The sequence below is a fragment of the Salmonella sp. SAL04202 genome (assembly GCF_046550775.1).
GTDB classification, from domain to species: domain Bacteria; phylum Pseudomonadota; class Gammaproteobacteria; order Enterobacterales; family Enterobacteriaceae; genus Salmonella; species Salmonella enterica.
Map to the genome: position 1 here is coordinate 1 of NZ_JBGDXK010000008.1, position 57553 is coordinate 57553.

Below are 57553 nucleotides of genomic sequence, written 5' to 3' on the forward strand. Positions count from 1 at the left end.
GTGCCGTTGTTCCGTGTCAGTGGTGGCGCATTATAGGGAGTTATTTCTGCCTGACAAGAGGAAATTTAAAATAATTTTCTGAGTGCGCACTTTTTATTCTTTGCGTTTATTTTGCCGACGATTTGTTGGTTAAATGGGCTATTTCACGGGCAAAGTGCGCAACCTGCTCCCAGTCGGTGTACACCACTTCTTTACTGGTATCCGTTTCGCCGCCCGACATCTTCATAATAAGCTTGATCATCAGACGGTCATACCAGCGATAGCGGGGATAGCGAAGCGCGCCTGCAATGACGGCACAGTAGTCAGGTCGCCACGGAGAGCTCATTAAAAACTTACGCGCATAGCTGTTAGTCTGCGGCGTCCGTTTTTCAGCTTTACGCGCCACCAGGTTAACGGAATAAAAGGCGCTCGGCATCCCGTTCAACCGCGTGGCGTATTTCTTAACGAACTCCTGAAAGGCGCTGTGGTAATGGCCATAACGAATAGACGCGCCAATCACTACGCGATCATAGCTATCCCAGTCAGGCTCTTCTGCGCGATGCAGATTAACGACATCGGCCCAGATCCCCATCTCTTTGAGTTCAGAAGCCAGATAAGAGGCAATTTCGCGCGTTTGTCCGTCCCGGGTAGAGAAAAGAATCAATGTTTTCACGTGTTACTCCATTATTCACGCCAGAAAGTCGGGGTAAAAAGTACCAGCAAAGTGAATACTTCCAGACGACCAAATAGCATGTTGGCGATGAGTATCCATTTCGCAACCGGATTCATACTGGCGAAGTTATCAGCAACCACCCCCAGCCCCGGTCCCAGGTTATTAAGCGTAGCCACTACCGAGGCGAAAGCCGAGAAATCATCTACGCCTGTAGCGATAATGGCCAGCATACTGACGATAAATACCAGCGCGTAGGCAGAAAAGAATCCCCAGACGGCTTCCAGAATACGTTCTGGCAGCGCCCGGTTCCCCAGCTTAATACTGTAAACGGCATTCGGATGCACCAGACGTTTGAGTTCGCGGTTCCCCTGTTTAAACAACAACAGAATACGGATGACCTTTAACCCCCCGCCCGTTGACCCGGCGCAACCGCCAATAAACGCGGAACATAGCAGCAAGACGGGCAAAAACAGCGGCCAGCGCGCAATGCTGTCCGTGGTAAACCCTGCCGTTGTCGCCATCGATACAACCTGGAAGAACGCCTGATTTAGCGTTGTCAGCGCCGAGTCGTAGATATTATGGAACCACAGTACCAGCGTGCAGATCACCACCAGCGTCAACTGTACGCCGATGAACATGCGGAATTCCGGATCGCGCCAGTATACTTTCAGGCTACGTCCGCTTAATAAAGAGAAATGCAGGCCATAGTTACAACCGGAGATCAGCAGGAAAATAGCGATGATGGTATTAATAGTGGGACTATCAAAATAACCTACGCTGGCGTCATGCGTTGAGAAGCCGCCGATAGCGATAGTGGAGAAGCTGTGTCCGATAGCGTCAAACGCGGGCATCCCTGCAAACCATAGCGCCAGCGCGCAGGCTACCGTTAGCAAGACATAGATAAGCCACAGCGTTTTCGCCGTCTCGGCAATACGCGGGCGCATTTTGTTATCTTTGAGCGGCCCCGGCATTTCCGCCCGATAGAGCTGCATCCCCCCGACGCCGAGGATAGGGAGAATCGCCACCGCCAGCACAATGATCCCCATACCCCCAAACCATTGCAGCATCTGACGATAAAAGAGAATGGCGTGCGGTAATGAGTCCAGCCCCACCAGCGTAGTGGCGCCCGTGGTGGTTAACCCGGAGAACGATTCAAAAAAAGCATCGGTAATGGTGAGGTTTGGGCTTTCCGAGAAAATAAACGGTAGCGCACCCACGCTGCCCAGCACGGTCCAGAACAGCACCACGATAAGAAATCCTTCGCGGGATTTCAGCTCGCCCTTTTCCCTACGGTTTGGCCACCACAGTATGGAACCGATCGCCAGCGCGACAAAAAAGGTCTGCGTGAACGCTCTTCCTGCGCCATCACGATATATTAGCGCTACCAGTCCCGGGAGAATCATTGTCCCCGAAAATAAGATAACCAGTAGTCCAACGATTCGGGTAATGGCGCGAAAATGCATCTCTGCCGCTTCCTTTATTCTTAAAAATGAGGTGGGGATTATTCTTCAATCGCTAACAATTGCAATGAACCACGGCTAAAATCCGCCAGTTTTGTGGAAAATGCATTCACATGAGCAAAAGGAAGCGCCACCCTGAGCCGAACAGACGCCTGATAATCGCTGGAAACGATCTTCCCGGCAAACTGTCCTAATAATGCTTCGATTCCGGCCAACTGACCGTACTCACACTGCAAAGTATATTCGGTTAATGGCGTCTTGCGTTGTGTGGCAAGCTGACGTAATGCCTGATTCACACCGCCGCCATAGGCTTTTACCAGCCCGCCCGTACCCAGCAGAATACCACCATAGTAGCGCACGACGACGGCAGTAATTTCTCCGACGCCGCTGCCCATCAATTGCGCAAGCATCGGCTTGCCTGCCGTTCCCGCCGGTTCGCCGTCGTCTGAAAAGCCCAGTTGCTGTGAGTCGTCCGGCGCACCCGCCACCCACGCCACACAATGGTGGCGCGCATCAGGGTGCTCAGCTCTGACTGACTCAACAAACGCTTTCGCCGCGTCTACGCCATCGGTATGCGCCAATAGCGTAATAAAGCGGCTTTTTTTGATCTCTTCAACAACGGTGACCGGCGCTGCAGGGATTAACCAACTGTCCATTACGCCAGTTTTAAATCCCGCGTCATGTTTTCCACGCCGTTTTCGTGGATGACCACGTTATCTTCAATGCGAATACCGCCGAAAGGCTTGAGCGCTTCAATTTTCTGCCAGTTGAAGTGCTTGCTGAACGGCCCTTCGCGCCACGGCGCTAACAGCGATTCGATGAAGTAAATCCCCGGTTCGATGGTCAACACCATTCGCGGCTGTAACACACGCGTGCAGCGCAGATACGGGTATTTGGACGGCGCGGCGAGATGCGTACCGGAATCATCCTGCATAAACCCGGCCACATCGTGTACCTGCAGACCCAACGGATGACCAATACCGTGCGGCATAAACGGCCCGGTGAGATCATTTTCCACCATCGCCTCTTCACTCATGTCGGTAATGATTTGATACTTACGCAGCAGCTTCGCGATGCGCTGATGGAACTGAATATGATAATCCACATAGCTGACGCCCGCCTTCATGGTAGCGATCAGCGCCAACTGTTCATCGTTAACATCTTTCACCAGATGGGCGTAGTCGTTATCGCTTTTCGCCGACCAGGTCCGCGTCAGATCCGCCGCGTAGCCGTTGTATTCCGCGCCCGCATCCAGCAGGAAACTGCGCATTTCAGATGGTGCCTGATGATCCAGTTTCGTGTAATGCAGCACGGCGGCATGTTCGTTCAGCGCCACAATGTTGCTGTATGGAACATCAGTATCGCGATGTCCCGTGGCGGTCAGGTATGCCAGGTTGATGTCGAACTCACTCATGCCGGAACGGAAGGCCTCTTCCGCCGCACGATGACCGCTCACCGCCATTTTCTGCGCTTCGCGCATACAGGCCAGTTCATAATCCGTTTTATAGGCGCGGTAGTAATGCAGATAGTCGATAACACCTTTCGGGTTGATGTTGCTGGCGGCGATATCCAATTGTAGCGCGCGCTCAGGAACCGGGCCGATATAGCCGATATTGCCACGCGCGGCAGGCAGCTGGCTGCCGATGCCATCCGCTTTCGGTAAGGCGACAACCTCGACTTCTTCTGTCCAGAAGGACGTTGGCAGCGGTTCAACGTTATGCCAGTAATCGACTGGCAGATAAAACCACAATTTGGGTTTGTTGACGCCATCGACCAGCAGCCAGCAATTTGGAACCTGAGTTACCGGCACCCACGCTTTAAACTGCGGATTGACCTTAAACGGATAAGGGTGATCGTCGAGAAAGACGTTGAAAAGCTCGCCGGAATGAATAAGTAACGCATCCAGCTTAAAGCGCGCCAGAACATCGCGCGTCCGTTCTTGTAAGGTAACAATATGATTTTTATAGAGCGCGGCCAGTGATTCCATTTTTTACCCTTCTGCTTTTTTGACCTCAAGTTTCCGCATCTTAGCACATCGCCCCACGAGAGCGTGATCTCTGCCGAGCGTGATCACATCGGCATTTCTTTAATCATTTATTTGCATTTTATTAACACAAAATACACACTTCGCTTCATCTGGTACGACCAGATCACCTTGTGGATTCAGGAGACTGACATGCTTTATAAAGGCGACACCCTGTACCTCGACTGGCTGGAAGATGGCATCGCCGAACTGGTGTTCGATGCTCCAGGCTCGGTCAATAAACTCGACACCGCAACCGTCGCCAGCCTCGGCCAGGCGCTTGAGGTGCTGGAAAAGCAACACGATTTAAAAGGGCTGCTGCTGCGCTCGAATAAAGCGGCCTTTATTGTCGGCGCGGACATCACCGAATTTCTTTCACTGTTCCTCGTCCCCGAAGAGCAGTTAAGCCAATGGCTGCATTTCGCTAATAGCGTCTTTAACCGTCTGGAAGATTTACCCGTACCGACCCTTGCCGCCGTAAACGGCTATGCGCTGGGCGGCGGGTGCGAATGCGTGCTGGCCACCGATTACCGTCTGGCGACGCCAGACCTCCGTATCGGTCTGCCGGAAACTAAACTGGGCATCATGCCGGGTTTCGGCGGCTCCGTTCGTCTGCCGCGTATGCTGGGCGCAGACAGCGCGCTAGAGATTATCGCGGCAGGTAAAGATGTCGGTGCTGAGCACGCGCTGAAAATCGGCCTTGTGGACGGCGTGGTCAAACAAGAGAAGCTAATTGAAGGCGCGATAGCGGTGTTACGCCAGGCCATTACCGGCGATCTCGACTGGAGAGCTAAACGCCAGCCGAAACTGGAACCGTTGAAACTCAGCAAAATTGAAGCAGCGATGAGCTTTACCATCGCTAAAGGCATGGTCGCACAAACGGCGGGTAAACATTATCCGGCGCCGATGACCGCAGTGAAAACCATTGAAGCCGCCGCGCGTTTTGGTCGTGAAGAAGCGCTGAATCTGGAAAATAAAAGCTTTGTTCCGCTGGCGCATACCAATGAGGCTCGTGCGCTGGTCGGTATCTTCCTCAACGATCAATATGTAAAAGGTAAAGCCAAAAAGCTGACCAAAGATATTGAGACGCCGAAACAGGCAGCCGTACTGGGCGCGGGCATTATGGGCGGCGGTATCGCTTACCAGTCGGCCTGGAAAGGCGTACCGGTCATCATGAAAGATATCAACGATAAATCGTTGAACCTCGGCATGACCGAAGCGGCCAAGCTGCTGAACAAACAGCTGGAGCGCGGCAAGATCGACGGTCTGAAGCTGGCGGGCGTCATTTCGACCATCCACCCGACTCTCGATTATGCCGGTTTCGATCGCGTAGATGTTGTTGTCGAAGCGGTAGTCGAAAATCCGAAAGTCAAAAAAGCGGTACTGGCGGAAACCGAGCAGAAAGTGCGCCCGGAAACCGTGCTGGCCTCAAATACCTCCACCATCCCAATTGGCGAACTGGCAAGCGCCCTGGAACGTCCGGAAAACTTTTGCGGAATGCACTTCTTCAACCCGGTACACCGGATGCCGCTGGTTGAAATCATTCGCGGCGAGAAGAGTTCAGACGAAACCATTGCCAAAGTCGTCGCCTGGGCCAGCAAAATGGGCAAGACGCCGATTGTAGTCAACGACTGCCCCGGCTTCTTTGTTAACCGCGTGCTGTTCCCCTATTTCGCCGGTTTCAGTCAACTGCTGCGCGACGGCGCGGATTTCCGCAAAGTCGATAAAGTGATGGAAAAACAGTTCGGCTGGCCGATGGGCCCGGCCTATCTGCTCGACGTGGTGGGTATTGATACCGCCCACCACGCGCAGGCGGTAATGGCGGCAGGCTTCCCGCAACGGATGCAGAAAGAGTATCGCGACGCGATCGACGCATTGTTTGACGCCAGCCGTTTTGGGCAAAAAAACGGTCTGGGCTTCTGGCGCTATAAAGAAGACAGCAAGGGTAAGCCGAAGAAAGAAGAAGATGCCGCGGTGGATGACCTGCTGGCAAGCGTCAGTCAGCCGAAACGCGACTTCAGCGACGACGAGATAATCGCCCGTATGATGATCCCGATGATTAACGAAGTGGTTCGCTGTCTGGAAGAAGGCATTATCGCAAGCCCGGCGGAAGCCGATATGGCGCTGGTCTACGGCCTGGGCTTCCCTCCGTTCCACGGCGGCGCATTCCGCTGGCTGGATACACAGGGCAGCGCGAAATATCTTGATATGGCGCAGCAGTATCAACACCTCGGCCCGCTGTATGAAGTGCCGGAAGGGCTGCGTGATAAAGCGCGCCATAACGAACCGTATTATCCCCCGGTTGAACCAGCCCGTCCGGTTGGTTCTCTGAAAACGGCTTAAGGAGTCACAATGGAACAGGTTGTCATTGTCGATGCTATTCGCACCCCGATGGGCCGTTCGAAGGGCGGCGCGTTTCGCAACGTGCGGGCAGAAGATCTCTCCGCCCACTTAATGCGTAGCCTGCTGGCGCGTAATCCGTCGCTTACAGCGGCGACCCTCGATGATATTTACTGGGGCTGCGTACAACAAACGCTGGAGCAAGGCTTCAACATTGCCCGTAACGCCGCGCTGCTGGCAGAAATTCCCCATTCGGTACCGGCGGTCACCGTCAACCGTCTGTGTGGTTCCTCGATGCAGGCGTTACACGATGCAGCGCGAATGATCATGACCGGCGATGCGCAGGTTTGTCTGGTTGGCGGCGTGGAGCATATGGGGCACGTGCCGATGAGCCACGGCGTGGATTTTCACCCGGGTCTGAGCCGCAACGTCGCCAAAGCGGCAGGGATGATGGGGCTAACGGCGGAAATGCTCTCCCGCCTGCACGGCATTAGCCGAGAAATGCAGGACCAGTTCGCCGCGCGTTCTCACGCTCGCGCCTGGGCCGCCACCCAGTCTGGCGCATTCAAAACGGAGATTATCCCGACTGGCGGTCATGATGCAGACGGCGTGTTGAAGCAGTTTAACTACGATGAAGTGATCCGCCCGGAAACCACGGTCGAAGCGCTATCAACGCTGCGTCCGGCATTTGATCCGGTTAGTGGCACGGTCACGGCGGGCACCTCATCCGCGCTTTCCGATGGCGCAGCCGCCATGCTGGTAATGAGCGAAAGTCGTGCCCGTGAGCTGGGCCTGAAACCTCGCGCCCGTATTCGCTCAATGGCAGTGGTGGGTTGTGATCCGTCAATTATGGGTTACGGGCCGGTTCCGGCGTCAAAACTGGCGTTGAAAAAAGCGGGACTGTCAGCCAGCGATATCGATGTGTTTGAGATGAACGAAGCGTTTGCCGCACAGATCCTGCCATGCATTAAGGATCTGGGATTGATGGAGCAGATAGACGAGAAGATCAACCTCAACGGCGGCGCGATCGCGCTTGGTCATCCGCTCGGCTGCTCCGGAGCACGTATCAGCACCACGCTTATCAACCTGATGGAGCGCAAAGACGCGCAGTTTGGTCTGGCGACGATGTGTATTGGTCTGGGTCAGGGCATCGCCACGGTGTTTGAGCGGGTTTAATCAAAGATAATATCCCCTAAATAACTCGCATTGCAGCGCAGCGGCAACTGAGCGAATCCCCGGGCACATAGATAACTATGTGCCCGGGATGAGCAAAGGCAGCCAACAAAGAGGCTGCGCGAATTATGACGGGAAACAGTTTAGTTGCCGTTTTTCCCGCCCGTCAGGGGCGGGTTTTTTCACCGTATGGCCCGTTCTACTCAGTAAGCGCTTTGGTCAGGCTAAATGGCATAGCCTGATATCCACGCGCACCATGTATTTGCATTTCGACCGCAGGCTCTTTTTCTCCCCATTTGAACTCTTCCAGATACGGATTAGGTAAGCTGGTAAATGCGCCTACCGACAAATCAAACGCACCACCTGCTGTTGCGGAATACACGAACACAGAATTCTTGTCAGTCTGGTACTCGGTGATAGAGGTTACCGGGCTAAACCACTCGTTCCCGCGCTCTTTACCGTATTGCCAGATCTGTTGGACTGTCTTGTTTTTCTGGTCGATTTTGTAAATCACGGAGCGGCTGTATTTCATACTCTGCATAGCAGGCTGTTCTAAGCCGCGGCCATCGCCATTGTCGAAAGCGGAAAGGTATAAGATATCGCCTTTACTCTTACTATCAATTTTAAAGGCCGTATGTTGCGTCCATGTCCAGTCGAAGTCACCCTCGCAGCCACTGTCCTGGCAGGCGATTTTTTGGCCTTTGCTATCCACTGGCGTCAGAATTGCGGCATTAAATGGCGCTTTCCAGCCAGCAGGCGTACCCAGTATCCACTTCACTTTCTTATCGCGGCCGATTTTGATAATCGCACTCTGGTGGCGGGAGCTGATGATGATGGAATCATCTTCACTGTCATAGTCGACGCTGTTGACATGCGCCCAGTTGCGGCCAGCCCCACTACCCACGATATCCCCGAATTTGTCGGAGGAATCCAGCGCCGCCAGATCTTCTTCGCTCAACGTATGGCCGGACTGGCTGGCGTCGATATTCAGGCACACAGCGCCCTGATCGAGGGTTTTCATTATCACATCACGATAAGGATCGAGGATATCAAACAGACGCCATTCATCCACTACCACGCCGTTCTGATCAACTTCGGCAATCACATCACGCACGGTACGAACATTTTTCCCATCAGGACGTTTATAGTTAGAGCTGGCTACACGCAGGAAGTAGTGACCGTTGGCCGCGTTATCCATTGAGTGTGAAAAATCGTTATAATTATCCGGCAGGCGGCGGTTAAAGATTTCACGCCCCATGATATCGTATTTCACATAACGCTGACCGTAGCCCCACGATAGTGCGCCATCCTGGTTTTGTTTAAAGCCCATCATAACGCCAGCGCGATAAATTGACTTTAAATCATAAATTGAACTTGGATTCATAAACCAACGAATATCACCGGAGGTGTCGATAATAGCGTTAGCTGTAGTGAAGTTCCATTCTAATGCACCCCCAGTAGGGTTGTTCCAGACAGTACGCGTTCCATTCCCAGACTTATCTTTCGTATTATTCAAAAGATACAAGCGATCTTTAAATTCTGGGGAAACCTTTTTAACATCGATAGTAAAGAGTGCTGATTGTTCTTCTTTTGTACCCGCCGATTCAATATAGGCAGGCGGTGCATACATTTTATAGCTTTCTTTTATATTTTCGGTTTTACTACCCTGGATTCTTGTATATTCAACTTCAACGGTATTGACATAATCCGGGTAAAGACCAAAGACGGGAATACCGCCATACGTTAAAAGGTATTTATTATTAACTTTATACGCGATCTCCTGGCCATTTTCTTTGGGGACAATCCGTACATGCACGTCACGTAACTGGTAACCGCCATTACGAATAACGGCGGTTAGCGGCGCGATATCATAGGGGTTCATAACAACTTCGCCAATTTTTCCCTGGACCTGATAGTCCACTTTAGCGCCGCTGGCGCCGCCGATGGCGAAAGCAGTAGAAGGTACTGATGACAAAATTGCAACAGATAATGCGAGAGAAGTTAAAGCATATTTAAATTTCATAACACTCTCCATCTTATAAATAAATAACTAACTTTCCATTTTATGTTTCTTTTATAAAAATAAATGAAGCATATATAATTAACTATTTTTATTGATAGCCTCAGGACATAATATTACTTAATTTATTACACGCAATACAAAGCCTGTAGATATTCAATATCATAAGGTTTTATAGTTGACGATTAATTAATATTTAAGAGGACTTTTAGGTAGGCTAACGTAAAAAGGGACGCTACTGCGTCCCATAAAATAGTTAAATAAATGCGAACGCATCGCCAAACAGACGATCTTCCCGCGCGTTACGCTCATGACAGAACAGATCGCGGGCGATTTTCGCCATCTCAAAACGTCCGGCAATATAAATATCGTGCCCCGCCAGCGTACCATAATCCTGCAATACCGCCGTAAGTACCGTTCCTGTACGTCCACGCCAGCCTTCTTCCGGCTGCTCGACAACAGGTTCAATACGCAAATTCGGATGGTTAACAGAGAGTGCTTCCAGCTCAGAGAGATCATAGAGGTGCTTTTCTTCGCGACCACCCCAGTAAATGGTAACATCACGGGCCGGGTTGCGCGCTAACGCCGTCAACAGGATGGAGCGCACATAAGAAAAGCCCGTACCGCCCGCGATCAGAATCAACGGACGCTCTTCATCGTCACGTAGCCAGGCGTCGCCATGCGGAATATCGACGACGATTTCCCGGTCTTTCAGAATTCGATCCATGACCGCCATCGCATACAGATTGAGCTCGGAAGCGCCAATGTGTAATTCAATAAACCCTTTCTCGTCCGGCGTTGAGGCCATCGAAAACGGGCGTTTGTCACGCTCGTCCATTACGACCATCAAATACTGACCAGCGCGGAATGAAAACGCCGCGTCCGGCACTAAACGAACCCGATATACGGTATCGGTGATAGCTTCTACCGAGGTCACTTTACAGCTTAAGGTTGTCATGCGCTCCCTCTGTCGGGTGTCGGGTCAATACCGACATTTTTCAAGCCGAGTCGCCGCAGCCTGAAATGTCGATGTCCGCTTTCAGTTATTTAAAGATAGCCAGCTCATCCCAAATCGCATCAATACGCGCGGTAACTTCAGGATCTTTAACAATAGGACGACCCCACTCGCGTTGGGTTTCGCCCGGCCATTTGTTTGTGGCATCCAGCCCCATTTTTGAACCCAGCCCGGAGACCGGCGAGGCAAAATCCAGGTAGTCAATCGGCGTATTTTCAACCAGCACCGTATCCCGCGCAGGGTCCATACGGGTGGTAATCGCCCAGATCACATCATTCCAGTCGCGTGCGTTAACGTCATCATCGCAAACGATAACAAATTTCGTATACATAAACTGGCGCAAAAACGACCAGACGCCCATCATGACGCGTTTCGCATGACCAGCGTACTGCTTTTTCATCGTCACTACCGCCAGGCGGTAAGAACACCCTTCCGGCGGCAGATAAAAGTCGACGATTTCCGGAAACTGTTTTTGCAGAATAGGCACGAAGACTTCATTGAGCGCCACCCCTAATACCGCAGGCTCATCGGGCGGACGCCCGGTATAGGTGGAGTGATAGATGGCATCCTCACGCTGCGTAATATGCGTGACGGTAAAGACCGGAAAGTTATCCACTTCATTATAATAGCCCGTATGATCGCCATACGGCCCTTCCGGCGCCATCTCTCCCGGCTCAATGTAACCTTCAAGGATAATCTCGGCGCTGGCAGGCACTTCCAGATCGTTAGAAAGACATTTAACCACTTCAGTTTTCGTGCCGCGCAGCAGGCCCGCAAAGGCATACTCCGACAGAGTATCGGGAACTGGAGTCACGGCGCCAAGTATCGTCGCCGGATCGGCGCCCAATGCGACGGAGACCGGGAAACGTTCACCCGGACGCGCGGCTAACCACTCCTGAAAATCCAGCGCGCCGCCGCGGTGAGACAGCCAGCGCATAATCAGCTTATTTTTACCTATCAACTGCTGACGATAAATGCCCAGGTTTTGCCGCTCTTTGTGCGGACCACGCGTTACCGTCAGTCCCCAGGTAATCAGCGGCGCGGCGTCGTCCGGCCAACAGGTCATGACAGGAAGACGCGTTAAATCGACATCATCGCCAGACGCGATTTTCTGTTGGCAAGGCGCGCCGCGTAACCGTTTCGTCGGCATATTCAGCACTTGCTTAAACTGCGGCAGCTTGTCAAACAGATCGCGAAAGCCTTTCGGCGGCTCAGGTTCTTTCAAAAACGCTAATAATTTACCCACTTCCCGTAATGCGGAAACATCATCCTGCCCCATACCCATCGCCACGCGTTTTGGCGTGCCAAAAAGGTTGCACAGCACCGGCATGGCGTAACCTTTAGGATTTTCAAACAGCAACGCCGGTCCACCGGCACGCAGCGTGCGGTCAGCGATTTCCGTGATTTCCAGATGAGGATCCACAGGTAGCGTGATGCGTTTTAGTTCCCCCTGCTGCTCAAGTAGCGTCAGGAAGTCGCGTAAATCGTGATATTTCATGGCGTCCATTGTAGCCTCTTGGTAAGCGCATCATTATACGGCGTTCATCATCGGGATGCTGTATTTTTGTTAAATTAGCGTGAACTCTGGCAACCAACGCTAATCCAGATACGGCTTAAAGGATGAAGTGTATAATTAACTTCGCGCATGGCTTTTGCTATGCTTGCGCCCCGAACAAGCGGATAAGAGTCATTATGCAATCCTGGTATTTACTGTACTGCAAACGCGGGCAACTTCAGCGTGCTCAGGAACACCTCGAAAGACAAGCGGTAAGTTGCCTGACACCGATGATCACCCTGGAAAAAATGGTACGCGGAAAACGTACCTCCGTCAGCGAACCGCTCTTTCCTAATTATCTGTTCGTTGAATTTGATCCGGAAGTGATACATACCACCACAATCAACGCCACGCGCGGCGTCAGCCATTTTGTGCGCTTTGGCGCGCATCCTGCGATCGTGCCTTCCAGCGTTATTCATCAGCTTTCTATCTACAAGCCCGAAGGCGTTGTCGATCCTGAAACCCCCTATCCCGGCGATAGCGTCATCATCACGGAAGGCGCATTTGAAGGGCTGAAAGCGATTTTTACCGAACCGGATGGCGAAACGCGTTCGATGTTACTGCTTAATTTACTCAATAAAGAAGTGAAGCAGAGCGTAAAAAACACCGGTTTTCGCAAGATTTAGCTATCGTTCAGAATACGACCTCAAATAAGGTTCTGGCGTTGGCATCTGTCATCGCCGCTAACCATTGCGGATCTTCACCACGCCATAGCGCTATGCGCTCCAGGATGTGAGGCAGATACGCGGGCTCGTTGCGTCGTGACGTTGGTTTCGGCGTAAGATCGCGAGGCAACAGATACGGCGCGTCGGTTTCTATCAGTAGCTTTTCCGCTGGAATAAACGGTAAGAGTTCACGTAGCTCAAGCCCGCGTCGTTCGTCGCAAACCCACCCGGTAATACCGATATAGAGCCCTCTATCCACACAGGCCTGCATTTGCTGGCGTGAACCGGTAAAGCAGTGCAGTATTGCACCAGGAAGACTATCCAGCCAGGGATCAAGCAATGCCAGAAATCGCTCATGCGCGTCCCGGCAGTGCATAAAGATTGGCATCTGCAATTCGGCGGCAATTTGTAGCTGCGCCTGAAAGGCACGCTCCTGCTCCTGCGGCGTGGAAAAATTGCGATTGAAATCCAGCCCGCACTCACCGATAGCGACGACTTCCGGCTGGTTCGCCAGCGCAATAATGGCGTCTTCAGACGCAGATGACCACTGACTGCTGTCATGGGGATGGACGCCAGCCGTCGACCAACAATGGGGGTAGCGCCGCGCCAGTTTTAACGCCTGCTGACTTTCATGGATGTTCGTTCCGGTCAGTAGCATACCTTTTACTCCTGCCGCAAACGCACGGGCGACCACATCATCACGATCTTTTGCAAACTGGCTACTGGTTAAATTAACGCCAATATCAAACATGCTTGCCCCCATATGACAACCGCCCTGGCGGGCGGTTGTGTTTAGTCTTCAGTGTGCTCGGCCTTTTCGGTTTCGGCCTCGTTATCTTCGTCGCGCGTCCGTCGCTTACCGACATAAAAGCGTGAGCAGAAAACGCCAATTTCAAACAGGCAGTACATCGGTATCGCCAGCAACGTTTGCGAGAAAACATCTGGCGGCGTAAGCAGCATTCCCACAATGAATGCCCCGACCAGGATATAAGGCCGTTTTTTACGCAAATCTTCTGGCGTGGTGATGCCCATCCAGCACAGCAACACAATCGCCACCGGCACTTCAAAGGCTACGCCAAAGGCCATAAAAAGCGCCATGACAAAGCTAAGATAGCTGGCGATATCTGTCGAAACCTGTACCCCTTCCGGCGCCGTATGCGTCAGAAAACCAAAGGCCAAAGGGAATACGACAAAATAGGCGAAGGCCATACCAATGTAGAAAAGCAGCGAACTGGATACCAGCAGCGGTACGACCAGACGACGCTCATGCTTATACAGCGCCGGGGCGATAAAGGCCCAAACCTGGTACAAAATGACAGGCGCGGATAAGATCAAAGACACCATGAAGGTGAGTTTGATAGGCGTAAAAAACGGCGACGCCACATCCGTCGCAATCATTGTCGCCCCTTGCGGCATCTGTTTAATCAGCGGTGCGGCGACTAAATGATAAATATCATTGGCGAAATAAATTAACGCCAGAAAAATCAGAAGTACTGCGACGATGCAGTTTAGCAGGCGCTTACGCAACTCGATCAGATGCGTGATAAGCGGTTGAGTATCTTCTACAGCCATGTTTACGGTTTATCACTCGACGAGGGGGAAGATTCGACAACAGGCGCAGCGGATTTCTTCTCGGCGTCTATCGTGGCTACGGAAGCGGTTTCCGTCGACTCAGGCACGTTAGCTTTAACGGGCTCCGGCTTTTGTTCCGGCGCGCTCGCCTGTGTTTCAGCGGCGGCAGGGGTGACGCCCTCATGCTGCGTTTCGTTCCCTTTTACCACCGGGTTATGGATGGTATGCGCTTCATCGCTCGCTTGTTCGGGATCGTTAGCGCTGTAGGTGCGTTTCATCGACTCCGCCGCCTGACGCAGTTCATCCATAGATGCTTTCAGCTCGGGAGTCAGATTTTCCAGGCTCGCCTTTTCGACTTTTTTCAGACTGTCCTGGAACTCCTGAAGTTTCAGTTCCTGAGTCAGTTCATTCTGAACCGTTGTCGCAAGGGACCGCAACGCGCGAATCCAGCCCGCTACCGTTTTTACCGCTACTGGCAATCGTTGCGGCCCCAACACAATGAGGCCGATAACGAACACTAACAGCAGTTCGCTAAAACCGATATCAAACACGGATTATACCTGCTCTTTATCTTGGCTTTTAGCGTCTTCCTTTTTCGCTTCGCCTTGCTTATCCGCGATAGATTTAGCGGTAAAATCAGCGTCCTGACTGGTTTTATCCTGTTTGGCATCATCATCGCTCATGGCCTTTTTAAAGCCTTTGATAGACGCGCCAAGATCGGAACCGATGGAACCGAGTTTTTTGGTGCCGAACAGCAGTACGACGATAACGGCAACAATCAACAACTGCCAAATACTGATACCACCCATACATGTTCCTCTGTGATAGATGATGAATTAATAGGGCCGCATTATACACATTATCCTTCGCGCTGCCTCTTTGTTAGCCGCTTTCGCCCGCCCTATTCACATACTTTTACATACGACCGGGACGACATTGACTTGCGGCCTGAGTACTGCCTCGAGTGATAATATGTACCTGCGTGACACAACCGGCGTTGAGCGATAAAAAAATCTCAACGAGTTTTACGCCAGCCAACCAGCCAGACCACTACGCCGCCGACCATGAGCCAGCCAGGCATCAATCCCCATTCAGGGCGGTTGACGAGTAAGAATGACCCGCTCAGTAACAGCGTTGCGCCAATTCCCAATAAATAACGAGACTGACTTTGGCGCACATGGTTTACCTGTAACTCGCGCGCAATCTTATCAACACTGTGCTGTAAATATTTGCCCTGGCGCAAACTGTCGTACACCAGTTCAGGTATTTCTGGCATTTTTTCGACCCAGAACGGCGCTTTTTCTTTAAGAGCCCGCGTGAGAGCCGGAATACCCACCTGATCTTTGATCCAGGACTCAAGAAACGGTTTCGCCGTTTTCCACAAATCAAGCTGAGGATAAAGTTGCCGCCCAACCCCTTCAACATACAATAATGTTTTCTGCAACAACACCAGTTGCGGCTGGACTTCCATGTTAAATCGACGCGCTGTATTGAAAAGGTTTAACAACACATGACCAAACGAGATTTCCGCGAGCGGCTTTTCAAAGATAGGTTCACAGACGGTGCGGATGGCAAACTCAAAATCTTCAACGTTGGTATCTGGCGGAACCCAGCCTGAATCGACATGCAGCTCCGCCACCTTTCGGTAATCGCGATTAAAAAACGCGATAAAGTTTTCAGCCAGATAACGCTTATCTTCTTTGTTTAGCGACCCGACGATACCGCAGTCAATGCCGATATATTGCGGATTTTCAGGGTGTTCATGGCTGACAAAAATATTTCCCGGATGCATGTCCGCATGGAAAAAGCTGTCGCGGAAAACCTGGGTGAAGAAAACTTTAACCCCGCGTTCCGCCAGCAGTTTCATGTTGGTGCCGTTCTTTTCCAGCGCCGCCACATCCGAAACAGGAATGCCGTATATCCGCTCCATCACCATCATGTTCTGGCTACAGTAATCGGAGTACACCTCCGGGATATATAGCATGGGACTATTTTCAAAATTGCGGCGTAACTGAATCGCGTTGGCCGATTCCCGCAGCAGATTCAGCTCATCGATCAGCGTTTTCTCATACTCACGCACCACTTCCGTCGGGCGCAGACGACGCCCATCCGGCAACAGGCGTGGTACCCAGCGAGCAAGGCGATAAATCAGTTTCAGGTCTGCCTGAATTACCGGCAAAATATCCGGGCGAATGACCTTAATAACCACTTCTTTACCGTTTGATTTCAATCGCGCGGTATGTACCTGGGCGATTGACGCCGACGCTAAAGGCTGGATATCAAAGTCGTCAAACCAGGCTTCGACAGGTAGCCCCCCCATCGCCTCTTCAATCTGGGCTTTCGCCAGCCGACCATCGAATGGCGCGACTTTATCCTGGAGCAAAGCGAGCTGATCGGCGATTTGCGGCGGGAACAGGTCACGGCGCGTGGAGAGCATCTGACCAAATTTGATCCAGACCGGTCCCAGCTCTTGCAACGCCAGTCTTAATCGTTCACCCAGCAATTTATCTTTATGCCGGTTTGGCATCCAGAACAGCGAATAGCGCCATAATCGGAGTGGCAGTGTAAGACGCATTCGGGGGATGAGTTCATCAAGGCCGTAGCTTAAAAACGTGCGGATGATGAAATATAGGCGCCGTACTTCACCTGGCGTCATTTGGCCTCCAGTTTTTCCAGCCGTGTGGTCAGAGCATCTACGGCGCGCTCAACAGCCGCGGTTTCTTCGGCAAACCATGCGACTTCCAGCGGGCCAGGCGCCATACGCCACTCTTCAGTGATCGCTTCAGCGGCATAACGCTGCTGGCGTTGAAACCCGTGGCGCAGGAATTTAGCCCCGCCACGCACGACCTTACCGATACTTTCCGCCGCAATATCACCCGTGTATGGCGCCAACAGCTCCGCAGGATCGAATTCGGCGAGATCGGCGAGCGCCACAAAATTTTGCACGACCTGAATATCGCCCTGCACTTCCAGTTCGCCGCTGCGAATAAGCGCGGCCAGCTGCTGACGATCGCGTAGTTTTGGCAAAACGCTAGCTTGAGTGATTACCGTACAGTCCGCTTCGCCTTCCCATGCCCCCAGCACATCAACCTGGCGTTCGCTGAATACCAGGACTAATGGCGTCGAAAATCCCTTTAGTTTCACACACAGTACTTTTCCCTGTAAGCGCGTTCTGGCTGATTTCAGCGCTGGCGAACGATACAGAAACGTATTGAGGAGACCTTCAATTCCTGCGGTCACTAAGGGTTTAAAAGGCATTCCACCCTCCTAGAATTTATAACCACGGTGCAATGCCACAACGCCCGCCGTCAAATTGTAATAATCCACGCTCTCAAATCCGGCGTCCTGCATCATGGCTTTTAAGGTATCCTGATCGGGATGCATACGGATGGATTCCGCGAGATACCGATAGCTATCCGCATCGTTTGCGACCATCGAGCCAATACGCGGTAAAATATGGAAAGAATAGGCGTCATACGCTTTACTCAGCGGCTCAATGATAGGCTTGGAAAATTCAAGCACCAGTAAACGTCCGCCGGGTTTCAACACACGGAACATTGACCGCAGCGCTTTTTCTTTTTCCGTTACATTGCGCAAACCAAACGAAATGGTAATGCAATCAAACGTATTATCAGGGAAAGGCAGAGCTTCGGCATTCGCCTGCACATACTCTACGTTGCCGATCACGCCGATATTACGCAGCTTCTCACGCCCCATTTTGAGCATGGAATCATTAATATCCGCCAGGATAACTTTGCCAGTTTCCCCGACCATACGTGAAAATTTCGCGGTAAGATCGCCCGTACCACCCGCTAAATCGAGAACGGTTTGTCCACGACGCACGCCACTGCAATCAATGGTGAAGCGCTTCCACAAACGATGAATGCCAAATGACATTAAATCATTCATCACATCGTACTTTGACGCCACAGAATGAAAAACGTGGGCCACCATGTCAGCTTTCTGCTCTTTAGCGACGGTCTGAAAGCCAAAGTGCGTCGTTTCTTGTGAATCTTCCACCATCTCAGTGCCTGCTTATCGATAAAAATGTTCAAGAAGTGTAACAGATTGGGCCAATTTGCCCTACTCTGCGCCAGGACTAAACTACTCCGTATGGGTTAACTTAACTGCTGCTTCACCCGTTCATCATTGGGATAATGTTCATCCTGCCGCCCTTCAGGGATCGATCGTAAACGATATTCTTCATCTTGCGTAACGGCCTGTTCCGCTAAATCCGGATTAATCTCGCGTTTGATTTCCACGCCTAGCCCCCGGAAGGCCTCCGCCTGCGCCAAAACGTTGCCACGCCCCGACGCAAGTTTTTTCATCGCCTGGCGGTAGTTATCCTGCGCTTTATCCAGACTCTGACCGATCGCTGACATATCATCAACGAACAACCGCATTTTATCGTAGAGCTTACTGGCTCTGTCTGCGATGTGCTGCGCATTGCGGCTCTGGTGTTCATAGCGCCACAGGTTGGCGATTGTCCGTAACGCCACCAGCAGCGTCGTGGGGCTTACCAGCATAATGTTATTTTTTAGCGCCTCGGTTATCAGTTCGGGCTGTTTATCTAACGCCAGCAGGAAAGCGGGTTCTACGGGGATAAACATCAGAACATAGTCCAGCGAGCGGAGGCCGGGAAGCTGCTGGTAGTCTTTACGCCCCAGTAAGCGAATATGATTGCGCACCGAGGCGATGTGCTCTTGTAAAGCGGCCTCGCGCGTGTAGTCATCTTCAGCGTTAAAGTAACGCTCGTAGGCGACCAACGTCATTTTAGCGTCGATGACCACATCTTTGCCCTGCGGCAAGCGGACGATGACATCCGGCTGCATCCGCGAGCGCGCATCGTTCTCAATACTGACCTGGGTTTCGTATTCGTAGCCTTCACGCAGTCCGGATGCCTCCAGCACCCGCGCCAGCACAACTTCGCCCCAGTTTCCTTGCGCCTTATTGTCCCCTTTCAAAGCGCGCGTCAGGTTGATCGCTTCCTGCGCCATTTGCGCGTTAAGCTGCTGCAAATTACGAATTTCGTGCGCCAGCGTATGCCGCTCCTGCGCTTCTTTGCCAAAACTCTCCTGAACCTGGCGGCGAAAACCGTCCAGTTGCTCACGCAGCGGCGTCAGCAGGCTATTCAGGCTTTGTCGGTTTTGTTCGTCTACGCGACGATTACTGTGTTCAAAGATACGATTCGCCAGATTTTCAAACTGCTCGCTTAAACGCTGTTCGCTGTTGATCATCTGACGGATTTTGTCTTCCGCGTGTTGTTGAGTCGCTTCCAGACGGGTCGTGACTTCACGCAGATCGGCTTCCAGAGAGGTATTAATACTGTGCAGGCTACGCAGTTCGTTATTAAGTAACTCGCATTCACTGCGCCAGTGCGCTTCTTGCGCTAATTGCTGCCGGGCCGCGCTAAGTTCGATATCCAGCTCACGCCGTTCTTCGATAAGATCGGCGCGGATTTGATCGGCGTGCGCTTTCGTCGCCAGCCAGCCAATCACCGCCCCAGCCGCCAGCGCCACGACGGCGCTTATCATAAGAGTAATATCCACAACACCTCTCCTGGAACCACACTGTCCTGCACAAAATAGAATTGTGCTGTATAAACGTCCAGTTTAAAAGGGATTTCCTGCGAGGCGCCACGCAAAAAGAAAAGGCCGAACGCGTCGGCCTTTGCAAAAGAGAGGAGAATTACAGCAGACGACGGGCCGCTTCCACGACGATTTTCACCGCGTGGCTTTCAGTTTGTTTCATCGTTTCCGCATTCGGAATCTCTTGTTGGGTACGGTTGACGATAACGCCCGCCACCATACCTGCGCGTAACCCCTGGCTTGCGCACATGGTTAACAGCGTAGCGGATTCCATTTCGTAGTTCATTACGCCCATCGCCTGCCACTCTTCCATAGAGCCTTTGAAGCGACGCACAACGCGGCCAGAATAGGTGTCGTAACGTTCCTGACCCGGATAGAAAGTGTCGGAAGAGGCGGTTACGCCAACGTGAGTCGTGGCGCCAATCGATTTCGCGGCTTCAACCAGCGCAGTGGTGCAGGCAAAGTCCGCAACCGCCGGGAATTCCATCGGCGCAAAATGCAGGCTCGCCCCATCCAGACGAACGGATGCGGTCGTTACCAGAACGTCGCCGACGTTAATGTGCGGCTGAATAGCCCCCGTGGTGCCGATACGCAAGAAGGTACGAATACCCAGTTGCGCCAGTTCTTCCACGGCAATAGAGGTAGACGGGCCGCCGATACCGGTAGAGCAAACGATAACTGCTTTGCCATCCAGCTCAGCGCGCCAGGAGGTGAATTCGCGGTGAGATGCCAGCTTAACCGGCTTATCCATCAGCGCGGCGATCTTTTCCACACGCTCAGGATCGCCAGGGACGATGGCGAGCTGGGCCCCTTGTAAGTCGTTTTTGGTGAGGCCGAGATGAAAAACATCAGACTTGGACATATAAAACTCCTCTGTGAATCGGGTTTGTCAGAAGAAGCAAAGAGACACTTTACCTAAGGCATAAAGATATTTTCGTGACAGCCATCACTATGACGTAAAACAATTGCACTCGCTTACCATTAAAAAGTGATGCGCATCACAATAAATAATCAATATCGCCAGGCATTGCACAAAAGATAGCCGCTTTAAGGCAATGTGGTTTGTTACACACTGTCTATAGTTAAGATTGCGCTATTTTTTAAGGGTACGGAGAATACCATGACAACGACACATCCATCCGGCTTTGCACCTGCAGCTTCCCCACTTGCCCCTACGATGATTCATACGCCTGATGGGGCCATTAGCGCGGGGATAACGTCGATTCCCTCTCAGGGCGACGATATGCCAGCCTATTACGCCAGACCAAAAGCGAGCGACGGCGCGCTGCCTGTGGTCATTGTGGTACAGGAAATTTTTGGCGTACATGAACACATTCGCGATATTTGCCGACGACTGGCGCTGGAAGGCTATCTCGCTATCGCGCCGGAGCTCTATTTCCGCGAAGGCGACCCCAATGATTTCGCCGATATACCCACATTATTGAGCGGGCTGGTGGCTAAAGTACCCGATTCGCAAGTCCTTGCCGACCTGGATCACGTCGCCAGTTGGGCTTCGCGCAACGGCGGGGATGCGCATCGGCTGATGATCACCGGTTTTTGTTGGGGAGGCCGGATTACCTGGCTGTACGCCGCGCACAACCCACAGTTAAAAGCAGCGGTAGCGTGGTACGGCAAGCTGGTGGGCGACACGTCACTCAATTCGCCGAAGCATCCCGTTGATATCGCCACCGATCTTAACGCGCCGGTACTGGGTTTATACGGCGGGCAGGATACCAGTATTCCACAGGAGAGCGTGGAAACCATGCGTCAGGCGCTACGCGCCGCTAATGCGAAGGCGGAAATCGTGGTCTATCCCGATGCAGGGCACGCGTTTAATGCCGATTATCGTCCGGGCTACCACGAAGCCTCGGCGAAAGACGGCTGGCAAAGAATGCTGGAATGGTTCGCTCAGTACGGCGGGAAAAAAGGCTAACCACAGCGCATTACGATGTTTGTTGGGCCTACGAGACCGGAGTCGGTGTAGGCTCAACAAAGCGTCATCGCCACGTTAGCTATGCTTTACCACAGCATTTTTTATATTTTTTGCCGCTGCCGCAGGGACAGAGATGGTTACGACTGACGGCTCCTGTGTCTTTACGCGCGTCCTGCGCCAGCCAGCGCATGATCGATGCCATTGGATAGCCTTGCGCCAGCAGCTCCCGCCAGACATTCATATACGGCGTAACGTGCTGGAAAAAATGCTTATAGCCCGCACACAAGTAATTATGCGCAGGATGACCGGACGGCGAGACGGCAAAGCGATGCTTCGGACAGCCGCCATGACACGCAAAGCGGTAGTCACAGCGACGACAATCGGCGGTCAGGGTCTCCCGCTTGGCCTCGCCAAACGCAATAGCCCGCTCGCTATTATTTAAGGCTTTGATGCTGTGCTGGTGGATATTTCCCAGCAGATGCTCCGGGTAGACAAAGTGGTCGCAGTTGTAGAGATCGCCGTTCGACTCCAACGCGAAGGCATGTCCACAAGTCTCGGAATGTACACACAGTACCGGCTGCTGCGCCGTCCAGGCGGCTAACGCCACGTCAAACATCTGCACATAGACGCGGTCTACGTCGCGACGAACCCAGATATCAAAGATCTGGTTGAGAAATTCGCCATATTGCCACGACGGTACCGTCCATGGCGCCAGCGTCGCCGCGCTTTCGCCGGGCATCACCAGATTAAGTACCGATGAGTTATCGGTGCTCATTCGCTCTACCAGCGGGATAAACTGAATAAAACGCGATCCCGCCGCCAGAAGAAATTCGTAGACGTCTGCTGCATGACCGACGTTATGTTTTCCCACGACGGTTAAGGTATTAAAGTCGACATGGTGCGCTTTAAGCCGCGCCATTGCTGCGACGACCTGTTCATGAGTTCCTTTTCCAGCGCGATTAAGCCGATAGTGGTTGTGTAACGACGCCGGGCCGTCGATAGAGAGACCGATGAGAAAATGCTGTTCAGCGAAAAAGCGCGCCCACTCGTCATTCACCAGGATGCCGTTCGTCTGCAACGCATGAGTGATTTTTCGCCCATCGCCGTACTTTTCACATAATGCGACAACCCGACGGAAAAACGGTAGCCCCATCATGGTCGGTTCGCCGCCCTGCCAGGCAAAGTCAATGCGGTCGCCACTCTGCGCGGCAATATGCTGGCGTATAAATTGTTCCAGCGTCTCGTCCGACATTCGCCAGTTTTTATTGCGTTCCGGGTACAGCGCCTCTTTTTCAAGATAGAAGCAATATGTGCAATCAATATTGCAGATCGCGCCGCCGGGTTTGGCCATTACGTGACAACCTGCTACCGCCATGTCAGACATCTCCGTTAAAAAATAAGGTTCACCTGCGCCATGAGACAATGCGACGTTTATCGTCGCCAGGGAACATAACAGAATGGAAAACCTCGTTTTGTGCTATGAGAGCGCTGGGCGATCATGACAGGAAAAACGATCTGCGAGGCAATAAAAGCCGCCGCGCTGCTTCCGGGGACGCTATCCGCCTGGTTGTCATTCATACGGAGAACCTTTTTATTATCAAGATCGCCAAATAGCCAGATCCTGAAAAAGACAGCGCGGAAAATAAGATAAAGGGAAATGAGAAGAAAGAGGCGCTGTTAATCAGGTCAGACACGGGCGCTACCCGTCAAAGGGTAGCGCCGCATTGCTGCCGGATAAACGCAGCGGTCAGGATGGGCTATTTCGCCTGACGCAGATTATGCGCCGCTTTGACCATGTTCGCTAACGCCGCGCGGGTTTCCGGCCAACCGCGAGTTTTCAGACCGCAGTCCGGATTCACCCACAGGCGTTGTGCCGGAATACGCTGTGCCGCCTTCTTCAGCAGGGCTTCAATCCACTCGACGCTCGGCACGTTCGGCGAGTGAATATCGTACACGCCCGGCCCGATTTCGTTCGGGTAGTCGAACGCTTCGAACGACTCCAGCAACTCCATATCCGAGCGGGAGGTCTCAATGGTGATCACATCCGCATCCAGCGCGGCGATCGAATCCATAATGTCGTTGAACTCGCAGTAACACATGTGGGTGTGGATCTGGGTTTCATCCTTCGCCACCGCCGCGTTGATGCGGAAGGCTTCCACACCCCATTCCAGATAGGCGTCCCAGTCGCTGCGACGCAGCGGTAGACCTTCGCGCAGCGCCGGTTCGTCGATCTGAATAATCCCAATCCCCGCCGCCTCCAGATCCGCGACTTCATCACGCAGCGCCAGCGCAATCTGTTTCGCAATCGTTTCGCGGGTCACGTCTTCGCGGGGGAATGACCAGCAAAGAATAGTCACCGGGCCGGTCAACATCCCTTTTACCGGCTTGTCGGTCAGCGACTGGGCATATTTCGCCCACTCCACGGTAATCGGTGCCGGACGGCTGATATCGCCAATCACTACCGGCGGTTTCACACAGCGGGAGCCATAGCTTTGCACCCAACCATTCTGGGTAAAGACGAAGCCGTCCAGATGCTCGCCGAAGTATTCCACCATGTCGTTTCGCTCGGCTTCGCCGTGTACCAGCACATCCAGCCCTAAACGCTCCTGCTCGATGATAGCCTGTTTGATATGTTCGGCGATGCCGGTGCGGTAGTTATTCGCGTCGAGGTTGCCCTTTTTGAAGTCCAGACGCAGGCCGCGAATTTCCGTGGTTTGCGGAAACGAACCGATAGTCGTCGTCGGCCAGGCGGGAAGTTTAAAGCGGGCGCGTTGCGCTTCAGCGCGCACCTCATACGGATTCTCACGCTGGCTGTCCTGCGCGGTGATCGCCGCCAGGCGTTTTTCTACCGCGGCATTATGTACGCGGCGGGAGTGACGACGAGCCTGAATCGGTGCGCTCCATTCCTCAAGCGCCGCCGTTTCGCCGCTGTTCAGCGCATCGCGCAGCAACGCCAGTTCACCGCATTTTTGCAGCGCAAAGGCAAACCAGCTTTTAACTTCCGTATCCAGACGCGTTTCGACGCTGAGATCGATCGGGCTGTGCAGCAAAGAGCAGGAGGATGCTACCCACAGCGCGCGTTTGCCCACAATGGCGTTAATCTGCGCGTATTTTTCGGTCAAATCGGCGCGCCAGACATTACGCCCGTTAATCAAGCCTGCGGAGAGCAGCCAGTCGACCGGCAGACGTTGATGCAGTTCCGCTACATCATCTTTGCCATGAATGAGGTCAACATGTAGCCCCTGTACCGGTAGCGCGATAATAGTGTCCAGGTTTGGCGTCACGCCTTCAAAATAGGTCGTCAGCAACAGCTTCACCTGGCCGGCGAGCGCGTCGTAAGCCGGTTTGAAGGCATCCAGCCACGCCTGCGGCAGTTCCAGCACCAGCGCTGGCTCATCAATTTGGACCCACTCAATACCACGTTTTGCCAGTTCAGCCAGCACGTGCTGATACACCGGCAAAATGTCTTTCAGCAACGTCAGGCGGTCAAACGGCTCGCCTTTCACTTTACCCAGCCACAGATACGTGACAGGCCCCAGCAGTACGGGTTTGATCTTATGCCCCAGCGCCAGCGCTTCGTCCACTTCCTCCAGCAACTGTGTCCAGGTGAGTCTGAACTGCTGGCCTTTGCTGAACTCCGGTACTATGTAGTGATAGTTAGTATTAAACCATTTGGTCATTTCCGCTGCCGCCGCCGGTTCGCCGGTTGGCGCGCGACCACGGCCAATGCGGAACAGAGTGTCGATGTCCACGGAACCGTCGTTGTTCTGATGACGAGCCGGCACATTGCCTAACAGCAGGCTGGTGGTCAGAACATGGTCGTACCAGGCAAAGTCGCCTACCGGTAACAGGTCAATACCCGCTTGTTTCTGCTGCTCCCAGTGACGCGCGCGCAGTTCGCGCCCCACCGCCAGTAACGCTTCACGCGTTGAGTTCCCCGCCCAGTAGCTCTCTTGCGCTTTTTTCAACTCGCGACGCAGGCCAACGCGAGGAAAACCGAGGGTATGAGTCAATATTGTCATTTTACTTCCTCTAATTATATGTAAATCCTAAGTATTTTAAATTCAGGGAAGGCGGCAAGTTTGCTCATCCCCGGGAGCTTACATCAGTAAGTGACCGGGGTGAGGAAACGCAGCCAACGCACCATCAATTTAAAAGACGACGGATTTTGGACGTCTGGATGTTTACACATCCATAATGTAAAGGTACTGTATATTCCTCAAGCGCAATTTGTTCATGGCGAAGTGAAGGACTTTCATGATCGAAATTAAACATCTGAAAACACTCCAGGCATTGCGGAATAGTGGATCGCTGGCTGCCGCGGCGGCGGTGCTGCACCAGACCCAATCCGCTCTGTCTCATCAGTTCAGCGATCTGGAACAACGCCTTGGCTTCCGCCTGTTCGTGCGTAAAAGCCAGCCGCTGCGCTTTACGCCGCAGGGGGAAGTTCTGCTGCAACTGGCAAACCAGGTGCTGCCGCAAATCAGCCGTGCGCTGCAGGCGTGCAACGAACCGCAGCAAACTCGTCTGCGCATCGCTATTGAATGTCATAGCTGTATTCAGTGGCTGACCCCGGCGCTGGAAAACTTCCGTGCAAGCTGGCCGCAGGTAGAAATGGATTTCACATCCGGCGTCACTTTTGATCCGCAACCGGCCTTGCAACAAGGCGAGCTGGATTTGGTGATGACGTCGGATATTTTGCCGCGCAGCGGGCTGCATTATTCGCCGATGTTTGATTTTGAAGTCCGACTGGTGCTGGCGCCCGACCATCCGCTGGCCAGCAAAACGCAGATTACGCCGGAAGATTTAGCCAGCGAAACGCTGTTGATTTACCCGGTGCAGCGCAGCCGACTGGATGTCTGGCGACATTTCCTGCAACCGGCGGGTATCAGCCCGCTGCTGAAAAGCGTGGATAATACGCTACTGCTGATTCAGATGGTGGCGGCCAGAATGGGTATTGCCGCCCTGCCGCACTGGGTGGTGGAAAGCGTTGAGCGCCAGGGTCTGGTGGTGACCAAAACCCTGGGCGATGGTCTGTGGAGCCGCCTGTATGCCGCCGTGCGCGACGGCGACCAGCGTCAGGCGGTGACCGAGGCGTTTATTCGCTCGACGCGGGATCACGCCTGCGATCATCTGCCGTTTGTGCGGAGCGCGGAGCGACCCATTTTCGATGCACCCACAGCGAAGCCAGGATCACAGCCGCGCCTGTAATAAAGCTTGGCCAGTGGGGCTGCTGATGCCAGATGGCAAGATTAACCAGCAGTCCTGCGGGAACATGCATATTATTCATGATACCCAGCGTCCCGGCGTCTACCTGGGTAGCGCCATAGTTCCACATAAAGTAGCCAATGCCGGACGCCACCACGCCGAGAAACACCAGAATGCTCCATTGCAGCGTGGTTTCCGGCAGCTTTTGCGCGTTCCCCAACAGCGACCACGCCACCGCCGCCACCAAAAACGCTCCCAGATAGAACCACGCAAAGGCGTTGTGCTGCGGCATGGGACGGGTCTCCATCAGACGTTTATACCCCACCATTCCGATAGCGAAACTGATATTAGAAAGCTGCACCAGGAGCAAACCGACCCAAAAATGGTCGGTCACGCGATCGTAGCGAATAATCCCGGCGCCAATCACCGCCAGCAACGCGCTAAATGCATAGCCCCAGCGCAAACGACGCTGACTCATCACATCGTAAATCAGCGTGATATAGAGCGGCGTCAGAACGGTAAACAGCAGCAGTTCGGATACGGTCAGATAGAGGTAAGCATGGAAGCTCAACATATACATGATGCCAAGCTGCATCGCCCCCACCAGCATATACAGGCTGATGGTTTTTAGGTTGTGCCCGCGAGTACGCAAAAACGGCAGAAAAACGAGCGCCGCCAGCCCAACGCGTATCAGCACCGCGAAATAGCTATCGACATGCCCGGCAAGATACTCGCCAAATAGACTAAAGGAGAAAGCCCACAGGATAGTGGTAATGATGAGTAGCGCCACAATGGATGTCTCTTAAAACAGGGAACACCCATTGTAGCGGAGAGTGAAGTTGACAACTGGTCAACTAACAAACAATCACATCAGCGTAAGAAAAGATCGCGCAGGTAATGCGGCACGGCGTTATCCGCGTTGATGCCGATCACCTCAAGTTCGGGATACAGGTCTTTCAGACGCTGGTGCGCATTGCCCATGATGCAGCCTTTGCCCGCCATCGTGAGCATTTCAGCGTCGTTCATTCCGTCGCCAAAGGCGATACACTCTTTCAGGCTGTACCCCATCGCCTGAGCGACCGCTTCCAGCGCATGACCTTTCGACACTCCGCCCGCCATCACTTCCAGACAGGTTAGCGTAGAGAAGCTCACGTTTACCCGATCGCCCCAGCGCGCGTTAATCGCCTGCTCCAGCGGCAACAACTTTTCATGAGTGTCGCTGGTGAAAAACACTTTGCTGACGCCCTCCGGCTCCAGCAGCGCAGGCTCAAACAACGAGTAGTTAAATACCGCCTCTTTGAAAAAACGCATTTCATCGGGGCGATGACGATTCATAAACCATTCGTCGTCGCGATAAACGTTAGTCACGATGTCCGGGTTCGCATTCACCACGCCGAACAGGTCGCTGGCAATGTCGCTGTCCAGATTATGCGTAAAAACCAAATTCCCGTCGGTATCGTGCACTCGCGCGCCGTTGGAGGTGATCATGTAAGACTTGATTTCAAGATTATCGCGGATTTGCCCTACATCGACATGATGACGACCAGTGGCAAAGACAAAATGGATGCCGCGTGCGGTCAACAGCTTCAGAGTCTCTTTGGCATAAGGGGACAACGTATGGTCGGGGGAGAGCAGCGTGCCATCTAAATCAGACGCAACAACCTGATACATAATAAAATTTAACCTCTAAGCAAAGCGATTTCCGCTGGATAAATTAGGCTTGTTGAAAAATTCAACAATGGCGTTAAGCGCGACTGAGCGCATGGCGTCCTTTTCAAAAAGGATCTCATGGTACGCGCCTTTGATAACCAGCGGTTTTCCCCCTTCACAAGGGTATCCCGCCGCGGCGCGAATTTCACAAAAACGATCGTGGGTGCGGTTATCCACTACCCGCTCTTCTTCCGCCTGAATCAGTAGCGTAGGCGTCGTGTCATCGCTCGCCCCAGCCAGAACCTGCTCACCCGCCAGAATGCCTTCGCGTACCCAATGCCAGGTGGGGCCGCCAACGCGCAGCTGCGGCTCGTCGGCATAAAATCGTAAGTTGCGCTGATAACGCTGGCGGCTGTGGGTCAGCGCATTCATCCCAAACGGCAACGCCCGCCACTGACCGGTACCAATAGCGTAATCTTCACGGATACGCTGGTGCCCTTCAGCCCAGTCGAGAATATGGCGCACCATAAAGGAAGGCAAGCGTATCACAATACCAAACATCGGCGCGGTGAGCGCAATAGCGTCGCACCGCACACGATGGCGTTGCAGGAACAGAGTGGCTATCGCGCCCCCCATTGAGTGCGCCAGGATATAACGCTTACGCCACGGCCCCGGCTCAATTTCCTGCTGCCAGAACGCCGCTAAGTCCTCAACATAATCGTTAAAATGATCGACATGACCCCGATGCGGGTCCGATAACATCCGCCCGGAGCGCCCTTGACCACGGTGGTCGATGATGAAGATATCAAAACCGAGATGAAAAAGGTCATACGCCAGTTCAGCGTATTTTACATAACTCTCAATGCGGCCAGGACAAATGACGATCGTCCGATCGTTGGAATCATTCCGAAAACGGACAAAGCGCACCGGAATGTTACCCACGCCGATAAACTCCGCCTCTTCCCGCTGACGCCAGAAATCGGTCAGCGGCCCCATAGCAAAAGCGGCAAACGCATTTTCTCTTGTTTCCCAGTCATTTTGCTGCTGAAACATCGGGTTTTCGGCCTCGTTTACCAGGTAAAATCGTTTTTTGCGTCGTGCCTGACACAACACAGCGGCAGTAGCGTATTGTGGCACAAAAACAGACAACCAGGGAGTTTCGCATGACCTTTGAATGGTGGTTCGCCTATCTACTGACCTCAACTCTGCTGAGTCTTTCTCCGGGTTCAGGCGCCATCAATACCATGACGACGTCTATCAACCATGGATATCGTGGCGCAGCGGCTTCTATCGCCGGACTCCAGACCGGACTGGGGATACATATCGTACTGGTGGGCGTCGGACTGGGTACGCTCTTTTCGCGCTCTCTCCTTGCTTTTGAAATTCTGAAATGGGCTGGCGCGGCTTATCTTATCTGGCTGGGCATCCAGCAGTGGCGCGCCGCAGGCGCTATCGATCTGCATACTCTCGCCCAGACGCAATCGCGGGGTCGGCTGTTCAAACGGGCGATATTTGTCAATCTAACCAATCCCAAAAGTATTGTCTTTCTTGCCGCCCTGTTTCCGCAATTCATCATGCCGCAGCAACCGCAACTGGCGCAGTACCTCATTCTCGGCGTCACTACGATTGTGGTGGATATGATTGTGATGACCGGTTACGCCACGCTGGCGCAGCGCATTGCCGCCTGGATTAAAGGACCAAAGCAGATGAAGGCGCTGAATAAAGCGTTTGGTTCGTTGTTTATGCTGGTAGGCGCGCTCCTGGCGTCGGCAAGACACGCGTGATAGTCGTGCCGGATGATGTTTATCCGGCCCGGAGGTAAATTAGCGCGAAATAATCAGGTGAATACCAAAGCCCGCAAACAGAGCGCCGGCAAAACCATCAATCCATTTCGCCAGACGCTGATAGCCGCGGCGCATTTTCGGCAGCGCGAACAGGCTGGCGACTACGGTAAACCAGGCCAGCGTTTCCAGGGTAATTAACGCGAAAATACCCCAGCGCGCCGCAGCGCCGACGTTATCGCCGACAAACAGTGAAAAAACGGAACCAAAATAGATAATCGCTTTAGGATTCGACAGATTGGTCAACAGCCCTTTGAGAAAACTGCGCCCGCTCTGCGCCAGTTCAATGTGCGGAGAAGACGCCGCCGCATCCTGTTTTTTCAGCGCGCCGCGCAGCATCTGATAGCCCATCCAGCACAGGTACAGGCCGCCGCCTACCATAATGATCGTATGCAGCCAGGCCATTTTTTCGATGATGAGATGCAGGCCAAGCAGCGCCACGCCCGCCCATACCATCACGCCGCAGGTAATGCCCAGTACGCCCATCATCGCTTCTTTACGCGAACGGCTGACAGCAGTTTGAGACACGAAGAAAAAGTCGGGGCCGGGGCTCATTAGCGCAACGATGTGCACCATTGCCACGGTGAAAAATAGCATCATCATAAAAATGGCTCGCGGGGAAATAGTTCAGTGAGTCACCATCCTGGCACTTTTTTGCCGGGCTGACTACTCTTCGTCATCACCATCGACATGCGCGCGGATGAGCGCCATGAATTCTTTCCCGAAGCGCTCCAGTTTGCGCATCCCAACCCCGTTAACGCTTAACATCTCGCTGGCGGAAACTGGCATCTGTTCCGCCATTTCTATCAGCGTGGCGTCGTTAAAGACCACATACGGCGGGATATTCTCTTCATCAGCGATAGCTTTACGCAGCTTGCGCAACTTAGCGAACAATTTGCGATCGTAATTACCGCCGAACGATTTCTGCATCACGCGGGGTTTGAGGGCGACGATGCGCGGCACCGCAAGCTTTAGCGGAACGTCTCCACGGAGTACCGGACGCGCGGCATCCGTCAGCTGTAATGCGGAGTGCTGCGCAATATTTTGCATTACCAGCCCCAGATGAATGAGCTGGCGAATCACGCTCACCCAGTGCTCATGGCTCTTTTCGCGTCCCATGCCATAAACCTTGAGTTTGTCATGACCGAAATCGCGGATGCGTTGGTTATTCGCGCCGCGGATCACCTCGACAACGTAGCCCATGCCAAAACGCTGGTTAACCCGACCAATGGTAGAAAGCGCAATCTGGGCATCGTTTAAGCCATCATATTGTTTGGGCGGATCGAGACAGATATCGCAGTTGCCGCACGGTTCTTGTCGGCCTTCGCCAAAGTAATTAAGCAATACCAGGCGGCGGCAGGTTTGCGCTTCGGCAAAAGCGCCCATCGCATTCAGTTTATGCCGTTCAATATCCTGAAGCTGTCCGGCTGGTTTCTCTTCCAGACAACGACGTAGCCAGGCCATGTCAGCCGGATCGTAAAATAGCATGGCTTCCGCAGGCAGTCCGTCGCGCCCGGCGCGGCCCGTTTCCTGATAGTAGGATTCAATATTGCGCGGGATATCGAAATGCACGACGAAACGTACGTTAGGTTTGTTTATGCCCATTCCAAAAGCGACGGTCGCCACCACGATTTGCAGATCGTCGCGCTGAAATTTTTCCTGCACATCGGCGCGAATAGCGTTTTCCAGCCCCGCATGATAGGCCGCCGCGCTAATGCCGCGACTTTGCAAGCGCGCGGCGGTATCTTCCACTTTCGCCCGACTGTTGCAGTAGATGATACCCGATTTGCCGCGTTGCTCCTGAACATAGCGCATTAGCTGGTCGAGCGGCTTAAACTTCTCCATCAGCATGTAGCGGATATTCGGTCGGTCAAAGCTACTGATCTGGATTAACGGATCGTTAAGCCCAAGCAGACGAATAATATCCTGGCGCGTGGTGTCGTCGGCGGTGGCGGTCAATGCCATAAACGGCAAAGCGGGAAAACGCTGGCGAAGCTGACCGAGCGCCGCATATTCCGGACGGAAATCATGTCCCCATTGCGAGATACAGTGCGCTTCATCCACCGCCAGCAATACCGGATTCCAGTGCGCCAGATGATCAAGAAAGTTGTCCAGCATCAGGCGTTCCGGCGCAATATACAGCAGACGAATCTGTCCGGTACGGCACCCCGCCATCACCTCAAGCTGCTGCTCGCGGCTTTGAGTGGAGTTCAGGCAGGCCGCCGCCACCCCGTTCGCCAGTAGCTGATCGACCTGGTCTTTCATCAACGAGATCAGGGGCGAAACGACGACGGTCAATCCGTCCAGCAACAACGCGGGGATTTGATAGCACAGAGATTTGCCGCCGCCGGTGGGCATGACGACCAGACAGTCGCGACCGGAGAGCGCAGTATCAATAATCGCTTCCTGGCCCGGGCGAAACTGTTGGTAGCCAAAGGTTTCCTGTAAAACCTGTTTGGCCCCTGATTCCAGATTCAACACTTCCGCCTGCGCCACATTAACCCCGTTCACCATAAATCAAAACAGGCGCTATTTTCAGCGCCTGCGAGAGAAACTGCAATGTTTAAAACACAATCCAATCAGAAGATATCGTTAAGCATCACGCCGACGCCGACACGTGTCTGATTAAAATTATAGTCGATCAGCGATTCGCCATAGCCGCTGTACACCTGGGTATAAAGCCGGACATGTTTGGTGACCGGATAGCTTAATCCAACTTCCGCGCCGCCGTAGCCTGTATTCCAGTTGTACTGGCCTTTGGCGCTTAATACCGCCTCGCCCAGGTGATAACCGATTTTAAGCTGGTAATAACCCATATATTTGGTGATGTCCGGATTATCATCGGTACTGCCAATCACGTACCACGGTTTAACCTCTACCAGCCAGTTACCGTTTTCGGCCATCAGACGGGTATACAGACGGTTCCAGCTACGCGAGGTGGGGTCCGAACGTCCGTTAGAGTCATGGTTGTAGCCCATCTCTACGTCGCGCAGCGTCCAGCCGGCAAAGCGATAATCGGTAGCAAAACCAAGAAAAAGCTGCGGTTCGTAGTTGGTTTCGCGAAACGGCGAAGACTCTTTACTGTTGGAAAGCTGCCACCAGGATTTCTGCGTATAGGAAGCGCCCAGTACCGAGTTCGGCCCCAGTATTCCGCGCCACAGCGGAAACGCCAGGCTCAACTGAAACTTCACTTCATCTTTACGTGCGTTTTCAGACCAGTTGTAGGTACTTATGGCCTCTTTGTTCAGATCGCTGGTGTTCGTGTAGATCAAGTAGTTCGTGTCATAGGGGTAAAGCGTAAAAGGGTTATCATGCTCCTGTAGCATGTTAGCGATGATACTTCCCCGTACTGCAGGCGCATCATGAACCTCTTTTATCGTAGCTTCTTGTGCATATGCCGCTAATGGCAGTAGCGTGGCTGGCAACAACCCTCTCAAAATCGCCCGCATTCTTGACGTTCTCCTGACGAAGTATTTTCAGCTTGAATCATTCTCTGCCAACCATTTTTACATATTTACACACATAGCCGTTAGTTATCCCTTCTTAAAGTAGAAAACAACAATTAAGAAGCATAATATCAACATTTCATTAACCAATGAGGTGTCAGGAATCTATGTCCGCTGTACTTACCGCTGAACAAGCTCTGAAATTAGTGGGTGAAATGTTTGTCTACCACATGCCGTTTAATCGGGCGTTAGGGCTGGAGCTGGAACGCTATGAAAAAGCGTTCGCCCAACTGGCCTTCAACAACCAGCCGATGATGGTCGGCAACTGGGCGCAAAGCATTTTACACGGCGGCGTGATCGCCTCTGCGCTGGATGTCGCCGCCGGACTGGTATGCGTCGGCAGCACGCTAACTCGCCACGAAACCATCAGCGAAGATGAACTACGCCAGCGCCTGTCGCGGATGGGAACGATTGACCTGCGCGTCGATTACCTGCGTCCGGGCAGAGGCAACCGCTTTACGGCCACCAGTAGCCTGCTGCGCGCAGGGAATAAAGTGGCCGTCGCCCGCGTGGAATTACACAATGAAGATCAGCTGTACATCGCCAGCGCCACCGCTACTTATATGGTGGGATAAAAGCAGGTAAACTGTTGTTACACTTCAGATACGAGTTTTCCGGATGGACGCAAAACAAACACGGCAGGGCGTATTACTCGCTCTTGCCGCCTATTTTATTTGGGGGATCGCCCCCGCATATTTCAAGCTGATCTATTACGTTCCCGCAGATGAGATCCTGACGCACCGCGTGATTTGGTCATTTTTCTTTATGGTGGCGCTGCTTAGCGTCAGCCGGCAGTGGCGACAGGTTAAGCGTTTACTGAAAACGCCAAAGAAGATTTTCCTGCTGGCCCTGTCCGCCGTACTGGTCGGCGGTAACTGGCTATTGTTCATTTGGGCGGTAAATAATCACCATATGCTGGAGGCCAGCCTGGGTTATTTCATTAATCCGCTGGTTAACATCTTGCTGGGGATGATTTTTCTTGGCGAACGCTTCCGTCGAATGCAGTGGCTGGCGGTGATTCTGGCGGTGTGCGGCGTGCTGGTGCAACTCTGGACCTTTGGCTCGCTGCCGATTATCGCGCTGGGGCTGGCGTTTAGTTTTGCGTTTTACGGCCTGGTGCGTAAGAAGATCGCCGTTGAAGCGCAGACGGGTATGCTGGTCGAAACGCTATGGCTGTTGCCGGTCGCCGCGATTTATCTGTTTGGCATCGCCGATAGCCCTACCAGCCATATGGGGCAAAACGCACTATCGTTGAACTTGCTGTTAATGGCGGCGGGTGTGGTCACTACGATTCCGCTGCTGTGCTTCACCGGAGCGGCTACGCGTCTGCGTCTTTCTACACTGGGCTTTTTCCAGTATATCGGCCCAACGCTGATGTTTTTACTGGCGGTGACGTTTTATGGCGAAGTGCCGGGCGCGGATAAGATGGTGACATTTGCGTTTATCTGGGTCGCGCTGGCGATTTTCGTGATGGATGCGATTTATACGCAGCGGCGTAAGCATTAAATAATAAAATGGCAGCTATTATCTGGCTGCCATTTTATGTTATTTCTTTTTAGTAAATAGCAATACAATAAATAATATAATATTTGTTACTGGAAACACGCCCAACACACCAATAAACTTATTCCAACCAACAAACGTTAAATAACGGGCATGGATCTGGCAAAAGCCGAATCCCAACGCTATTCCAATCCCCCTCAAATTTAATGAAGTACAAATCGACAGTACAACGAGTAGGACAATAGCAATCACCCACCATCCAATCCAGGCTTTAATGAATTCGGCTTTAGAAAAAGGGTCTTTACCAAAATAAACTTGCCAGAAATTTTTCTCTTGCATTTTATGAAATCCATTCATTGAAATTGTTAATTACCAGATAATATATTTAATTATTATCTATTGCTGTGCAACGTAATTATCATGCCATTATTTACCATTACTGTCATTAGAAAATTCAGTGTGATATATTTACATGTGAGACCTGAAGTTGGTTATCAATATGGAAAAAATAATATGATTAGGATTATTAAAGATATTTTTCACCCTTCCCCCAAGGATACATTGAAGCGAGCAAAGTTTGTTATTTATACATTATCATCATGGATAATATTATTTACTATAATGCCTAAAAACCAATATCTTGATTTAATATTTATTATTGTCAATACCTATATCCATATTAATATTGGCGCGAAGAGAATCAGAGATTCAGGTTGCAGGGCACTTTATTTCATCGCATTGTCTATAGGTGTAAATGTCTTCTGTACAGTCAGTGTCGCACTCAATGGGGCTGATTGCGATAATATTGGTATACAACTCAATATTGCCTGGGTAATACTCACAACACTACTGTTATCTTTCATCGCTTCTTCAAAACAAGAACTTTCCTCATGATGAAGAACTTCCAACGGACTGGCGGTTAAATCGCCAGTCCGTTGATTTTACAACCAGTTCTTGCGCTTAAAGTACAGATACGGCGCAAGCCCCGCCAGAATCATAAAGATAATCGCGCCTGGATAACCAAAGCTCCACTTCAGTTCCGGCATAAACTCGAAGTTCATCCCATAGCTGGAAGCGACCAGCGTCGGCGGCAGGAACACCACGGAAACCACCGAGAAGATTTTGATAATGCGGTTCTGCTCAATGTTGATGAAACCCATCGCCGCCTGCATCAGGAAGTTCACCTTCTGGAACAGCGATTCATTGTGCGGCAGCAGAGATTCGATATCGCGCAGGATCTCACGCGCCTGCTCCAGCTGTCCGCCCGGTAAGCGCGCCTTGCGCACCAGGAAGTTCAGCGCGCGCTGGGTATCCATCAGACACAGGCGTACCTTCCAGCCGATATCTTCCAGCTCCGCCAGCGTGGAGAGCGCTTCGTCGTATTCATCGCCCTGATGCCCTTCCATAATGACGCGGCTCAGTTTTTCCAGATCGCTGTAGATGTTTTCGATTTCATCCGCCAACTGTTCAATTTTGGTTTCGAACAGATCGAGCAGTAGTTCATAAGCATTACCGTCGACCATCGCCTGGCTGCGGGCGCGCATACGATACAAACGGAAGGCGGGCAGTTCGCGTTCACGCAGCGTAAACAGACGGCCATCGCGAATAGTGAATGCCACCGTAGAGTTACCGGCATGATCTTCCGCATCTTCGAAGAAGAAGAAGGAGTGGATATGCAGTCCGTCTTCATCTTCAAAGAAGCGCGCGGATGCTTCGATATCTTCCAGTTCAGGACGCGTCGCCAGACTCTGGCCCAGCTCAGATTGTACGCGCAATCGCTCGTCGTCGTCCGGTTCGACCAAATCGACCCATACGGCATCAATCAGGCTTTGTGACTCCTCGACTTCCAGCCGGGTCAGTCGGTTTTTTTCCAGTTGAAATGCGCTCAGCATGACCGGGACTCCCAATGCGTAAAAATATCGGACAGTTCAGATGGGCACACAGAAACAAATTGGGTTTCAGACCATTAAACAGCCTGACTCAACGCGACGGGAAAAAATGAAAGGTCGCTGACAACCGCTAAGGCTATCAGCAAAAAGGGATAGCCTTAGGAGTTGATCCTGGATGACAGGATAATGAGCCAGTATCTACTGGGTGTGTCCAAGGCGAATGTCCTCTTAGCGTAATCGTGGGCGCATGTTACGCCAGCAAAAATTTGCCGTCAACACGCAACGAAACGCGAAAAAGCAATAATTTCCCCTTATGCAGAAAGGTTAGCAGAGTGAGAGTATTTATCTATGATTTCAGAATATTAACATCAATATATCGCCGGATGGCGGCTTCGCCTTATCCGGCCTACAAATCAAAATGTTAGCCAGCGCGTAGGCCGGATAAGAGGCGTCATCCGGCAATATGAGAGTCGGTCAAACCGTTTCCAGCTTCGCATATGCGGCAACCAGCCATTTGATCCCTTGCCCCTGAAAAGCCACCTGCAACCGGCTATGTTCGCCGCTGCCCTCCAGGTTGACAATAGTTCCCTCGCCGAACTTCGCATGGCGCACGCGTTGGCCGAGTTTGTAGCCTGTGTCGTTTTCCGCCAGCGGCGTTCCCATTCGTTGATGGCTCACCGGACGACTGACGGTGGCGCGCAGACGGACCTCTTCCACGCACTCCTCCGGCAACTCGCCGATAAAACGCGACGGGCGATGGTAGACCTCTTTACCGTACAGACGACGCGTTTCCGCATAGGTTAGCGTCAGTTTCTGCATGGCACGGGTAACGCCGACGTAGGCCAGACGACGCTCCTCTTCCAAACGCCCGCCCTCATCCAGCGACATCTGGCTGGGGAACATGCCCTCTTCCATGCCGACAATAAACACCTGCGGAAACTCCAGGCCTTTGGCCGAGTGCAGCGTCATCAGCTGTACCGCATCCTGCCAGGTATCCGCCTGCCCCTCGCCCGCTTCCAGCGCCGCGTGAGAGAGGAAGGCCTGCAACGGCATCAAATCTTCATCTTCGTCGTTGTAGCTGAACTGCCGCGTCGCCGTCACCAGTTCCTCTAAGTTTTCGATGCGCGTCTGGCCTTTCTCGCCTTTTTCTTGCTCATACATGGTGCGCAGGCCGGAATCTTTGATCACCCGGTCAGTCTGCACATGCAGCGGCATGTCGGCGGTTTCCTGCGCCAGGGCGTCGATCAGTTCCATAAAGCGTTGCAGCGCGCTGGCCGCACGCCCGGCCAGGGCTTTTTCCTGTAACAATTCACGGCACGCCTGCCACAATGTTAGCTGGCGATCGCGCGAGGTCTGACGCACCACGTCCAGCGTGCGGTCGCCGATACCGCGCGTTGGGGTATTCACCACGCGTTCAAAGGCGGCATCATCGTTGCGATTGGCAATCAAACGCAGATAAGAGAGCGCATCTTTGATCTCCTGGCGTTCGAAGAAGCGCATCCCGCCGTAAATCCGGTACGGCATACTGGCCTGTAATAACGCTTCTTCCAGCACGCGCGACTGGGCGTTGCTGCGATAAAGGATGGCGCATTGCGCAAGCGCGCCGCCGTTGTCCTGCCAGGTTTTGATACGGTTAACCACAAAGCGCGCTTCATCCAGTTCGTTGAAAGCGCAGTACAGAGATATCGGTTCGCCGTCAACGCCGTCAGTCCACAGCTTTTTACCCAAACGCCCGTTGTTGTTTTCAATCAGAGCGTTCGCCGCGCTAAGGATGTTGCTGGTCGAGCGGTAATTCTGCTCCAGACGAATGGTCTGCGCGCCGGGGAAATCATTGAGGAAGCGCTGGATGTTCTCTACCTGGGCCCCGCGCCAGCCGTAGATCGACTGGTCATCGTCGCCGACAATCATCACCTTACCGGTATCGCCCGCCAGCAGACGAACCCAGGCGTACTGAATGTTGTTGGTATCCTGGAATTCGTCCACCAGGATGTTAGTAAACCGCTCGCGATAGTGTTGCAGGATGTGCGGCTTGTTCAGCCATAGTTCATGAGCGCGCAGCAGTAGCTCGGCGAAATCCACCAGACCAGCGCGATCGCACGCTTCCTGATAGGCCTGATACACCTTCTGCCAGGTCTGTTCCACCGGGTTGCCATAGCTTTGAATATGGTGCGGGCGTAGCCCTTCGTCTTTCTGGCTATTGATGTACCACATCGCCTGACGCGGCGGCCACTGCTTCTCATCAAGATTCATCGCCTTAATCAGGCGTTTAAGCAAACGCATCTGATCTTCGCTGTCGAGAATCTGGAAATCCTGCGGCAAATTAGCGTCCATATGATGCGCGCGCAGCAGGCGGTGCGCCAGACCGTGGAACGTCCCTACCCACATTCCGCCCTGGCTGGTCCCCATCAACTGGCCAATACGATGGCGCATTTCCGCCGCCGCTTTGTTGGTAAAGGTCACCGCCATGATGGAGTATGGCGAGTTGTTTTCTACGCTCAGTAACCAGGCGATACGGTGCACCAGCACGCGGGTTTTCCCGCTTCCCGCGCCCGCCAACACCAGCATGTTGCTACGTGGCGCGGCCACCGCTTCGCGCTGTTTATCATTAAGGCTGTCGAGCAGGTAAGAAACGTCCATTGGCACCGCCGCGTAAAAACATGAAAACTAAAAACGCCCGGTGGCGCTTCGCTTACCGGGGCTACTTATCGTAGGGCGGATAAGCATAGCGCCATCCGCCAGAATAACTGGGAATTTATACAGAACTACTGGTGATTATATCAGCGAGGTGAGAGATGCCAACCGCGAAATTTCGATATGCGGCAGTAAACGGCTGTCCTGCGTCCGCATCAGGTCGGCATTTTCAGGTTTAATCCAGCAGGCCTGCATCCCACAGCGAATAGCGCCAGCCACATCGGTAGTCAGATCGTCGCCGACATGCAGGATCTCGCCGATCGGCACATGCAGCTTTTCCGCCGCCAGGAAATACATGTCGCTAAACGGCTTGGAACGCCCATCCGGGCCGGCGCGCAGTACAAACTTAAAGTAATCGCCGAGGCCAAACAGTTCCGGCTGGGCGTTGCCGTTAGTGATCGCCACCAGCGGCCATTTTTTCGCAAGCTGCTGTAACGTCTCATGGGTAGCCTGCGGAACCTCAATCTGGCTGCGCCATTTGGCAAAATGCATCATCGCCGCATTCGCGCCGGCAATGGCCTCCTGTGCCGATAATCCCGCATCCCGCATGGCCTGCTCTATCGCACGATGGCGCCAGCGGGTAACGTCATGATAGATTTCCGGCTCCGCTTCACGCACCGCCTGCCGTATCCGCTGTAAATCGACGTTTTGAAACGAACGTAGCGACGGGTGATAATTTTGCATAAAAGCGAGCGCTTCCTGCTCAGTACGCAAAATCACCGGACGGTTATCATAAAGGGTATCATCCAGGTCAAAGGTGAGCGCGGCAATACGCCCCAAAGGCCGGTAAAAACGCATTATTTCCCCCGTTTAGCGCGCGGATGCGCCGCGTCGTACACTGAAGCAAGGTGTTGAAAATCAAGATGAGTATAAATTTGGGTGGTGGAAAGGTTGGCATGACCCAGCAGCTCTTGCACGCCGCGCAGATCGCCGCTCGATTCCAGCATATGGGTCGCGAACGAATGGCGCAGCTTATGTGGATGCACGTGGCTGTTTAGCCCCTGCTTTATGCCCCATTCGGCGAACCGTTTTTGGACATTGCGCGCGGAGATACGCTTGCCGAGCTTCGACAGGAATAACGCCTCTTCATCGCTGGCGAACAGGCCGCGCAGATCCAGCCAGTGCTCAATCCACGTCACCGCGTTACGGCCAATCGGCAGGCGTCGCTCTTTGCTGCCTTTACCCATTACCCACACTTCGCCGGTATCAAGATCGAGGTGCTTTATATCCAGGCCAACCAGTTCGGATAAACGCAGTCCCGCGCCGTACATGACCTCCAGCATCGCCCGGTCTCGTACGGCGAGCGGATCGTTAAGATCGATGTCCAGCAGGCGGTTAACGTCGTCGACATCAATATTTTTCGGCAGATGACGCGGCGCTTTCGGTGCGGAGACGCCCTTCGCCGGGTTAGCTTTCAATTCGCCCTGACTGACTAACCAGTCAAAAAAGCTTCGCAATGCCGAGAGACGTAGCGCCAGACTGGCAGGGCCAAGCCCTTTGCGCCGACTGCGCACCGCAAAACTGCGCACAATCGCAGCGTCACATTGTTGCCAGCTTTTCAGCCCGGTTTCTCCGGCTAAAGCGATAATGGCATCAAGCTGACGCTGGTAGTTCAGCAGGGTAATGGGGCTAAGCTGGCGCTCCACGCCTAAATAGCGCAGGAACCGCGAGACATCCTGAGAAAGCGCGACATCCGTCATACGCGTTTAATCCAGCGTTCCAGCAGTTCCGGCAGCATCAGCGCGATCTCCTGTAAAAGCTGCGTCCCCTGCCCCGGCTGATAGTGGTGCGGGTCACGGCTGCTGAAGAGAATCACCCCGAGGTCGCCATCGCTGCCCATCATCGACATGGCTACCGAGCCTACAGCCTTCGCCTCCGGCAAGACCACCAGCAGTTCCGGGCCGTTTAGCGGGCCAAGATAATGCTGCGACTGTCCCAGTCGTTGAATACGCAGCGGCTCGAAGGCCTGACGGTTTAAAGCCAGATGCGTATAGCGCGATGGCGCGCCAAGACGCCACCGATCCGGGAACAAACGCAGCGTCGCGCCGGCAAGCCCCAAATCGCGCGCCCAGCGGTGAAACCGCACCAGCATCTCATCCAGACTATCCGCGGCGACCAGACGGCTTTGCAGATGCAGCAAGCGATAAAACAGGCTTTCATTGGCATGAGCCTGTTCCATCAGCAGCGTCATATTTTCTTCAAGCACATTGATGTGATTACGCGCGCGGGCCATATGCCACTCAACGAGCGAAACCGTTCCCCGCACGGGATGTGGAACACGCATCGCTTCCACGGCATGGGCGTTACGGATAAAAAACTCAGGGTGGTGGCGCAGGTAATCGACGACCGCTCGATCGTCCAGTTCCGTGAGCGTTTCCTGTAGTTCTTCCTCTGGTTGCTTCATAAATGGATAAATCCGTCGTAGATATGTGCCGCCGGACCAGTCATGTATAACGGATGACCCGGACCTTTCCAGGCGATATCCAGCCGACCGCCCGGTAATTCCACGCGTACTTCTTCAGCCAGCAGCCCCTGCTGAATCCCCACGGCAACGGCAGCGCACGCGCCGCTGCCGCACGCGCGGGTCTCCCCTGCGCCGCGTTCATAGACTCGCAGCCGGATATGCTCACGTCTTACAACCTGCATAAAACCAATGTTGGCGCGTTCCGGAAAACGCTCATGGCTTTCCAGAACCGGCCCCAGTGTTTCAACGGCCGCCGTGTCGACGTTATCAACCTGAATGACACAGTGCGGATTGCCCATTGAAACCACGCCGCACAGTATGGTCTGTTCCGCCGCTCGCATAATATACGTCTTTTCCGCTTTGTTGGCGCGAAAAGGCACCTGCGCGGGTTCAAAGTTTGGCTCCCCCATATTCACCCGCACCAGTTCATCTTCCGTGACGCTCAGTACCATCCGGCCATTCGCGGTACTAACCCGAATGTCGCGTTTATTGGTTAGCCCTTTCAGGCGAACAAATCGCGCGAAACAGCGCGCGCCATTGCCGCACTGCGAGACTTCACTGCCGTCGGCGTTGAAGATGCGGTAATGAAAGTCCAACTCAGGATCATAGGGCGGCTCAACCACCAGCAGCTGATCGAACCCTACGCCCAGGTGTCTGTCGGATAGCCGACGAATCAGTTCCGGCGAAAAAAAGACATTCTGCGTTACCGCGTCGACGACCATAAAATCGTTGCCAAGGCCATGCATTTTAGAGAATTGCATCATTCACTCCGTTCACGCGGGGACAGAAAACTATCCTCAGTAATTGACCTGGGACGGGCCATCTCCCGTTGCGCGATCGTTCTTATCGGGCATCGTGGACTGCGTTTGCGAATCGACTTTTTTCGTCGGCGGCGGCGCATTTTTATCGGCTGGCGGGAAATAAAGCGGCCCTTTCAAACCGCAGCCCGTCAGGCTGAACAGAGTCAGAAGTACAGCGAGTGTCTTAAACACGTTTTTCATTATGGATTGCCTGTAAGTTCATGCTTTCTATTTTCTATCATCGCAGGAGAAGGCGTAAAAGCAAGCGTTTAGGGGCCCTTTATAAAATCTGAAAAGCGGCGCGTTGCCATGATTATTGCGCATTTACATCAGGGAACATGCTTTGCTAATCACTTTAGGTTTACGTACCACGTCCGGATGACCTTATGCAATATCGTAATTTGTTTTGCCTTTTTTCGCTTTCACTTCTGCTGCCTCCCGCCTGGGGATGCCGGCTGAGTGAATCTCCGCACAATGTTTATCAACGGCAAGGCAGCGGCGTGGTTTATCTCCAGCCAGAAGAGGAGAACAATCTTTCGTTGCCGGAGGTGAATTTCAAACGCCTGCGTCGGTTACCCAATTCATTGATTAACCCGGCAACTCAGGAGGAGTGGGAAAGAGAACCACCGCTCACCGACCTGACGACCGATTATGTTTATACCGGTGCGCAGGCTATCTTCCCGCGCTTTTCCTACTACAGCGACGGACGCGTTATTCTGTACGGTGGAAAAATCATGCGTAATCCGCCAGGGACGCCATCGGTAGATGTCGCCTCATTTCGCACCTTTGGCAAAGTCGGCATTGATAAAAAGAGTCTCTATTACGAAGGCAAACGAACGGATGACAACGGCGGCGAAAACCGCGTTAATTTACAGTCATTGCGTAAAGTTGAATTCAGCAGCCAGTGGAAACCAGACCTGATAGGCTTGACGCTGCGCGACGATCGCTTTCTTTATGTCGACGGGCATCGCCTGAACGACCCGGACAGTTTCACCGTTCTGGCGCAAAAGCCCTGGGATCAGCGCGGTAAATTTTCCGCCACATTTAATCCGTGTATCGCCATCCCCTTTGGTCCCTGGGATACGCTGGCCCGCACACGCACCAAAATCATCATCAACGGCGACCAACTGGACGCTGACCCAGACACCTTTTCCGTGGTGCGCTGGATGCCCGGTTCTCTATTGACCTGGCGCGATAAAAACGGCTTGCACCGTCACGTTCTCAACCAGAACAACCTGGATCGGGACATGCAAATTGGAAAACACTGTGATGCGTTCAATCTGCAGGAAAAACGCGTTCTATGGCGTAAAGGACCGGAATGCAAATTTGCCGAAATCCCCGGCCTTGACCCGGAACAATTTCATCCGCTCAGTAACGCGGTGGCGCAATATCAGGATCGGCTTTATGTCATCCGGAAAACGGAATTCGGCGAAAACCAACTGGATGTCGTCACGCTGGATAACCCAAATCTGGTGATAGACAAGCGTTTTAATGCCGGGCGGCATCACGGTTATTTACTCACTAAAACGCGATCCGACTTTAAGGAAGAAGACGGATTGCAAGTATTCGAGTCGGCTGGCCCGCTTATTCTGCTGGACTATCACGTTCCGGACGAGACAGAAGCGCATCTGGGCGACAACCCACATTACAAAAAATGGTACGCGCGCGACGATCGCTATGTTTACGCGTTTGATGGCGCTCAACTGTGGCGCTATCCCACGCCCAATCCCAAAGCTCTACGCATGAAATGGCAAACAACGCACTCAGGATACGGCTATTGGGTGGATTACCGCATAGCCCAGTTAGATGGCGCCCTCATGGAGGATGGCTCTTTTATCGCCACGGGTATCCCGCGCGATCCTTCCGTAAAAACAGCCTATGTTAAAACCGATGGCACCTTTGACATCGGCAAAACAGCGGTTCGCTGGCGCAAGGTTCTGTCACCTGACGGCGAGTGGGGCCGTTGGCAAACCATTCCCAACGTTGACCCGAGTCAGTTTCATCTGGTTAACGATCGCATCGCGCAATATAAGAACCGGCTATACATTGCGAGGCTCTCACCTTTTGGCGAAGACCAGTTGGAAACGCTGGAACTGGATAGCCCAGCCCCCTTCCTGAACCGGGAAATTAACGCCGGAAAAGAGCACGGCTATTTTATGCGTGATAGCCAGCAAGGTCAGGGTATTCATGTCTTTAGCATCAATGGGCCGCTAAAAGTCACCAAGCGTTTTGCCTATGACAACCGCTATGTTTATACGTGGATTGGCAGCCAGCTTTACCGAACAGCATCCCCCTGCCCGGATAAGACGCATACTCTGAATAGGAACGTCATATACACCAATAATAAAGATATCATCATCATAACGCAGGCGCAGGAATGCCAAAAATGACGCCGCTAAACCGTTTTGCGCGTTTGAATAAACATCTGAAAAACGCCCTTCGGGGCGTGGGGATCGGTTCATGCATTTACGTCATTGTTGAAAGCGTTATGCACGGCACGATAAACGGTGTTGAAGCTGCCGGGGTTCTGACGATAAGCGCGGTACTCGGTCTGCTTAGCGCTCTTTTGGATATCAAAGCAAAGCCGCGCGCCCCCTTAATCCTGTTGCATTTTCTCCTCTGCGGCGGCTGCGTCGCGCTGATGGTGGCAATGCTGTCGGCTCTGAACCATTTCCCGGTTAACGCGTCCGTCATACTTATCACCAGTGCGCTATTTATCGTCATTTATCTACCGCTGAGTTTTATCCTTTACCGCTCACAACGGTAATTCGTATCGGTTCCAGAAGCTGACGCTTCCCCTTATACTGGCGCTATCACTCAATAGCGAGATAAAACAATGAACGACAGTGAATTTCATCGCCTGGCTGACGCCCTGTGGCTCACCATTGAAGAACGCCTCGATAACTGGGACGGCGACAGCGATATCGACTGCGAAATCAACGGCGGCGTGCTGACACTCAGCTTTGAGAACGGCAGTAAGATCATTATTAACCGTCAGGAGCCGTTGCACCAGGTGTGGCTGGCGACCAAACAGGGCGGCTATCACTTTGACCTGAAAGGTGACGAGTGGGTTTGCGATCGCAGCGGCGAAACCTTCTGGGAGCTGCTGGAGCAGGCGGCGACGCAGCAAGCGGGTGAAAAGGTGAGTTTTCGCTAAGTTTTAATTCCGCAGGAGAGCCAGAAGAATAGCGCTTTCCTGCGTATATTTAACGAGATATGCGGTCGTATTACCAACCCCGAAATGTGAAATACAGCCAGGTTGCCAGAAACAGCGCGGGCCATACACTCAACCAACCAACCCAAAAACCGTAGCGTTGCCAAAAGGTTAGGTTAAATAGTGGCTTCTGCTCGTTAAAAAGTTGACGTAACGCTGGTGACCACCGTTTTTCCTTGATTTCATTGCTGCAATGCTTGCATATCGCTAAACCAAACTTATCTCTTTTTCTCGCTTGAGACAAACCACATGTACGGGTCCTTTTTTGGCGAATAATCAACCATACATCCTGATTATTACAATAAGGGCATGTTTCATGTGTGGGTAGGGTTGCCAGAGGCAGCACATCAATATGGTGAGTAATAACAAAAAACATATATCTCTACCCTATTGTTCCAGGTTTCTGGCAACAGCCATTTTAAAAATATCCTGTAACTCATCCGAGTCATAATCGAGATCGTTTAGAGAGATATTCATCACGCGATTACTTTCATGCTTATTCAATAATGACAGAAAATTATTACGCATTTTCTCATTAGTAATTCGCTGACAATAAAGCTCAACATCTTTGACAAAAACGGCCAGCACAGGCGTATTATCGCTAACACGCTCACCAACATAGTCGATTTCATGCCAGTAAACTATTGGTAGCCTGGTTGTGTGTAATGTTACTCCCTCCTGGTTCAACGTTAGCTGTGGCTTTCCTGAAAAGGCGGAGTACCAGTAAGCACTTGCGCCTGCTATCATGAGGAGTATTAAAAAAACACACACCATCTTTAGCATAATACTATAATTTAGAAAGAGGCTCATCATAAGAGCTATAGCTACCACTGAATAAAACAGAGCTAATTTTATTTGTCGTTTCTTATTCACGTAAATAAGAATAGGGTTGTTTATTGACATATAATATCCTTTTATAAAAACATCCATAAGAAACCATTAAAGAGCTTTTGTTTCTAATATGGTTTTTCAAAACATATTTACGAAAACAATGAAAGACGCGATAGCGTTTTGAACGGTCTGGATATTACTACATAAATTGTATAAGAAAAAATATTGTCTAAACCTTGTTCCGCTCAATGAGCATTCTTCGAATGTAGGCTGGATAAGGCGTGTTAGCGCCGCCATCCGGCACAGTATCGTTCTAAAGCCATAATCATATTGATAAGAATAATGACCGCACATGTGAGCATTAACGCGGTAAAGAACAAAAAGGCGATACCGTACAATTCCCATCCCAAGTCATAGAGAAAATGGTAATTGTCGCAGGAGATGATCACATCCTCCAGACCGGGACATACTTTTCCCCATCGCCCCCAGTAAGACGCATCCCAGAGTTGAAAACTGGCCATGCTGGCGCATAGCGAGAGCAGGCACCCAGCGGATATAAAACAGAATAACTTATTTATAAGAATGAAGCCGAGGCTGACCATCGCCATGACTATCCCTAACAAAATGAACGCATCTGCCACCTCAAACCTCCTCCTGTAAACCAAATGCGGAGGTCACGGTAACGAAGTTGGGTGAAGTTAATGTGAAGCGGTGAACGCCGGCCGGGCAGCTTTGCCCGGCGCAGCACTTACGAAAAATACTGCTGCAATAGCGGTGCGTCATGATCCTGGTTTGCTGGCGGCACGGTGTTGATAGGCTGCGTACGGAATGGGATCACCTGCGCGCGGCCATCGGTTTTCACTATCTGGTAGAACTGCGGCAGGTTAAAGTTGATAAAACTGGAGCCATACGTGAAGCGATCGTGCGATGACGAATAGAAGCGACTGACGTCGCGCACCAGTTCTTCCTTGCTACCTTCGCAGTGGTGATACACTTCCGCCCGGTTACTTTCATCCAGAATATAAATATTAAAGCCTTTCTCATCACCCGTTTCTTCAAAGAAGAACTGGATAATCCCTTCGCTGGCGAAGCCATCCACCACTGACGGCAATTTCACCTGGTTGGTTTCCACCTGTACCGACAGCCCGTGCAGCTTGTTATGCGAAATCGCGCCGTAGAATTCGATAGCGTTCTCCAGCTTCTGCACCGAGACATTCAAGCGTTCGAAGAATAGCCCCCACGTCTGCCCGGAAACCCGCAGCGCCTTGAAGCGACCGGTCTCCTGACGGGTGCTGGAAAGACGTAGCTCGATACATTCGGAGACCAGTTGCTGCACGCGGGTGCGAATCAGACCGCGAAGATGTTGACTGTAGCAGAACACTTCGACGCTATCCGGCGGCGCGGCATCCTGGTGCATTTTCCCCAGAATCGTTTTCAGCGCTTCGATCATCGCCTGCTCGCCGTTAAAGTGCAGAGTACGCACTTCGTTCCACGAGTTGCGATATAACAAGTCGATACTGCCTATCAGACAGTTTTGCTCTTCGCCAAAGCTGAAAACGTCCAGCTTACGGAAGTCAAAATGAACCACCTTATTGCGAAACGCCGCCGTCGGGTCATATTCGAGGTTAACGATAATCGCCAGATGGCGAATTTCACAGGGGCTGTAGAGCGCTTTCGGCGTCGGAGCAGGCAAGCGCAGCGGGAAATGGTGCGAAACATCGGCGACCATCTCCTGTAACTTAGGCAGGTCGACAATACCGTTGCCCTTAATAAACAGATGCGTTCGCGACGTCAGCAGGCCGTTGAACCACGCCCACGCGACCAGCTTATTAAGATAACGGTTATATTCCAGCGGCTGATGGCTGATGATGGAATCCATGTTCGGCGCGCGGTTGTAGAGATACCAGCCTGAACGGTTGGCACGTCCCGGCGGCACATGGATAAAGGTTAAATTCGGCTCGGACAGATCCGGCGATATCTGCGGGTTCACCAGCGTGACTTTACCCGGCAACGCTTCAAACGCCGCGTACAGCTTACGCGTCAGTACGCCGATATCCTGCGGGCTGGCACTCACGCTGAGGTTGTTGCGCCGCGCAAAGCGAATCAGATTACGATAGCTCTGCATCATGGCGTCGAGCAATTCGTTGTGAGCTTCGCGCACCTGATCGATTTTCCAGTTTGCGCGATTATCGAGCATGGTCAGACGCGCGTCGTCCCATCCCCACTCGCTGACTAACTGGCTTAATACTTCCCGACGCCAGCCTACGCAGGCACGCTCGCGACTTAATTTCTCGCACACTTTCAGGTAAAAGCAGCGGCGGACTAAATCCAGCCGCGTCGGATCTTCAATCGCCGTCAGGTATTCAGTGACCCGTTCCAGCATCATGCAGTAGGGATCGAGTCCAAACGATACGATTTCACCGTCATGCAGACGTTGTTTAATATCTTTCGCCAGCAGACGTGGGTTGGGATATTCCCATGAGTAGGCTTCCAGCAGCAGCGTTTTCAGCACCGCTTTGTACGGCGAGTCAATGCTCTTGTATAGCTGCCACAGGCTGGCGCCAAAGTACTCTTCGGCGGAGAGCGAGCTTAAGCCCCCCAGATCCAGCCATTCGTTTGGCGTTAATACGCCCTGCGCGTAGAGCGTCATGACATAGTCGTCGTAATGCTCTTCTTCGTCGCACGGCACCATACTCCACAGGATACGCTTCCCGGCCAGGCGCACAGCGGTACGATAAAACTCATCAAGCAACAGGATATGCTGCGTAGAACCACAGTCTTCCCCGCCCAGACTGCCGCTTTCGTTATGGCGGAAACGGTTCTCGTCGATCAGGAAGAAGCTCACCTCAACGCCAAGCGAGGCGGCCCAGCTTTCCAGCAGGCTACACTTACGTTGCAGCAACTGACGCTCTTCGCCGTCGAGCCAGGACTGATGGCACACCCAGATATCCAGGTCGGACGAGCAGCTCTGCCCGACCGAGGAGGTGCTGCCCATGGTGTAAACACCGGTAATCGGCAGCTCGCCCTTCGGCGGGTCCTGCGGCGTCATACCGCGGTACAGCTCAAGTTCGTTCAGATAGTGGCGTTGGGTTTCATCAGGCGTGTAGAAGCAAATACCGCTGGGAACGTTACCATCAAGGTAACCCGGCATCAGTGGATGGTGATAGTGCAATAATGTCGGCAGAAGACTGTAAACCTGCTGAAAAGCGGGTCCCATGGCAGCAAGCGCGCGATCCACACGCAGTTGATTTATGGCATCCAGTCTCTGTTTCAGAGTCTCAATATAGAGGTACAAGACGTATCGCCTGATGTTGCTACCCGTCATGGTGCAGGTCAGTACTTGACCGTCGCCATTCGGGATAAACCGTATGTCAAAAATAACCGTTACCCTTTCTCGTCTGCATATTTTTATCTAATACCGACGAAAAAATGGTCTAAAACGTGATCAATTTAACACCTTGCTCATTGACCGTAAAGAAAGATGCGCTACATACAAGTGTAGCACCGTTCGCTGCGTGTAAATTCTTAAATACGGGCTGGCGGTTTCTCGTCATTATTCACTGTCATTGACGACACTGCGCCTTATCCTCTCACTCACGGTGACCGGAAAACTAACATACTCTCTATAAGGATGTTAGGATGGTCAATGATTGATAATGACGGTAACAAGCATGTTAGACAATGTTTTAAGAATTGCCACACGCCAAAGTCCCCTTGCGCTTTGGCAGGCACATTATGTCAAAGACGCATTGATGGCAACCCATCCGGGACTGACAGTAGAACTGGTGCCGATGGTCACACGCGGCGACGTGATTCTCGATACTCCCCTGGCGAAAGTGGGCGGTAAGGGACTGTTTGTTAAAGAGCTTGAAATCGCGCTGCTGGAAAAACGCGCTGATATCGCCGTGCACTCTATGAAAGACGTTCCGGTGGCCTTCCCGGACGGTCTCGGTCTGGTGACCATTTGCGAGCGCGAAGATCCGCGCGACGCGTTTGTCTCGAATAAATATCACAGTCTGGACGATCTGCCCGCGGGTAGTATCGTCGGGACGTCCAGTTTGCGTCGTCAGTGTCAACTGGCGGAACGCCGTCCGGACCTCATTATCCGTTCGTTGCGTGGCAACGTTGGCACACGTCTCGGCAAGCTGGACAACGGCGACTATGACGCCATTATCCTGGCCGTGGCCGGTCTGAAACGCTTAGGTCTGGAGTCGCGCATTCGCACAGCCTTGCCGCCCGACGTTTCGCTTCCTGCCGTAGGCCAGGGCGCCGTCGGGATTGAGTGTCGTCTTGACGACGCGCGAACGCAGGCGCTGCTCGCACCGTTGAATCACTCGCAAACCGCGCTGCGCGTAACGGCGGAACGCGCTATGAACACCCGCCTGGAAGGCGGGTGTCAGGTGCCGATTGGCAGCTATGCAGAAATCATCAACGGTGAAATTTGGCTACGCGCGCTGGTTGGCGCGCCGGACGGTTCGGTGATGGTGCGCGGCGAACGTCGTGGTTCTCCCGAGCAGGCGGAGCAAATGGGCATCTCGCTTGCAGAGGAACTGCTGGAAAACGGCGCGCGCGCGATTCTGACGGAAGTTTATAACGGCGAGACGCCCGCATGAGTATTCTGATCACCCGCCCCTCTCCCGCAGGGGAAGCGTTAGTGAGCCGTCTGCGCGCACTGGGGCAGGTGGCCTGGAGTTTTCCACTGATTGAATTTGTCGCCGGCCGGGAGCTACCCACCCTGGCCGACCGCCTGGCGACGCTGACGGAAAACGATCTGGTTTTTGCCCTTTCACAGCACGCCGTCGCCTTTGCTCACGCCCAGCTCCAGCGGGATGGCCGAAACTGGCCTGCGTCGCCGCGCTATTTCGCGATTGGCCGCACCACGGCGCTCGCCCTTCATACCGTTAGCGGGTTCGATATTCGTTATCCATTGGATCGGGAAATCAGCGAAGCCTTGCTACAATTACCTGAATTACAAAATATTGCGGGCAAACGCGCGCTGATTTTGCGTGGCAATGGCGGCCGCGAACTGCTGGGCGAAACCCTGACAGCGCGCGGAGCCGAAGTCAGTTTTTGTGAATGTTATCAACGATGTGCGAAACATTACGATGGCGCGGAAGAAGCGATGCGCTGGCATACTCGCGGCGTAACAACGCTTGTTGTTACCAGCGGCGAGATGTTGCAACGGCTCTGGTCGCTGACTCCCCAGTGGTATCGTGAGCACTGGTTACTACGCTGTCGGCTATTGGTCGTCAGTGAGCGTCTGGCGCACCTCGCCCGGGAACTGGGCTGGCAAGATATTAAGGTCGCTGATAACGCCGACAACGATGCGCTGTTGCGCGCATTACAATAACTCTCATAATGGGATGCCATAATGACGGAACAAGAAAAATCCTCCGCCGTGGTTGATGAGACCAGGGAGAGCGTGGAAACCACGCCACAGCCAGTTAATACCGAGAAAAAAAGTAAGAACGGCGCCGCGCTGGTCTTAAGCGCGGTGGCGATCGCGATTGCCCTGGCGGCAGGTATTGGGCTTTATGGCTGGGGAAAACAGCAGGCAACCGCGCAAACGGAAACCAGCGATGCGCTGGCGACGCAACTGACCGCCTTGCAAAAGGCGCAGGAGAGCCAAAAAGCGGAGCTGGAAGGGATTATCAAAAAACAAGCGGCGCAGTTAGATGACGCGAATCGCCAACAGGCGGCGCTGGCGAAACAGCTTGATGAAGTACAACAAAAAGTCGCCACCATTTCCGGCAGCGATGCCAAAACCTGGCTGCTGGCGCAGGCTGATTTCCTGGTGAAACTCGCCGGACGTAAGCTGTGGAGCGATCAGGACGTCACTACCGCCGCTGCGCTGCTCAAAAGCGCTGACGCCAGTCTGGCGGACATGAACGACCCCAGCCTGATTACCGCACGACGCGCGATTACTGACGATATCGCCAGCCTGTCATCCGTTGCGCAGATCGACTACGACGGCATTATTCTCAAACTCAATCAGCTCTCTAACCAAATCGATAACCTGCGTCTGGCGGATAACGATACCGATGGTTCGCCGATGGATTCAGACAGCAGCGAGCTGTCCAGCTCGCTAAGCGAATGGCGCGTTAACCTGCAAAAAAGCTGGCAGAACTTTATGGACAGCTTTATTACCATTCGTCGCCGCGATGATACCGCCGTACCGCTGTTGGCGCCCAACCAGGACGTCTATTTACGCGAAAATATTCGCTCCCGCCTGTTAGTCGCCGCGCAGGCCGTGCCACGCCATCAGGAAGAAACATACCGTCAGGCGCTGGATAACGTTTCGACCTGGGTTCGCGCTTATTACGATACTGACGACGCCGCGACAAAAGCCTTCCTGGAGGAGGTCGATAAATTAAGCCAGCAAAATATCACGATGGATCTGCCGGAAACCCTGGGAAGCCAGGCGATCCTTGAAAAACTGATGCAAACCCGCGTGCGTAATCTGCTGGCGCAACCGACAGTCTCTACGGCAGCGCCTGCCACGCAGACAGACGCTCCGGCAGCCGCGCCGCAAGGAGAATAATGATGCTAAAAGTATTATTGCTCTTTGTGTTGTTGCTCGCGGGTATCGTGGTCGGCCCGATGATAGCCGGTCACCAGGGCTATGTGTTAATCCAGACCGATAACTACAACATTGAAACCAGCGTCACCGGACTGGCGATCATTCTCATCGTCGCTATGGTGGTGCTATTCGCCATTGAGTGGTTACTACGCCGTCTGTTTCGTACCGGCGCGCACACCCGCGGTTGGTTTGCCGGCCGTAAACGCCGTCGCGCCCGCAAGCAGACCGAACAGGCGCTGCTGAAGCTGGCGGAGGGCGACTATCAGCAGGTTGAAAAGCTGATGTCAAAAAACGCCGACCATGCTGAACAACCGGTGGTAAATTATCTGCTGGCGGCAGAAGCGGCGCAGCAGCGCGGCGATGAAGCGCGCGCTAATCAGCACCTTGAACGTGCGGCAGAGTTGGCGGGGAACGACACCATCCCGGTCGAGATCACGCGCGTGCGCTTACAGCTGGCGCGCAATGAAAATCACGCGGCGCGTCACGGCGTGGACAAACTGCTGGAGGTCACACCGCGTCACCCGGAAGTTCTGCGTCTGGCGGAGCAGGCCTATATTCGCACCAGCGCATGGAGTTCTTTACTGGATATCATCCCATCCATGGCGAAAGCGCACGTCGGCGATGAAGCGCATCGCGCCATGCTCGAACAACAGGCGTGGATAGGACTCATGGATCAGGCGCGCGCCGAGCAGGGCAGCGAAGGATTACGCACCTGGTGGAAAAACCAAAGCCGTAAAACCCGCCATCAGGTGGCGCTGCAGGTCGCAATGGCCGAGCATCTGATCGAATGTGACGATCATGATATGGCGCAGCAGATTATCATTGACGGTCTGAAACGCCAGTATGACGATCGGCTGGTGCTGCCCATTCCTCGCCTCAGAACCAATAATCCGGAACAACTGGAGAAAGTGCTGCGCCAGCAAATCAAGACGGTAGGCGATCGCCCGCTGTTATGGAGCACGCTCGGCCAGTCGCTAATGAAACACGGTGAATGGCAGGAGGCGACCCTGGCTTTCCGCGCCGCGCTGAAACAACGCCCGGACGCGTATGATTATGCCTGGCTTGCCGATGCGCTTGATCGACTGCATCAACCGGAAGAGGCCGCCGCCATGCGGCGCGACGGCCTGATGCTGACATTACAGAACAATCCCCCGCAGTAATTCCCTCTTGCCCGGTGGCGCTTCGCTTACCGGGCTTACCGCCTACACAAAATCATTCGGGATGCATAAAAAAACGCCTGCCCGGTTAAGGGGCAGGCGTCAAAACAGGTCTGTATGACAACATAAAGGGGTGCTTCACTCAACGTTGTGTCCAGGGTGTTTGATGAGGCGTAAGCGACATCTGTCAGTGGACGATAAGCACCGTAAACGGCTCTGCATCATTCCTGAGTTTATGAGGCCAGAAGGCGAACATAAGAGGTGGAATGAGCATCTACCCGTACATTATTGCACATAACGTGCCATCTTTGCACCGCTAAAAAACAGGCGCAGGCATTAAAAAAACGTAGAGAATTCACGCGATTGTCATCCCCCCGCCGCTGGCGAGGTTTTAGCGTGTCGCCCGGCGGAGACAGAACAGGATGCTTTTTATAAAGTGATTATAAATCAATAGATTATTCGTCACCGAATAGCGACAAATGAAGCCTGGGATATCGCCAATAAACCATAATGGCAACACGTGCGGGATAAGGGGTTGAAAATGAACAGAAAACAAAAAACCCCGCCGAAGCGGGGTTCAAAATTGGTCGGCGAGAGAGGATTCGAACCTCCGACCCACTGGTCCCAAACCAGTTGCGCTACCAAGCTGCGCTACTCGCCGATATACTGCTTTTTTGAATTTTTAGTTCAATTCATTGAGTCGTGGTGCGAGGGGGGGGACTTGAACCCCCACGTCCGTAAGGACACTAACACCTGAAGCTAGCGCGTCTACCAATTCCGCCACCTTCGCGTTTCACAACCCTATATTAATGGGGTGGCTAATGGGATTCGAACCCACGACAACTGGAATCACAATCCAGGGCTCTACCAACTGAGCTATAGCCACCACTGAAACTTTTTACGCGGTATTAAACCACCGCAGCTCAAGCACCTAAATAAATGGTACGCCCGACAGGATTCGAACCTGAGACCTCTGCCTCCGGAGGGCAGCGCTCTATCCAGCTGAGCTACGGGCGCTTAGCGCCGTTGCGGGGGTGGATAATACGGACTTCACACCCCGCTGTCCAGTGCCTTTTTAAATAAAATGCGCGTTTGGTTATGCTTTGCGCATTTTGGCGCTTATTCCCCCACCTTGTGGGCGGTTCCGTGACGATTCAGACCGAAAACTTTGTAGACCAGCGTGACGGCCAGCAGGAAGATGACGCCGACAAACAGCGACATGCGCGTATCTTCATTAAAGTACATGCCGATTAAAACGCAAACCAGAAACGCCATCGTCAAATAGTTCGCCCACGGAAACATAATGGAACGAAAAGGATGATCCGCAATCGCTTCTTTATGCGCCCGACGAAAGCGCAGTTGGCTAATCAGAATGACAAACCACGGCACCATCCCCGGCAGTACGCTGGCGCTATAAACGTAAACAAAGACGCGCTGCGGATTGGGGATGATGTAGTTCAGGCAAGAACCTACCAGCAAAATCAAAATAGAGAGCGCCACGCCCGCGACCGGCACGCCGTGGCGAGAGACTTTCGCGACTGCCGCCGGCAGTTGACGGTTTTTCGCCAGCGCGTAAAGCATACGCCCACAGCTATACATTCCGCTGTTACAGCCGGAGAGCGCCGCCGTCAGCACGACAAAGTTGATAATGCCCGCCGCGGCGGTGATGCCGATTTTCGCGAAGGTGAGCACAAAGGGACTGCCGTTGCTGCCAATCTCATTCCACGGGAAAATGGTGACGATCACGAAAATCGCGCCAACATAAAAAATCAGGATACGCCACAGCACCTTACCCACCGCGCTACGCAACGTCACCTGCGGATTCTTCGCTTCACCGGCGGTAATACCGATCAACTCAACCCCTTGATAAGAGGCCACCACGATACATAATGCGGTCAGAAAGCCTTTCCAGCCGCCGGCAAAAAAGCCGCCATGCTCGGTCAGATTACCAAAGCCAATCGCCTGGCCGCCGTTACCAAAGCCGAAGAAAATCACCCCCAGACCGATGATGATCATCACAATAATCGTGGTGACTTTGATCATCGCAAACCAGAACTCGATTTCACCATACAGGCGCACCGCAGCCAAATTCGCCAACGCAACCAGTCCGACGGCAATCAGCGCCGGTATCCACTGCGCCATCTCCGGAAACCAGAACTGGACGTAGACCCCAATGGCGGTAATTTCCGAGATCCCGACAGCCATCCACATAAACCAGTATGA

Annotated in this window: 54 protein-coding genes and 4 tRNA genes (1 of these 58 cut by a window edge); 16 read left to right on the forward strand and 42 right to left on the reverse strand. The window is 52.9% G+C overall.

Translation table 11 applies throughout. The features are described from left to right. Positions 1–106 precede the first annotated feature (106 nt). The 4 genes from hemG to pepQ are packed head-to-tail and all read right to left on the reverse strand — an operon-like array spanning position 107 to position 4099. Positions 107–652 carry a menaquinone-dependent protoporphyrinogen IX dehydrogenase gene (gene hemG, locus ACLJQJ_RS21705; protein WP_000853982.1) on the reverse strand — a complete coding sequence of 182 codons (546 nt, stop codon included), beginning with the start codon at positions 650–652 and terminating at the stop codon, positions 107–109. 11 nt (positions 653–663) lie between these two features. Beyond that, positions 664–2115, reverse strand: a complete 1452-nt coding sequence (gene trkH, locus ACLJQJ_RS21710) for a Trk system potassium transporter TrkH (protein ID WP_000545688.1) — start codon at positions 2113–2115, stop codon at positions 664–666. A 38-nt stretch (positions 2116–2153) separates the two neighbouring features. Next, positions 2154–2768: an IMPACT family protein gene (locus ACLJQJ_RS21715; RefSeq protein WP_000378897.1), complete on the reverse strand. Its 615-nt coding sequence runs from the start codon at positions 2766–2768 to the stop codon at positions 2154–2156. After that, on the reverse strand, positions 2768–4099 hold the full coding sequence (pepQ, locus tag ACLJQJ_RS21720; RefSeq protein ID WP_063809679.1) for a Xaa-Pro dipeptidase: 1332 nt from the start codon (positions 4097–4099) through the stop codon (positions 2768–2770). The genes ACLJQJ_RS21715 and pepQ overlap by 1 nt, the downstream gene beginning before the upstream one ends. A gap of 189 nt (positions 4100–4288) precedes the next feature. Here pepQ and fadB point away from each other — a divergent pair, with 189 nt between their 5' ends. Together fadB and fadA are read left to right on the forward strand one after the other, a co-directional pair. After that, positions 4289–6478: a fatty acid oxidation complex subunit alpha FadB gene (gene fadB, locus ACLJQJ_RS21725; protein WP_000966000.1), complete on the forward strand. Its 2190-nt coding sequence runs from the start codon at positions 4289–4291 to the stop codon at positions 6476–6478. 9 nt (positions 6479–6487) lie between these two features. Next, positions 6488–7651 carry an acetyl-CoA C-acyltransferase FadA gene (gene fadA, locus ACLJQJ_RS21730; RefSeq protein ID WP_000438778.1) on the forward strand — a complete coding sequence of 388 codons (1164 nt, stop codon included), beginning with the start codon at positions 6488–6490 and terminating at the stop codon, positions 7649–7651. Between the two features lie 196 nt (positions 7652–7847). Here the strand turns inward: fadA and ACLJQJ_RS21735 are convergent, their stop codons facing one another. The 3 genes from ACLJQJ_RS21735 to ubiD all read right to left on the reverse strand — a co-directional run bounded on the left by ACLJQJ_RS21735 (position 7848) and on the right by ubiD (position 12190). Continuing rightward, the gene (locus ACLJQJ_RS21735; RefSeq protein ID WP_000669887.1) at positions 7848–9671 is read right to left on the reverse strand and encodes an aryl-sulfate sulfotransferase; all 1824 of its coding nucleotides are present in this window, start codon (positions 9669–9671) and stop codon (positions 7848–7850) included. Between the two features lie 253 nt (positions 9672–9924). After that, a complete protein-coding gene (fre, locus tag ACLJQJ_RS21740) occupies positions 9925–10626 on the reverse strand; it encodes an NAD(P)H-flavin reductase (RefSeq protein ID WP_000209831.1) in 702 nt (233 codons plus the stop codon). A gap of 85 nt (positions 10627–10711) precedes the next feature. Beyond that, positions 10712–12190, reverse strand: coding sequence for a 4-hydroxy-3-polyprenylbenzoate decarboxylase (ubiD, locus tag ACLJQJ_RS21745; RefSeq protein ID WP_000339760.1), 1479 nt, complete (start codon positions 12188–12190; stop codon positions 10712–10714). A gap of 185 nt (positions 12191–12375) precedes the next feature. Between ubiD and rfaH the strand changes: the two genes are divergently transcribed. Beyond that, the gene (rfaH, locus tag ACLJQJ_RS21750; RefSeq protein ID WP_001192410.1) at positions 12376–12864 is read left to right on the forward strand and encodes a transcription/translation regulatory transformer protein RfaH; all 489 of its coding nucleotides are present in this window, start codon (positions 12376–12378) and stop codon (positions 12862–12864) included. A 7-nt stretch (positions 12865–12871) separates the two neighbouring features. Here rfaH and tatD read toward each other — a convergent pair whose 3' ends face one another. The 9 genes from tatD to udp form a co-directional block, all read right to left on the reverse strand. Next, positions 12872–13654 carry a 3'-5' ssDNA/RNA exonuclease TatD gene (gene tatD / locus ACLJQJ_RS21755; RefSeq protein WP_000459642.1) on the reverse strand — a complete coding sequence of 261 codons (783 nt, stop codon included), beginning with the start codon at positions 13652–13654 and terminating at the stop codon, positions 12872–12874. 41 nt (positions 13655–13695) lie between these two features. Then, positions 13696–14475 (reverse strand): Sec-independent protein translocase subunit TatC, encoded by a 780-nt coding sequence (tatC, locus tag ACLJQJ_RS21760; protein ID WP_000257554.1) that lies wholly within the window; start codon positions 14473–14475, stop codon positions 13696–13698. 2 nt (positions 14476–14477) lie between these two features. Then, entirely contained in the window at positions 14478–15026 is a 549-nt protein-coding gene (gene tatB / locus ACLJQJ_RS21765; protein WP_000459612.1) for a Sec-independent protein translocase protein TatB, read from the reverse strand. 3 nt (positions 15027–15029) lie between these two features. Beyond that, a complete protein-coding gene (tatA, locus tag ACLJQJ_RS21770) occupies positions 15030–15284 on the reverse strand; it encodes a Sec-independent protein translocase subunit TatA (protein ID WP_000508972.1) in 255 nt (84 codons plus the stop codon). Between the two features lie 206 nt (positions 15285–15490). Further along, on the reverse strand, positions 15491–17131 hold the full coding sequence (gene ubiB / locus ACLJQJ_RS21775; protein WP_000187559.1) for a ubiquinone biosynthesis regulatory protein kinase UbiB: 1641 nt from the start codon (positions 17129–17131) through the stop codon (positions 15491–15493). Further along, positions 17128–17733, reverse strand: coding sequence for a ubiquinone biosynthesis protein UbiJ (ubiJ, locus tag ACLJQJ_RS21780; RefSeq protein ID WP_001116092.1), 606 nt, complete (start codon positions 17731–17733; stop codon positions 17128–17130). Before ubiJ ends, ubiB begins: the two co-directional genes overlap by 4 nt. A gap of 9 nt (positions 17734–17742) precedes the next feature. Continuing rightward, positions 17743–18498: a bifunctional demethylmenaquinone methyltransferase/2-methoxy-6-polyprenyl-1,4-benzoquinol methylase UbiE gene (ubiE, locus tag ACLJQJ_RS21785; protein WP_000229009.1), complete on the reverse strand. Its 756-nt coding sequence runs from the start codon at positions 18496–18498 to the stop codon at positions 17743–17745. Between the two features lie 95 nt (positions 18499–18593). Then, entirely contained in the window at positions 18594–20024 is a 1431-nt protein-coding gene (rmuC, locus tag ACLJQJ_RS21790; RefSeq protein ID WP_000355562.1) for a DNA recombination protein RmuC, read from the reverse strand. A gap of 139 nt (positions 20025–20163) precedes the next feature. Further along, the gene (gene udp, locus ACLJQJ_RS21795; protein WP_000045169.1) at positions 20164–20925 is read right to left on the reverse strand and encodes a uridine phosphorylase; all 762 of its coding nucleotides are present in this window, start codon (positions 20923–20925) and stop codon (positions 20164–20166) included. A gap of 258 nt (positions 20926–21183) precedes the next feature. Here udp and ACLJQJ_RS21800 point away from each other — a divergent pair, with 258 nt between their 5' ends. After that, on the forward strand, positions 21184–21996 hold the full coding sequence (locus tag ACLJQJ_RS21800; RefSeq protein WP_000213959.1) for a dienelactone hydrolase family protein: 813 nt from the start codon (positions 21184–21186) through the stop codon (positions 21994–21996). A gap of 79 nt (positions 21997–22075) precedes the next feature. Here the strand turns inward: ACLJQJ_RS21800 and ACLJQJ_RS21805 are convergent, their stop codons facing one another. Then, positions 22076–23419: an anaerobic sulfatase maturase gene (locus ACLJQJ_RS21805; RefSeq protein WP_000017947.1), complete on the reverse strand. Its 1344-nt coding sequence runs from the start codon at positions 23417–23419 to the stop codon at positions 22076–22078. A 334-nt stretch (positions 23420–23753) separates the two neighbouring features. Further along, positions 23754–26018 carry a 5-methyltetrahydropteroyltriglutamate--homocysteine S-methyltransferase gene (gene metE / locus ACLJQJ_RS21810; RefSeq protein ID WP_000154179.1) on the reverse strand — a complete coding sequence of 755 codons (2265 nt, stop codon included), beginning with the start codon at positions 26016–26018 and terminating at the stop codon, positions 23754–23756. 235 nt (positions 26019–26253) lie between these two features. Here metE and metR point away from each other — a divergent pair, with 235 nt between their 5' ends. After that, complete coding sequence (gene metR, locus ACLJQJ_RS21815) at positions 26254–27207, forward strand: HTH-type transcriptional regulator MetR (RefSeq protein ID WP_000569786.1); 954 nt, start codon at positions 26254–26256, stop codon at positions 27205–27207. Here metR and ACLJQJ_RS21820 read toward each other — a convergent pair. From ACLJQJ_RS21820 to pldB, 3 genes are all read right to left on the reverse strand, one after another. Then, complete coding sequence (locus tag ACLJQJ_RS21820) at positions 27095–27994, reverse strand: carboxylate/amino acid/amine transporter (protein ID WP_001196257.1); 900 nt, start codon at positions 27992–27994, stop codon at positions 27095–27097. The genes metR and ACLJQJ_RS21820 overlap by 113 nt on opposite strands. Positions 27995–28074: 80 nt before the next feature. Then, the gene (gene yigL / locus ACLJQJ_RS21825; protein WP_000285338.1) at positions 28075–28875 is read right to left on the reverse strand and encodes a sugar/pyridoxal phosphate phosphatase YigL; all 801 of its coding nucleotides are present in this window, start codon (positions 28873–28875) and stop codon (positions 28075–28077) included. A 15-nt stretch (positions 28876–28890) separates the two neighbouring features. Next, positions 28891–29907, reverse strand: a complete 1017-nt coding sequence (gene pldB / locus ACLJQJ_RS21830; protein WP_000487685.1) for a lysophospholipase L2 — start codon at positions 29905–29907, stop codon at positions 28891–28893. 110 nt (positions 29908–30017) lie between these two features. Between pldB and rhtB the strand changes: the two genes are divergently transcribed. Continuing rightward, positions 30018–30638, forward strand: coding sequence for a homoserine/homoserine lactone efflux protein (rhtB, locus tag ACLJQJ_RS21835; RefSeq protein WP_000142523.1), 621 nt, complete (start codon positions 30018–30020; stop codon positions 30636–30638). 39 nt (positions 30639–30677) lie between these two features. Here rhtB and rhtC read toward each other — a convergent pair whose 3' ends face one another. The 3 genes from rhtC to pldA form a co-directional block, all read right to left on the reverse strand. Continuing rightward, complete coding sequence (gene rhtC, locus ACLJQJ_RS21840; RefSeq protein WP_000980080.1) at positions 30678–31298, reverse strand: threonine export protein RhtC; 621 nt, start codon at positions 31296–31298, stop codon at positions 30678–30680. A 63-nt stretch (positions 31299–31361) separates the two neighbouring features. Further along, positions 31362–33191 carry an ATP-dependent DNA helicase RecQ gene (recQ, locus tag ACLJQJ_RS21845; RefSeq protein ID WP_001533487.1) on the reverse strand — a complete coding sequence of 610 codons (1830 nt, stop codon included), beginning with the start codon at positions 33189–33191 and terminating at the stop codon, positions 31362–31364. 83 nt (positions 33192–33274) lie between these two features. Then, positions 33275–34144, reverse strand: a complete 870-nt coding sequence (pldA, locus tag ACLJQJ_RS21850) for a phospholipase A (RefSeq protein WP_001201692.1) — start codon at positions 34142–34144, stop codon at positions 33275–33277. 164 nt (positions 34145–34308) lie between these two features. On the opposite strand from pldA, the gene yigI reads away from it, so the two are divergent. Next, a complete protein-coding gene (gene yigI / locus ACLJQJ_RS21855) occupies positions 34309–34776 on the forward strand; it encodes an acyl-CoA thioesterase YigI (protein ID WP_001277136.1) in 468 nt (155 codons plus the stop codon). Positions 34777–34819: 43 nt separating this feature from the next. Next, positions 34820–35707: an EamA family transporter RarD gene (gene rarD, locus ACLJQJ_RS21860; RefSeq protein ID WP_000339081.1), complete on the forward strand. Its 888-nt coding sequence runs from the start codon at positions 34820–34822 to the stop codon at positions 35705–35707. 39 nt (positions 35708–35746) lie between these two features. On the opposite strand, the gene ACLJQJ_RS21865 is transcribed toward rarD, so the two are convergent. Then, a complete protein-coding gene (locus tag ACLJQJ_RS21865) occupies positions 35747–36043 on the reverse strand; it encodes a hypothetical protein (protein ID WP_001156607.1) in 297 nt (98 codons plus the stop codon). A gap of 174 nt (positions 36044–36217) precedes the next feature. Here ACLJQJ_RS21865 and ACLJQJ_RS21870 point away from each other — a divergent pair, with 174 nt between their 5' ends. Next, the gene (locus ACLJQJ_RS21870; RefSeq protein ID WP_023139942.1) at positions 36218–36598 is read left to right on the forward strand and encodes a hypothetical protein; all 381 of its coding nucleotides are present in this window, start codon (positions 36218–36220) and stop codon (positions 36596–36598) included. 47 nt (positions 36599–36645) lie between these two features. On the opposite strand, the gene corA is transcribed toward ACLJQJ_RS21870, so the two are convergent. From corA to lptM, 8 genes are all read right to left on the reverse strand, one after another. After that, positions 36646–37596 (reverse strand): magnesium/cobalt transporter CorA, encoded by a 951-nt coding sequence (gene corA, locus ACLJQJ_RS21875; protein ID WP_000947139.1) that lies wholly within the window; start codon positions 37594–37596, stop codon positions 36646–36648. Positions 37597–37751: 155 nt separating this feature from the next. Further along, a complete protein-coding gene (gene ysgD, locus ACLJQJ_RS21880) occupies positions 37752–37808 on the reverse strand; it encodes a YsgD/CorL family protein (protein ID WP_212723238.1) in 57 nt (18 codons plus the stop codon). 259 nt (positions 37809–38067) lie between these two features. Beyond that, the gene (gene uvrD, locus ACLJQJ_RS21885; protein ID WP_000383436.1) at positions 38068–40230 is read right to left on the reverse strand and encodes a DNA helicase II; all 2163 of its coding nucleotides are present in this window, start codon (positions 40228–40230) and stop codon (positions 38068–38070) included. A gap of 135 nt (positions 40231–40365) precedes the next feature. After that, positions 40366–41082, reverse strand: coding sequence for a 5-amino-6-(5-phospho-D-ribitylamino)uracil phosphatase YigB (gene yigB, locus ACLJQJ_RS21890; RefSeq protein WP_001213560.1), 717 nt, complete (start codon positions 41080–41082; stop codon positions 40366–40368). Continuing rightward, a complete protein-coding gene (gene xerC, locus ACLJQJ_RS21895; RefSeq protein ID WP_000132874.1) occupies positions 41082–41984 on the reverse strand; it encodes a tyrosine recombinase XerC in 903 nt (300 codons plus the stop codon). Before xerC ends, yigB begins: the two co-directional genes overlap by 1 nt. Further along, on the reverse strand, positions 41981–42688 hold the full coding sequence (locus ACLJQJ_RS21900; protein WP_000812763.1) for a DUF484 domain-containing protein: 708 nt from the start codon (positions 42686–42688) through the stop codon (positions 41981–41983). The genes xerC and ACLJQJ_RS21900 overlap by 4 nt, the downstream gene beginning before the upstream one ends. After that, entirely contained in the window at positions 42685–43509 is an 825-nt protein-coding gene (gene dapF, locus ACLJQJ_RS21905; protein ID WP_001160671.1) for a diaminopimelate epimerase, read from the reverse strand. The genes ACLJQJ_RS21900 and dapF overlap by 4 nt, the downstream gene beginning before the upstream one ends. 36 nt (positions 43510–43545) lie before the next feature. Then, a complete protein-coding gene (gene lptM / locus ACLJQJ_RS21910; protein ID WP_000799903.1) occupies positions 43546–43749 on the reverse strand; it encodes an LPS translocon maturation chaperone LptM in 204 nt (67 codons plus the stop codon). A gap of 185 nt (positions 43750–43934) precedes the next feature. On the opposite strand from lptM, the gene ACLJQJ_RS21915 reads away from it, so the two are divergent. From ACLJQJ_RS21915 to cyaY, 3 genes are all read left to right on the forward strand, one after another. After that, positions 43935–45938 carry a hypothetical protein gene (locus ACLJQJ_RS21915; protein WP_063809678.1) on the forward strand — a complete coding sequence of 668 codons (2004 nt, stop codon included), beginning with the start codon at positions 43935–43937 and terminating at the stop codon, positions 45936–45938. Continuing rightward, entirely contained in the window at positions 45926–46315 is a 390-nt protein-coding gene (locus tag ACLJQJ_RS21920) for a DUF3021 family protein (RefSeq protein WP_001125566.1), read from the forward strand. The genes ACLJQJ_RS21915 and ACLJQJ_RS21920 overlap by 13 nt, the downstream gene beginning before the upstream one ends. Before the next feature lie 69 nt (positions 46316–46384). Then, a complete protein-coding gene (cyaY, locus tag ACLJQJ_RS21925; RefSeq protein WP_063809677.1) occupies positions 46385–46705 on the forward strand; it encodes an iron donor protein CyaY in 321 nt (106 codons plus the stop codon). Between the two features lie 70 nt (positions 46706–46775). Here cyaY and ACLJQJ_RS21930 read toward each other — a convergent pair whose 3' ends face one another. The 4 genes from ACLJQJ_RS21930 to cyaA all read right to left on the reverse strand — a co-directional run bounded on the left by ACLJQJ_RS21930 (position 46776) and on the right by cyaA (position 50888). After that, complete coding sequence (locus tag ACLJQJ_RS21930; protein WP_031607578.1) at positions 46776–47138, reverse strand: hypothetical protein; 363 nt, start codon at positions 47136–47138, stop codon at positions 46776–46778. 11 nt (positions 47139–47149) lie between these two features. Then, positions 47150–47692: an STM3941 family protein gene (locus ACLJQJ_RS21935; RefSeq protein ID WP_001727010.1), complete on the reverse strand. Its 543-nt coding sequence runs from the start codon at positions 47690–47692 to the stop codon at positions 47150–47152. Between the two features lie 185 nt (positions 47693–47877). Next, positions 47878–48234: a hypothetical protein gene (locus tag ACLJQJ_RS21940; protein ID WP_020838105.1), complete on the reverse strand. Its 357-nt coding sequence runs from the start codon at positions 48232–48234 to the stop codon at positions 47878–47880. Positions 48235–48341: 107 nt separating this feature from the next. Further along, positions 48342–50888 (reverse strand): class I adenylate cyclase, encoded by a 2547-nt coding sequence (gene cyaA, locus ACLJQJ_RS21945; RefSeq protein ID WP_000281718.1) that lies wholly within the window; start codon positions 50886–50888, stop codon positions 48342–48344. A gap of 376 nt (positions 50889–51264) precedes the next feature. On the opposite strand from cyaA, the gene hemC reads away from it, so the two are divergent. The 4 genes from hemC to hemY are packed head-to-tail and all read left to right on the forward strand — an operon-like array spanning position 51265 to position 55333. After that, positions 51265–52206, forward strand: coding sequence for a hydroxymethylbilane synthase (gene hemC / locus ACLJQJ_RS21950; protein WP_001521319.1), 942 nt, complete (start codon positions 51265–51267; stop codon positions 52204–52206). Then, positions 52203–52943 (forward strand): uroporphyrinogen-III synthase, encoded by a 741-nt coding sequence (gene hemD / locus ACLJQJ_RS21955; protein ID WP_000025495.1) that lies wholly within the window; start codon positions 52203–52205, stop codon positions 52941–52943. The genes hemC and hemD overlap by 4 nt, the downstream gene beginning before the upstream one ends. Before the next feature lie 21 nt (positions 52944–52964). Continuing rightward, positions 52965–54134 (forward strand): uroporphyrinogen-III C-methyltransferase, encoded by a 1170-nt coding sequence (gene hemX, locus ACLJQJ_RS21960; protein WP_000138962.1) that lies wholly within the window; start codon positions 52965–52967, stop codon positions 54132–54134. Positions 54135–54136: 2 nt separating this feature from the next. Then, positions 54137–55333, forward strand: coding sequence for a protoheme IX biogenesis protein HemY (gene hemY / locus ACLJQJ_RS21965; protein WP_001546072.1), 1197 nt, complete (start codon positions 54137–54139; stop codon positions 55331–55333). Between the two features lie 581 nt (positions 55334–55914). On the opposite strand, the gene ACLJQJ_RS21970 is transcribed toward hemY, so the two are convergent. The 5 genes from ACLJQJ_RS21970 to thrP form a co-directional block, all read right to left on the reverse strand. After that, positions 55915–55991, reverse strand: a tRNA-Pro gene (locus tag ACLJQJ_RS21970). 42 nt (positions 55992–56033) lie between these two features. After that, positions 56034–56120 (reverse strand) — tRNA-Leu (locus ACLJQJ_RS21975). A gap of 20 nt (positions 56121–56140) precedes the next feature. Further along, positions 56141–56216, reverse strand: a tRNA-His gene (locus ACLJQJ_RS21980). 54 nt (positions 56217–56270) lie between these two features. Beyond that, a tRNA-Arg gene (locus ACLJQJ_RS21985) sits at positions 56271–56347 on the reverse strand. Between the two features lie 102 nt (positions 56348–56449). Beyond that, a protein-coding gene (gene thrP / locus ACLJQJ_RS21990; RefSeq protein ID WP_000818378.1) for a bifunctional threonine/serine APC transporter ThrP crosses the window boundary here: on the reverse strand, positions 56450–57553 show its 3' portion. Its footprint extends 282 nt past the window's final position; the window shows 1104 of its 1386 coding nt (coding positions 283–1386); its start codon lies off the right edge, out of view; its stop codon occupies positions 56450–56452.

What these genes read in the sequence shown, in the direction of transcription:
- hemD (WP_000025495.1), top strand. Translation starts at nt 52,203, where the DNA reads ATGAGTATTCTGATCACCCGCCCCTCTCCCGCAGGGGAAGCGTTAGTG.
- yigL (WP_000285338.1), bottom strand. Translation starts at nt 28,875, where the DNA reads ATGTATCAGGTTGTTGCGTCTGATTTAGATGGCACGCTGCTCTCCCCC.
- ACLJQJ_RS21900 (WP_000812763.1), bottom strand. Translation starts at nt 42,688, where the DNA reads ATGAAGCAACCAGAGGAAGAACTACAGGAAACGCTCACGGAACTGGAC.
- fadA (WP_000438778.1), top strand. Translation starts at nt 6,488, where the DNA reads ATGGAACAGGTTGTCATTGTCGATGCTATTCGCACCCCGATGGGCCGT.
- ubiD (WP_000339760.1), bottom strand. Translation starts at nt 12,190, where the DNA reads ATGGACGCCATGAAATATCACGATTTACGCGACTTCCTGACGCTACTT.
- ACLJQJ_RS21865 (WP_001156607.1), bottom strand. Translation starts at nt 36,043, where the DNA reads ATGCAAGAGAAAAATTTCTGGCAAGTTTATTTTGGTAAAGACCCTTTT.
- rhtC (WP_000980080.1), bottom strand. Translation starts at nt 31,298, where the DNA reads ATGATGATGCTATTTTTCACCGTGGCAATGGTGCACATCGTTGCGCTA.
- ubiJ (WP_001116092.1), bottom strand. Translation starts at nt 17,733, where the DNA reads ATGCCTTTTAAACCCTTAGTGACCGCAGGAATTGAAGGTCTCCTCAAT.
- xerC (WP_000132874.1), bottom strand. Translation starts at nt 41,984, where the DNA reads ATGACGGATGTCGCGCTTTCTCAGGATGTCTCGCGGTTCCTGCGCTAT.
- rarD (WP_000339081.1), top strand. Translation starts at nt 34,820, where the DNA reads ATGGACGCAAAACAAACACGGCAGGGCGTATTACTCGCTCTTGCCGCC.
- rfaH (WP_001192410.1), top strand. Translation starts at nt 12,376, where the DNA reads ATGCAATCCTGGTATTTACTGTACTGCAAACGCGGGCAACTTCAGCGT.
- hemC (WP_001521319.1), top strand. Translation starts at nt 51,265, where the DNA reads ATGTTAGACAATGTTTTAAGAATTGCCACACGCCAAAGTCCCCTTGCG.
- pldB (WP_000487685.1), bottom strand. Translation starts at nt 29,907, where the DNA reads ATGTTTCAGCAGCAAAATGACTGGGAAACAAGAGAAAATGCGTTTGCC.
- cyaY (WP_063809677.1), top strand. Translation starts at nt 46,385, where the DNA reads ATGAACGACAGTGAATTTCATCGCCTGGCTGACGCCCTGTGGCTCACC.
- metE (WP_000154179.1), bottom strand. Translation starts at nt 26,018, where the DNA reads ATGACAATATTGACTCATACCCTCGGTTTTCCTCGCGTTGGCCTGCGT.
- uvrD (WP_000383436.1), bottom strand. Translation starts at nt 40,230, where the DNA reads ATGGACGTTTCTTACCTGCTCGACAGCCTTAATGATAAACAGCGCGAA.
- tatD (WP_000459642.1), bottom strand. Translation starts at nt 13,654, where the DNA reads ATGTTTGATATTGGCGTTAATTTAACCAGTAGCCAGTTTGCAAAAGAT.
- trkH (WP_000545688.1), bottom strand. Translation starts at nt 2,115, where the DNA reads ATGCATTTTCGCGCCATTACCCGAATCGTTGGACTACTGGTTATCTTA.
- udp (WP_000045169.1), bottom strand. Translation starts at nt 20,925, where the DNA reads ATGTCCAAGTCTGATGTTTTTCATCTCGGCCTCACCAAAAACGACTTA.
- pldA (WP_001201692.1), bottom strand. Translation starts at nt 34,144, where the DNA reads ATGCGGGCGATTTTGAGAGGGTTGTTGCCAGCCACGCTACTGCCATTA.
- ACLJQJ_RS21930 (WP_031607578.1), bottom strand. Translation starts at nt 47,138, where the DNA reads ATGTTTTTTGTTATTACTCACCATATTGATGTGCTGCCTCTGGCAACC.
- tatC (WP_000257554.1), bottom strand. Translation starts at nt 14,475, where the DNA reads ATGGCTGTAGAAGATACTCAACCGCTTATCACGCATCTGATCGAGTTG.
- yigB (WP_001213560.1), bottom strand. Translation starts at nt 41,082, where the DNA reads ATGCGTTTTTACCGGCCTTTGGGGCGTATTGCCGCGCTCACCTTTGAC.
- hemX (WP_000138962.1), top strand. Translation starts at nt 52,965, where the DNA reads ATGACGGAACAAGAAAAATCCTCCGCCGTGGTTGATGAGACCAGGGAG.
- ACLJQJ_RS21735 (WP_000669887.1), bottom strand. Translation starts at nt 9,671, where the DNA reads ATGAAATTTAAATATGCTTTAACTTCTCTCGCATTATCTGTTGCAATT.
- ACLJQJ_RS21920 (WP_001125566.1), top strand. Translation starts at nt 45,926, where the DNA reads ATGCCAAAAATGACGCCGCTAAACCGTTTTGCGCGTTTGAATAAACAT.
- fadB (WP_000966000.1), top strand. Translation starts at nt 4,289, where the DNA reads ATGCTTTATAAAGGCGACACCCTGTACCTCGACTGGCTGGAAGATGGC.
- corA (WP_000947139.1), bottom strand. Translation starts at nt 37,596, where the DNA reads ATGCTGAGCGCATTTCAACTGGAAAAAAACCGACTGACCCGGCTGGAA.
- ACLJQJ_RS21915 (WP_063809678.1), top strand. Translation starts at nt 43,935, where the DNA reads ATGCAATATCGTAATTTGTTTTGCCTTTTTTCGCTTTCACTTCTGCTG.
- pepQ (WP_063809679.1), bottom strand. Translation starts at nt 4,099, where the DNA reads ATGGAATCACTGGCCGCGCTCTATAAAAATCATATTGTTACCTTACAA.
- ubiB (WP_000187559.1), bottom strand. Translation starts at nt 17,131, where the DNA reads ATGACGCCAGGTGAAGTACGGCGCCTATATTTCATCATCCGCACGTTT.
- ACLJQJ_RS21870 (WP_023139942.1), top strand. Translation starts at nt 36,218, where the DNA reads ATGATTAGGATTATTAAAGATATTTTTCACCCTTCCCCCAAGGATACA.
- ubiE (WP_000229009.1), bottom strand. Translation starts at nt 18,498, where the DNA reads ATGGTGGAAGATTCACAAGAAACGACGCACTTTGGCTTTCAGACCGTC.
- tatA (WP_000508972.1), bottom strand. Translation starts at nt 15,284, where the DNA reads ATGGGTGGTATCAGTATTTGGCAGTTGTTGATTGTTGCCGTTATCGTC.
- dapF (WP_001160671.1), bottom strand. Translation starts at nt 43,509, where the DNA reads ATGCAATTCTCTAAAATGCATGGCCTTGGCAACGATTTTATGGTCGTC.
- yigI (WP_001277136.1), top strand. Translation starts at nt 34,309, where the DNA reads ATGTCCGCTGTACTTACCGCTGAACAAGCTCTGAAATTAGTGGGTGAA.
- lptM (WP_000799903.1), bottom strand. Translation starts at nt 43,749, where the DNA reads ATGAAAAACGTGTTTAAGACACTCGCTGTACTTCTGACTCTGTTCAGC.
- metR (WP_000569786.1), top strand. Translation starts at nt 26,254, where the DNA reads ATGATCGAAATTAAACATCTGAAAACACTCCAGGCATTGCGGAATAGT.
- ACLJQJ_RS21935 (WP_001727010.1), bottom strand. Translation starts at nt 47,692, where the DNA reads ATGGATGTTTTTATAAAAGGATATTATATGTCAATAAACAACCCTATT.
- ACLJQJ_RS21715 (WP_000378897.1), bottom strand. Translation starts at nt 2,768, where the DNA reads ATGGACAGTTGGTTAATCCCTGCAGCGCCGGTCACCGTTGTTGAAGAG.
- fre (WP_000209831.1), bottom strand. Translation starts at nt 10,626, where the DNA reads ATGACAACCTTAAGCTGTAAAGTGACCTCGGTAGAAGCTATCACCGAT.
- ACLJQJ_RS21800 (WP_000213959.1), top strand. Translation starts at nt 21,184, where the DNA reads ATGACAACGACACATCCATCCGGCTTTGCACCTGCAGCTTCCCCACTT.
- rhtB (WP_000142523.1), top strand. Translation starts at nt 30,018, where the DNA reads ATGACCTTTGAATGGTGGTTCGCCTATCTACTGACCTCAACTCTGCTG.
- hemY (WP_001546072.1), top strand. Translation starts at nt 54,137, where the DNA reads ATGCTAAAAGTATTATTGCTCTTTGTGTTGTTGCTCGCGGGTATCGTG.